This is a genomic window from Chryseobacterium sp. PvR013, assembly GCF_017833095.1.
Classification (GTDB): domain Bacteria; phylum Bacteroidota; class Bacteroidia; order Flavobacteriales; family Weeksellaceae; genus Chryseobacterium; species Chryseobacterium culicis_A.
The window spans coordinates 5,007,736-5,065,406 of sequence record NZ_JAFIBT010000001.1 but is presented as its reverse complement, the minus strand read 5'-3'; the positions used below and the strand labels follow the sequence as shown (position 1 = coordinate 5,065,406).

The window sequence follows — 57,671 nt, the reverse complement described above, 5'->3', positions numbered from 1 at the left end:
CTCTCCCATTATTCGGATGATATTGAGATTACAACTCCCATGATTGCAATGGCTGCCGATGGTAAGGAAAGTTCTTTAAAAGGAAAAGAAGCCGTCCGTGAATACTGGAAAAAGGCATTGGAAAAATTTCCTGATCTCCGTTTTGATCTGATACATTCCACTGCGGGAGTAGATTCAGTAGCATTATTTTATAAGTCGATTATGGATAAACATGCTGTTGAAGTCATGTTTTTTAATGAAGACGGAAAAATTAGTAAAATGTATGCTCATTATGATTAATGGTAGCATACGTAGAAATTGTCACTATTATTAACGATGAAAATTAATCTTAATCAAAATAAGAATTTAAAACTATTTAAAATCATTTCTGAAGCAGCAGAAAGGAATAACCAGTCCGTATACATTGTGGGCGGTTATGTGCGTGACCTTCTGATGAACAGAAAAGCTTCTACAGATATCGACTTTGTAACAGAGCAAAGTGGTATTGAGCTTGCCCAAAATGTAGCTCAGGATATAGATCCTAAATTAAAAGTTTCCGTATTCAAAACATATGGAACAGCGATGATCAAGTATAAAGAACTTGAGCTTGAATTCGTAGGAGCCAGAAAAGAAAGCTATACAGAAAACAGCCGTAAACCTGAGGTGGAAGGCGGAAGTCTGGAAGATGACCAGAAAAGAAGAGATTTTACCATCAATGCGATGGCTATTTCTTTAAATAAAGAGAACTTTGGAGAACTGATCGATCCGTTTAACGGGGTGGAAGATCTTGAAAAAGAAATCTTAAGAACTCCTTTAGAACCGGCTCAGACTTATTCTGATGATCCATTGAGAATGATGAGAGCAGTACGTTTTGCTTCAACTTTAAATTTTAAAATCGAGGAGAACTCTCTGCAAGCGATCCAACAGGAAGCGGAAAGAATCAAAATTGTTTCTATGGAAAGGATCATGGTAGAGTTCAACAAAATCATGCTTTCTGAAAAACCATCTATCGGACTGAGACTGATGGAACAAACAGGTCTTATGAAACTGATTATTCCTGAACTGATTGAACTAAAAGGCGTGGAAGAAGTGGAAGGACAAACCCACAAGGATAACTTTTATCACACGCTGGAAGTTGTGGATAATATTTCTGTGAATACGGACAATCTGTGGCTTCGTTGGTCTGCTCTGCTCCATGATATTGGAAAAGCTCCAACAAAAAAGTTTGTAGAAGGAACGGGATGGACCTTTCACGGACATGAATTTTTGGGCTCAAAAATGGTAAAAACACTTTTCCAGAGATTGAAATTACCATTGGGAAGCGATATGAAATATGTTCAGAAAATGGTAAAACTTTCATCAAGACCTATAGCACTGATTACTGATGACGCTTCAGATTCTGCATTGAGAAGACTTTTATTTGATGCAGGTGAAAATCTTGAAGATCTTTTTACCCTTTGTAAAGCAGATATTACCACGAAAAATTCTAAAAAACAGGAGAAATTCAAAAGAAACTTTGAATATGTAGCGGTAAAGATCAAAGAAGTGGAAGAAAAGGATCAGGTAAGAAATTTTCAGCCGCCTATTACCGGTGAAGAGATTATGGAAATGTTTAACCTTAAGCCAGGCCGTGAAATTGGTATCTTAAAAGAGAAAGTCAAAGAAGCTATCCTGGAGGGTGAAATTCCTAATGAAAAAGAAGAAGCCACAAAGTTTGTTATTGCTGAGGCTGGGAAACTGGGATTAACATTATAAAGTAAATTTATAAAAAGCATAAAAAATCCGGCGGAATGGAACATTCCGCCGGATTTTTTATGTGCACTGATGAAAACAAAGCCGGCCGGTTTCGAAGAAACCGGCCGGAAAAAAACACAAATGATGAAAAAATAAAAAATTATATTTTTATATACTGTAAGGTATTATGGATTCAGGTAAGTTCCGTTAGCACCCAGACCTCCTGTTTTAAGAGATCCCAGTTTGCTACCCGTAGTTGCTGAATACACTACCATTTCACTGTCCTGAGTAAACTGTTTAACATCTGATGCAAAAATTCTTCCATCTATTACATTAAATCCGTAAAGCGTAAAATAAGGACCTCCATCTGCAGCTGTTAACAATGGAGTTGTAGGAATTACAGGAGTCGCTAAACTTGTTGTATACACTTTATTCGAAGAGCTGAAGTATAATTTATCGTTATCAATCTGAAGGTTGGTTGCACTAGGAATTCCTGTTAGTGTAATTACTGGTGTAAGAGTTCCTGTACTTGAAATTTTATAGATGTAAGAATCTGTAGCTGTTGAAGAAATTGTGTAAACATTGGATTTATAAGACACTGTATTTCCAATCTGACCATTCGGAACGGTAATTTCAGTTTTATTGTCATTGGAAGTATTGATATAAGTAATCTTATTTCCAAATCCTGATGAAGCATTTTGTACAAAAACATTTCCTCCTGCTTCTACTGTTTTATCAGAAACGTCAGTCATACTGATTTTACTTACAAATGAATAGTCAGAAGCTTTATATTTCGTTACACTTTTCGTATTGGCTGTGAAATTGGTATTGGAAACGTAGATAAAGTCATTCGCAAAAGTAATTCCTCTTGGATTATCAAGCTGATCAGTAATTACTGCTAACTTCTTGAACGTATAACGGTCTACAACAACAATTTTGTTTGAGTTATTGATCACAAGATAAGCCTTATTTCCGTTAAGACCAATCGTTTGAAGAACATCACCAAGGATTTCTTTATTGTTATAACCGTACACATCATCCTGCTTCAGGCTTAAATCTCTTGTCAGGAATGTTACTTTAGCTCCCTGGCTGTTAAAATTCCCTTCATTAGAGATAAAATATCCGTTCTGATAAGTGATCGGAGAGATTTCAATTTCGTCAGAACCATTTGTACATGAAGAGATATTAAACAATAATACCACTGCAAAGAGTACAGTTAAAAGTTTAGTTATTTTCATAATTTATTCAATTTTATTTGTTAAAAATTTATTGCTGCATACACACTATAGTTTCTTTTCGGTAAAGGATAGAAAGCAACGGTTTTATAGTATGTATTGGTTAGATTATTCACTTTAAACCCTAAAGTATATTTTTTGGCTAAGGTTGCAGAAACACCCATATTTAAAAGAAAATAAGGATCTATGGCATCTGATCTTTTTTCATCACTTGTCGTGTAGGTAATACCATTCAGCAGTCCCTGTGCGAAAAATTTAAAGAAGCCATATTCATAATCTATATTCGCCGTCCCTCTGTGCATGGGAACGTAAGGTCTCTGCATCTTCGTTTCTTTATCAATAGATTTTGCATAATAGTATCCTGCATTTGCTCTGAATTTATGATTCCCAAACTGTTTACTGAAAGACAACTGGGATTCCAGCCCGTAAGATTCAAATTTATTGATATTGGATGCCTGCCAGTAGCCTAAAGCAGTGGGAAGCCATACAATAAGATCCGTCACATTCATATAATAAGGAGACAAAGTAAGTTTGAAATCTCCCATTTTGAACTCATTTGTCATATCAAACTGAGTAGAAGTTTCGGGTCTCAGATCTTTATTTCCTCCCGGTTCATAATAAATATCATTAAATGACGGATATCTGAAATTCTTTGATACGTTAAGACTCACATCATACCATTTCAAGGCACTCCATTTTCCGGAGAATGAATACATAAAAGGAGACTTCACATCTTCCACAAAATCTTTCTTAAATCCACCTTCAAAACGCAGGTCTTTCGTAGCAAAATACCTCAACAATCCTGAAATTGAGCCGATATTTCTGCTTACATCAGATATTCCACTCGCGTACCCTTCTCCTTTATTGATCTGAAATTCTCCGATAAGATTAAAATTCCATTTTGAATTCAGGAAATAATTGAAATCATTTTTGAAGATATAATTTTTCCCGGTTCCACCACTGGATTTAGGTTGATTTAGTGAACCGAAATACTGAAAGTTTTCTTCCGTATAGGCTGCTTTAAAGGAGTTGCTGAAATTTGTTTTGTTCCAGTCCCACGAAAGAAGACTTCTTACACTTTGAGTCTTATATTTTGTCTTTGTTCCTGTTTCTTCATACACAGGATAATGCTGTGAAGAATCAAAAAACTGGCTCTGCCATGAAATTTTATGATCATTCGTTATCTTGTAGGAAGCTCCTGCATTGAACGTAGTATTGTAATAATTTCCGTTTCTGTTAATATAGTTCAGATCGCTTACCTTATAATCATTTTCACTTACAGAATAATTTCCGGAAGCTTTAAAACTGAACCTTTCATTACTGTAAGAACCTTTTACAAAATTATTATAGGTATTAAAAGAAGCAACCTCTGAAAATAAAGAACCATGGAAACCTTTGTTAAAATCAAGGGTATTATTCAGGTGAATACTTCCTCCGATAGCACCACTTCCATACACCACACTTCCGCCACCGGCTTTTATACCGATCTGATCATAGCCGAACAAAGCAATATTATTGATATCTCCCTGTCCCAGAAAACTGGAATTGATATTAATCCCATTCCATACAAATGCTGTCTGCTGAGCGGTAGTTCCTCTGAATGAAGGTGAAGAAACAGCACCACGACCATTTTCTTTAATAAAAACCTGCGACTGAAATCTCAGAAGCTCCGAAAGATTACTGGAGTTTTTCTCGGCATCTTCCGCCGAAATTATTTTTACAGGATGAAAAAGTTTAACCCTGTTCATCTGGTTGTCGAAAACATAAATAGTATCGATGGTTTTCTCTTGTCCAAAAAGAAAGCAACCATACGATGAAAAAAGCAGTACTAAAGATCTTTTTATATCCATACTTTTTTACTTTTCCTCCGAAAGCAATATGTTTTTTTAATTATAATTCCGGCAGGTCTCCTGACTTTCGCATTCTGCTCCTTCCCGTTTTTATACAGTGGTTTTTTGCAGAAACTTTTGTTGCGATTTACAGTTGCGGGGACAGTCCGGGAGTTACACCCGATTCCCTTTTCATTCCAAAATACTGGAAACCAAAATTTTTGCAAAGATAGTTTTTTATATGTATCCGCCCAAAACCATACGTATGCTTAAAAAGCCGGTCTTCTTATGAGGTGAAACAAAAAAAGAACAGCTGCTTTCAATATTGAAAACAGCCATTCATCCCACTACTTTACTATTTATATATGTTACTTTTTAATCAGTTTATAAGTCTCTTTTTTACCTCTTTTCTCAGAGTATTGTAAAATATAATCTCCTTTTGACAAGGATGAAACATCAATCTGTCCTTCTACAGCATTGAATGATTTCACCCTTTGTCCAACCATATTATAAATTTCTGCGTTCTCTATTTTTCCTGTTCCTTTAAAATATAGAATATCAGCAACTGGATTAGGATAAATACCTATGCTGTTTTTTTCTTTTACAGCATCATTGATGGATAAAAATTCAGAAGTATCCAGATAAAAAGCGATCATCTGACCTGAAGCATTTGTTCCTGAACCGGCAATTTTCTTTCCGTCCTGTGAAATAGCCAGAGGAAGTCCCATTGTTACTCCATTCGTTGCAATTCCTAAAGATGCTGCATAATCATTCAGATTAATCCTTCCGGTAGCAGAAGTCCAGATAAAACCTTCTCCGGACATGGGAGGAGCACCAAATGCTCTGTAATATCCGATAACTTTTTTCCCATCAGCAGAAATTCCTGTTGCACCCCCTTTGAAACTGAAAGAAGCATTAGGATGGGTGATATACGTGAGCCCGCTTACAGTATTCCAAACATAGGGATTAGGATTTGCCGATCCTATGATGGTATTTCCGTCTGCAGAAATCCCTCCTGCTTCCCCTACATTATTCCCGTTATTATCAGTAATAAAACTTTCTACTCCATCCTGCCATTTTGCACCGCTTCTCGTACCGTTTGATTCATCCTGCCATCCTACAATCACTGTTCCTGCTGCATTAATTGCATTTGCTCTTGAACTGCGTCCGGAAACAATACTTCCAAGATCTACCATTCCGTTCACTTCATCCCATTTCACAGCGTGGGCATTCGCGGCAGTAAGAAACCCCAGCCCTACAATTGTATTTCCGTTGGTAGTCATTCCCCAGGTAGAGCTTACACTTCCGTCCCATCCGGTAGGAACAAGTCCGCCCCGGTTTACCCAAGTGGCAGCAGCAACATCATACGTTGATATTTCATTAAATCCTGTTGCAGTATTGGTAATGGAAGATGATATTTTAGTTCCGTCATTCGAAACAATAGTTCTTCCTGCAGCCGGATATCCGTTTGAAATAGAACCTATCTGTACAAGTCCTCCTGCTGCATTCCATTTATATATTCCTCCTGCGCTGGTATGCATACTTACCATTCCATTATCAGAAACTGCACCTACATTATAATTTCCTAAACCTATTACAGTAAGCTGCGCCTCTGCAAAACAAAATTTAAGGAAAATACAAGCCATCAATATTTTCATTGACATTCTGTAAAAATTTTTCATATTTTATTATATTTAGCGTTTCGAATTGGTGGAAACAATATTAATACAATATTTAGCCTATCCAAAGAAATAGGCTTTCATAATTCGTGAATTTCAAAAGAATTTAATTTTTAAAACACTCATAAACAAACAGATACAAAACAACATTTTGAATATGGATTTTACCAGAACTATTCAAAAAAACACAAAAAACAAATTACCAGAACAAAAATTATTTCAAAACAGCAGAAAAATATTCCTGTTTATTTTTATTTACAGCTCTTATTGTATCAATGGACAGTCCGGTCCGGACTTTACTATTTTAGCCGATAAGGCATTTCTCAAGCTCTATCAGAATTCTGACGAATGCATCAGTTATACCCAGGGAATTCTGGTTAGTGATCAGAATACGGAACACAAAATTGTGCTGCAAAATATTATTTCACAAGCTTTTGCCATGAAGGGCGATTATGTACAGTCTGTGAATATTTTTGCTCAAAAAGAAGATAATGGTCAGGCAAATGATCTTTCCTATGATAGGCAGGTCTTCAGTGATTATAATCTTGCGGATCAGTATCAGAATCTGGGGTTGTACAACCAGTCAAAAAGAATTATTTCTCATCTTTTATCTGATCAGAAGCTCCTTAAAAGTAATGATCCGACTTTAAAAGTCACTACCGCAAAACTGTATCAGCTTCAGGCTTTGAACTGCGGAATCAACAGGGATTATCCAACAGCATTGAAAAACCTTGATAAAAGCAATCAATACCTCAGTGGTCATAATGAAGAGAAGAAAATTTTAAAAATCGAAAACAGGATTTTCCAGTCTTCATACCTACTGAAGCAAAATAAACTCCCTGAATATAAATCCCTTATAGAAAGTGTCATTTCAGATCTTGAACATCAGAAAAACAAGCCTTTTCTGCTAGGGCTGGCTTATGAGAACTTATCCCAGTATTATTTCCTGAAACAGGATTATACAACAGCTATTGAAAAGCTGGAAACCGGGCTTGCATTGATTGAAAACCTTCCTTTCAACAATTTAAAAATTAAAATTTACGAATCACTAGCCCGTACTTACTACGCTATTCATAATGATGCAAAATACCATCAATACAATAAACTTTATACTGACTTAAAAACAAAAACAGATGTAAGTTCGAAAGAAGGAATACGGTATCTTGTGAAACTCGTTGAGACCAACCAGAATAAAAACATTGAATTTCAAAAACAGATATCACTCAGGTCTTCCCTGTTTTTGATTATCATTTTATCTTTGATTGTTATAGCCCTTTTTACCTATTTTTTACTCGTTACAAGCAAAAATAAAGATTTAAAAAAGCAATTTGATTTCTTTGAAAAACAGATCAGCCAGAAACCTCAACCTATTTTAATAAGCAAAACTCCTGCAGCAGCAAAAGATTCCGGATCTACCAAAATCTCCAGGAAAAAAGAAGATGAAATCCTCCAAAAGCTTGAAGAATTTGAAAAATCTGACCGCTATCTGAATAAAAATATGTCACTGTCTATGCTTTCTTCACAAATGGAAATCAATACAAAGTACTTATCCGAAGTTATCAATAATAAAGAAAAAAACTTCAACGGATACATTAACAAACTAAGGATCAATCACATTGTACAGTTATTAAGAAGTGATACAGCTTTTCTTAACTATAAAGTGAGCTACCTTGCAGAGTATTCAGGATTTTCATCCCACAGTGCCTTCACAACTGTTTTCAAATCCGTCACCGGAATGTCTCCCAATGCCTATATTCAGGAAATCAGTAAAACTAAAGCCGTATGAGACTATTTTTAAAAATACTATCACTGCTGCTGATAGCTTTTTATATTTTTACGAAAGCACAAAAGACACCAGACAGTGTCTTAATAAAAAAGGCTAAACTTGAAATTTATGACAACCCTGATAATACCATTAGAATTGGGGAACAATTATTAAAGAAATCTCATGATGTAAAGACCTCTATTAATCTTTATATGCTTCTTTCCACAGCCAATATTGCTAAAAGGAACTTTGAAGAATCGTTAAAATATATTTTAAAAGCAAAGGAACTTTCCCAGAAAACCAATGATCCCAAAAGCCAGTCAGGAGTACTGATCTCAGTGGCTATACAGTATCAGCAAATGGAACTTTTCAGCAAAAGTCTTGAAACATTGAATGAAGCCGATCAGTATATTGCAAAAATTCCGGCCAAAAATCCAGAAAGATATAGTGAGACGGCTGCAAGCTACGCCATAAGAGGAATGATTTATAAAAGCCAGTCCAATTCAGAAATTGCATTGGAAAAATTTCTGATTTCTATACAAAATTATGAAAAGGTTCCCGTGAAGAAAACTACTTATTCCAATATGAGTGTGGTGTATTACAATATTGGATATTGCTATCTTAATCTCAATCAAATTGACAAAGCACAGGAAGCTTTTTTACAATCTATCGCCTTCGCCCGAAAGAATTATGCTAAAAGTCTGGAAGCCTTTGCCCTGAAAGGAATTGCTGAAATCCATAAACAAAAGCATGAAAATCAATCTGCCATAAGCCTTTTACTAAAAGCTGAAAGCCTTTGTAAAAATACCGGAGATATTATTCTGAATGAAGGACTTTACAAAGAATTGGCTGATAATTATCTTGCTATGGGACAGCAAAATCTCTATCAGCAGTATAATAAAAAATATCTGGAAATGCGTTTCAAAAGAAAGCAGAATGAACTGAAGTCCATTAATCAGGTGATTGACAATCATAATAAGGAAACTGCATTGAAAAGTAAAGATCTGAAATCTTATTATCGCTACATTAAAATTATATCTGTTCTGCTGGGGTGCATTTTTATCGTTATCCTTTTATACTTTATTATAAAAATCAGAAAACAGAATAAAAAGTTTCAGAAAGAGATACAGCAAATGATAAGAACATCATAAGCTCTGAAAATAAAAAAACATTCCGGATAGGAATGTTTTTTTATGATCTGTAATTTTCAATTTATCTACCAATAACCTCAGTGATCGGGTTTCCTACATTTCCACTTGGGAACTGAATTTTCAATAGAGAAGATACAGTAGGAGCAATATCTGTCATGTGATATTCTTTATTGCTTTCTCCTTGTTTCACGCCCCATCCCATAAAGATCAATGGAATATGTGAGTCATAAGAATTCCATACACTGTGTGTAGTTCCTGTTTTAGAATATGGAGGAAGCATAGAATCGTGAGAAATTAACTGGATATCCCCGCTTCTCTGTCTGTTGATCCCATTGATAATTCTCTGTTTAATTGGCTCCGGAATACTCGCTTCCTGAACTCTATCTACAGAAACAGCATATAAAACAGTAGGATCTTTCTCAATTTCTTTTACAGCAAAGTTTCTAACGTCATCCAACTCAAGCTTGCTATCTGCCAATACTTTTCTGTTGAAATAAACCTGGTAGTTATCAATGGCATTGACCAATTTATCTGCTCCGAATTTATCTTTCAGTTTTTGGTTCAGATTCTTTTCAGCATCTTCCCCGAAGAAACCTGTAGTGATTTTATGTTCTTTAAGAAATCCTACAGAATGTGCTCCACCGTGGTCAGCAGATAGGAAAACCGTATATTCTCCTTTTCCTACTTTTGAATCCAGATATTTGAAGAATTCTGCTAAATCCTGATCTAATCTGATATACACATCTTCTACTTCAATAGAATTAGGTCCGAATTTATGTCCTGCATAATCTGTAGAGGCAAGGTTGATGGCTAAAAAGTCTGTAACAGCATCTCCACCCAGTTTTTCACCTTCAACAGAAGCTTCGGCTAACTTTAACGTCAACGTATTTCCGAAAGGTGTATAGCGGATATTATCTTTTTTAGTTTGATAGTCTTTTGCTAAATTACTGTAAGGGAAAGTAGGTGTTTTTGCACTTCCCAACAGGCCTTCCCAAGGCGAATTGTCCGGTGCACTTTCCGTATATTCATTGATTGGAAGTAAAGTATTCCAACCGTTGGCTACTAATTTTTCAGGAAGATTCTGAGAGTTGAATGATTTTACCCATTGAGGAAGGTCATTCATATACCAGGTACTGGTAATAAAGTTTCCTGTACTGTCATCAAACCAGAAAGCTCCGTTTGGCGTATGTCCGGCAGGAAGAATAGAAGCACGGTCTTTTAAAGAAACTCCTACTACTTTTCCCTGGAAGTTGGTGGCCAGCCTTAATTCGTCAGTCACCGTAGTAGACCAAAGATTTTTTGGAGAATGGCTTCCTGTTTTTACATTGGTGGTTCCCACGGGCTGAACGCTTTCATCCGCAGTACAGTACACTCCTTTTCCTGTTTCCTTATCCGTCCAGTCGTTTCCTGCAATTCCGTGGATAGCCGGTACAGATCCTGTATAGATACATGTATGTCCCAAAGCCGTAATGGTAGGAACATAAGGAATATGTACATTATTCAAAGAATATCCTGTATTCAAAAGTCTTTTGAAACCGTCATTACCATATTTACCATAAAAACGGTATAAATAGTCCCAACGCATCTGGTCTACTACCAGACCTACAACTAATTTGGGTCTTTCCAGTTGAGTATTTTTGTTCTTCTGTGCATTGATTGTAACTACGGACAATAAAGTAGCTGCCGCAATTGAAATGTTCCTAAGCATCCAAGTAAATTTTTATTGATGACAAATTTAAGGGTTTTGAAAGTTTTGGAGTATGAAATTTTATTTAAATTTGATTATTGTACAATTATCAATCAATCTTCTATGATTTTAGGCATATACTGGTATTTCAAATTTCCGGATCATTTATATGACTTTACGTTTTTCAAATTCTATCCGGGATATGGCGGCCATGCTGATAATCCGGCTGAACTGGCAGCAAGAGTTCAGGTTAAAAATACAGATGATTTTATAATGAAACTGGAAGAACTGAAATCAGGCTTTAACAAAACCTATCTACATGTCAATACCGATGGGAATCAGTTGATCCTCAATATCGGGGACCATATGCTTTTTGATTTTCACTTTCAGTTTGCCGTAGAGATTGAAGAGCTATTGATCCGTGAAAATGCAATACTATTAGATTCAAGCCCTCCTTTCACCCTTCAATCCAGTAAAAGCTATCCTCCTGAAAGAGAAGAATTCAAAAATATAGAACACCGGTTCATTCAGATGGTGGGTTCAGATTTAAAAAAAAGTAATGCTGAAAATTATACGGCCAGAATTGACTGTAATCTACCTTTAGAGCATAAACAAAATCTTATTAATGATTTAGTACAGATTTGCCGGGAGGAAAATCTCCATGTATTCTATTATCATGATTCTGATTTTAATGCTCATTGCAACCTGATGCTGTTTTTCAGCAATGGCAGGCAGAAAAAAGAGAATATCCAAAAGGTTGATATGAATTCTTTTGGAAGTAAAGTTCGTCAAATTACCCGGAAATTCCCTCTTCATTTCGGTCATTTCGGAAGCTTTAAAGAATATCCTTTACAAGGGCCTCATGTAGTGTTGATAGCAGATGAGGAATATATTTTAAACAAAAAATAAAACTATTTAAATTCAATCCTATGATCAAATTCAAATATGTCATTCTCTATGTGGAAGATGTAGAGCAGTCTATGAATTTTTATAAAAACACCTTTGGTTCTGAAATAAAGTTCATTACCCCTGAAAAAGATTATGGTGAGCTATTGACGGGAGAAACAACGCTGTCATTTGCTTCTCTCAGTCTTGCGAATTCCAATATTAGAAAAGGATTTTTAAGCTCAAAAACTCAGGATAAGCCTTTCGGAATAGAACTGGGATTTACCACAGACCATGTTGAAGCCCTGGTGGAAAAGGCCATAAAAAACGGAGCTGTTCTTTATGAAGATATCACGGTAAAACCATGGGGACAAAAAACAGCCTATATCCAAGATCCTGATCATTATCTGGTAGAAATCTGTACTGAAATTCAATAAGTATAAAAAAATTTGATGTGGAAATAAAGAAATTACAAAAATTATCCTCTAATCCAAGTTTAGAATGGGGACATAACGGCTATACAACAGAAATAAGATACATCGTTTCATCTATAGAATCCGGAGGCTCTTTTGAGTTTATTTTAAAAGAAAAGTCTTTGCCTTATACCAAAACCTGGGAAACAACTTCTGAAGAACTGGAAGAACTCAATACAATTATTGAAAAGGAAAATTCTTTCGGTGCTTTTGTTGATGAAAAACTTGCAGGCTGGATTATTGGTGAACACAGGACATGGAACAACAGCTTTTATATTGAAAATATTCTGATTGACGAAAAGCACAGACGACAGGGAATCGGAGTCAACCTTATTAAAAGTGCGATCAAAGAAGCCAGAAGATTAAACTGCAGAGTTATTGAACTTGAAACACAAAATACCAACTATCCCGCTATACAGTTTTACAGAAGAATGGGATTCACTATTACCGGACTGAATACAAGGCTCTATGAAAATGCAGAGGAAATCGCACTTTTCATGACTTTAGATGTAGAATAAATCTCAAAATCTTACCCTCTTTTAATTCTAATACGTTAAAACACTTGTTAGTGTGTTAAAAATTTTATACATTAGTAATCAACAAATTAAAATCTGATTACTATGAAAAACCTTAAAAAACTTAAAAGGAATCAGCTTGTACTGATCAGTGGAGGTGACACTCCCTATGCATTATGTGATATGGATGGAAATTGTCCGCCTACTATAGGCTCTTACTATTGTAGTGACGGTACCTGTTACAGGGTTTCCGGTGGTGGCGGTAGCAATCCCGGATGTAACGAACCTATGCGCCTGTGCCAGGAATGGGAAACAGGATGCGGATGTGTTTATATGTAAAATATTTTTGTTAGATAAAATTTTGTTGAGGGCGGTTTTTACCGCTCTTTTTTATGACCTTTTCAAAGGCAAGACATGCTTACATTCTCCGGCAATTTCATTAATTTCGCAAAAACAGAAACTCCAATATCATGGAAAATCTTCTGAAATATATCAGATCTCTCACCCTATTTTCTGACGAAAGCTGGAAAATACTTCAGCCTGCTCTTTCGGAAAGGAATTACAGGAAAAATGAACTGATGTTACAGGAAGGTGAAATCTGCAACGCCTTATTTTATATTGATAAAGGATTTTGTAAGAGCTATTATGAAATAGAAGGAATCATAAAAAACACCGGATTTTTCTTTGAAAATGAAGTAGCAACCAATATCAGCAGTTTTGGAAGTGGTCAAAAGTCTGAATTTAATATCATCGCTTGTGAAGATCTGCATGTTATTATTTTTGATAAAACAAAATTATTTGAAGCAGCTAAAAATACACCTGAAATTGAAACACTAGGCCGCCATTGTATCCGGGAATTTGCTTCCAGACAAGAAGAATTTTCGAATCTGTTCAAACTTTATACAGCAAAACAGAGACTGGAATATCTAGAAACCCAACATCCCGAAATGCTGCAACGTGTCTCGCTCACTCAGCTGGCTTCATTTCTTGGAGTAGCAAGAGAAACATTAAGCAGAATCCGGAAACGAAGAATTACCCGTTAACGAATTACATCCAAAATAATATATGAAAACACTGATCTGGCAAGGAATTCTTTTCAAGTCTCTTGAATATTTTAATTTACAATCTGATGATAAAAGTCATAGCGTAACATCAAAAATCATCGGATCTTATGAAGATAAAATCTACGCTGTAAACTATAGCATTGTCATTGATAAAAACTGGATTGTTCAGAGTTTTTTAATCGAATCTGAAATCAATAACAGTAAAAGAACACTTACAGGAAAAAGAATCCGGGATCAATGGGAAATCAATAATGCTGTACATCATGAATTCAATAATTTTCCATTCATAGATATCTCACTTACGCCATTCACCAATACTTTACCAATCAACAACTTAAAACTTTCAGAAAACAGTTCTAAGAAAATTGATGTTATTTATATTGATGTTTTAAACCATCATATCAGACCTGTTCAGCAACAATACACCCGAACAGCAGCTAATAAATACCTGTATGAAAATATTGAAACCGATTTTAAAGCAGAAATCTCAGTGGATGAAAAAGGATTAGTTACCAATTATCCAAGACTGTTTGAAAAGATTGCAGAACTTTGAGACATAAAACAATATCACAAATGATGAGATAAAGCTGCGGTCCTTTTTTTCACAGCACACATATGATCCCTTATGCCCCAAGATAACAAAGCATAAAAATAAATATGGATGTCAATTTTTTAGGATTAATTGGTAATGTAATAAGGTTAATTTTTATTTTCAAACTCAACTATAAACAGCAACAGGAAGCATCTCAAAAAGATTTTGAAAAAGAAGGTGGCTATAGTATTCATTATAATTACAGGGGTATTGCTATTTCAGTAATTAAATAATATTCAGCGTAATAAACAGTCCTTTATAATTGTTATAAGGATATGAAAACAATTGCTCTCCTATTCTTTTTTTTCGTTTCCCTGACTGTCATTTCAGCTCAGAATCATCACTCCGAAGGTTTTTATGAAACTTCAGATCACGTAAAGATCAAGTACAAAGTCTCCGGAAAAGGAGAAGCCTGCATTTATATTCCCGGCGGTCCCGGACAGGGCTATCCATCGTTTGAACTGATGGGTGGAAACCATCTGGAAAAAAACATGCAGATGATTTATATGGATCAACGAGGTTCCGGGGCATCCGGTACTTCGGAAAACTATCATCTCGATAAAATGATTCAGGATATAGAAGAACTGAGACAGCATCTCCAATTGAAAAAAATCTTTCTCCTTGCTCATTCCTTTGGGGGAATCATTGCGGTCAGTTATGCAAAAAAATATCCCCAGCATACCAAAGGGCTTATCCTTGCCAATGTCACGCTCCACTTCCTGAATGATGAATCGGTTAAGGAACAGATTCAATACGGAAACAGTCTTCTACAGGCAAAAAACAAATCCGTTCCTAAAGACAGTCTGACCTTAGAACTTTCAAAAATAAGCAGTGCATTAAGGAAAAAAAGAATCGGATATAAATTTCTGACTGAAGATATTGAAACCATAAAAGAATCCGATAAGATTGATTCTCTCCATCCCCGAATCATCGACTTCGGAATGGCCGTTATCTCAAAACCTAAAGACTTCCCGGAATATTATGCAGATTACGCTCCCATTACAAAAGATATCTCTGTTCCTGTATTGATCATTACCGGAAAAAAAGATAAAGCTGTCGGTACTCAGCATTATAAAACCTTCCGTTTTCCCAATCAGAAAGTAGTATCCATTGATGGGGGACATCTTTTATACTATGAAAAAAATAAAGAGTTTGTGAACGCTGTCAGTCAGTTTGTGAATACTACAAAGTAATATTGTATTGACTATTTTACAAATATTAAGTTTTTGGCGCGGCCGGAGGCCGCGCTGAAACCATTCCTACATTATAAAAGTTCCCGTAAACCCTTCATCAACTGCCTCTACCCACTTCCGAACTCCCTTTAGACAGTTGTATAAGTATCTTTAGCCACTTCATGAACTGGCTATAACCAGTTAAGAACGGCCTCCAGCCCCTTCATCAACGGTCTCTACCCACTTATGTAACGGTCTGTATACCCTTCATTAACCCCCTGGAGGCACTTATCCAGGAGGTCTACCCCCTTACAGAACTATCTCTATCCCCATAAACAACCAGGTCTACCCCCTTGGGTAAGGGGGTAGAGGGACTTATAGAAGGGGGTATTGGAAGTTCAAAAAGTAGCTGTAGATACCGTTTTCAATGATTAGACTTGATTATGGTTTTCCGTAATGATTCAGATAAAAGAATCTTTAGTTTTGAAATACTATGATTTAATAAAAAATATTTATGAAAAAAGTCTCTATTATCTTTCTTTTATCATTCTGCCTATTTTCTAACGCACAAGAAAAAGAAAGTTTAAATTCAGCGACACGGAAATTTATTAGTGGTGCTGATTTTACTCAAATCAATAAAGATTGGAATGTCACTGCTGATTTCAGATCGGGGATTGGTGAACAAGTTTCCTTCTTTCCTGTGGAAGCTATCAATCTTAAAACAAATCAAAAAATGAAATCTATTCAGGTTAATATGAATATAAAATCAGATTTCATGGGAAAGTCAAAAGAATATTTCAAAACATCCTGGTTAGATTTAGATGAGGTAGAAGAATTTGTTCTGTTTATAGAACAATATGTAATCCCCAATTTAAAAGATAAAACAGAAAATAAACAGTCTACAAATTATATCTTTAACTCTAAAGAAATATCTTTCAATTTCTATATTGAAAAAAATACTCGTCGAATATCTATTTATCTAAAAGATTATGGTATAACTGATAATGAACATTATTTCTGGACAGAATCTCAGGTAAATAAAATACCTGAATTGTTGGAAATCTTAAAAAAAATAAATGGAAAATAATACAGCATTCTCCGCTGGCGCGAGCGTCCTCGCTCGTGTCCCTCATAATAATTTAATTCAAAATTCACTTAACATCCTCCCTCGTGAGCCCCTTAGATCTCTAAAAAATATATAACACAATAATGACAATGAGTTTTTAGTATTTTTATAATATGAGCAGAAAACACAAATTTCATGAAAAAGAAGGAGCTTATTTTATAAGCTTTGCCTCAGTATTCTGGATAGATATTTTTACACGAATGGAATATTTTGATATTCTTATTGAAGCATTAAGATATTGTAGAAAAAACAAAGGAATGATTATTTTCGGATATTGTATCGTGCCTAGTCATGTACATCTGTTATTCCGGTCAGAGAAATGCCAACCTTCAGAATTAATAAGAGATTTTAAAGGTTTTACAGCTAAAAAACTACTACAAGCTATTGAAGACAATACTCAGGAAAGCAGAAAAGAGTGGTTATTGTGGATGTTTAAAAAAGCAGGAAGCCAAAATTCTAATATAAAAAAGTATCAGTTTTGGCAACAAAATAATATGCCCATAGAGATATGGTCATTAAAAGTATTTGAACAAAAACTAAATTATGTTCATCAGAATCCTGTAGAATCTGGATTCGTTATGGAACCTTGGGAATGGAAATACAGCAGTGCCAGAAATTATTGTGACGATTATGAGAGGATTCTTGAAATAGATGTTAATTTATAATGTGGACACGAGCGAGACGCTCGCGCCAGCGAATCCTCAAACGAAAGACCTAAATGAAGTCGTAATGCATAAAAAAAACCGCACCAAAAGGTGCGGTTTTTTTTATATAAAATCCAGTAAATTAAAATTTAAGATCTCCATTCACTTCTCTTACCGCGTTAGCAGCTTCAGCGAATTTCAATTGCTCTTCAGCAGTCAAAGTTACGTTTACAATTGATTCTACTCCGTTTGCTCCGATAATTGCTGGAACACCAAGGCAGATATCATTTTGTCCGTATTCTCCTTCAAGCATTAAAGAACAAGGGATCATTTTCTTCTGGTCACATGCAATAGCCTGAACCATTACAGAAACTGCTGCACCTGGAGCATACCAAGCTGAAGTTCCTAATAATTTAGTAAGAGTAGCTCCTCCTACTTTAGTTTCTTCGATTACATATTTTTGTTGCTCATCACTCAAGAATTCAGTTACAGGAACCCCATTTCTTGTCGCTTTGCTCAATAATGGAAGCATACCTGTATCACTGTGAGCAGCGATTACCATACCGTCAACATCAGAAATTGGAGCTTCCAATGCTTCAGCCAATCTGTATTTGAATCTTGCAGAGTCTAATGCACCACCCATTCCGATGATTTTGTGCTTAGGAAGACCTGAAGTTTTGTGAACAAGGTAAGCCATAGTATCCATTGGGTTAGAAACCACGATGATGATTACTTCCGGAGAATGTTTTACTAAGTTTTCAGTAACTTCTTTCACGATACCAGCGTTGATACCGATCAATTCTTCTCTTGTCATTCCAGGTTTTCTTGGAATCCCTGAAGTGATTACTGCTACATGAGAACCTGCAGTTTTGCTGTAATCTCCTGTTGTACCCGTAATTTTTGTATCAAATCCGTTAAGAGATGCTGTCTGCATCAAGTCCATTGCTTTTCCTTCAGCAAACCCTTCTTTAATGTCTACCAAAACTACTTCTGAACAGAAGTTCTTCATTGCGATGTATTCTGCACAGCTTGCTCCTACAGCGCCTGCACCTACTACAGTTACTTTCATATTGTTACTTTTTAAAAATTATTTTTTGTTAGTTAAGTTTAAATTTGAAACTCCCCAAATTTAACAATTCCTGAAAAATTGAGCAATTTTTCAGGAATTTAATTAGATTTAAAATAAATTAGTTGACGTTCAGTAAAAACGTATATAATTTTTTCGCGCCGGAAAGCACTTCATTGTAGTTTTCTTCAGTTACCTCTGTATCCAGAACTTCTTTAAAATTCTTCCACATAGGCCATGTATTTTCCTGATAACATCCGAAAAAGTTGAAGGTAACCTCATCAAATCCTTCCGTTTTAGAAAGCTGTTTTGCAATTACATTTCCACCAAGGGTAGAACCTTCAATCACATACATGGCTCCAAGTGCTTCATGCTCGTTATTGAAATCCAGAGGATGAGATACTTCCTGATTTTCCAGAGAAAGGCTTTTCAGGTCTTTTTCAATAAGGGAGAGTTTTTTTCTTGCATCCAGCTGAAGTTTCTCTGCATACTTACCGGAAAGGCTGTTGAATATTTTATCTTCACTGTGAAGAAGCATCAGGTAATTGGTGTGGATAATCTTTTTATAATCCTCTAAAGTGAAAGTTTTGTTAAAGATCTTTTCAGAATTAAAAAGTTTTTCTGCTGCATCGTGATAATCTGCTGTATTCTGTTTAAGATATTCTGATACCATACATAACGTTTTAAAAGTTTCTCAAATATAAGGCTTTTTGAACGTTAAAATAAAGGAAGTACCCTCACTGTTGCTTTCAAAATCCACATTTCCTCCCAATCTTTTCATAATGCGGTGTACAATAGACAGCCCTACTCCGTTTCCTTTAAACTTCTTGGCATTATCCATTCTGTTGAAGATTTTAAACATCTTATGTTTCTCCTCTTCAGGAATACCAATACCATTATCAGAAATCCTGTAAATAATAGTCTGGCCGTCTTCAATTCCTTCAATTTCCACTTGCGGAAGATCTTTATGGGACGAATACTTAACCGCATTATTGATGATATTCAAAAATACCTGATGAAGCATGGTTTTATCAGCCATGACATCCGGGCATTCCTTAATGATAATTTCACTGTTCGGACTGCCGTAGGTCATCTTGGCGTTTTCGGAAATTTTCTCAATTGTATGAGCCGTTTTAAGACTTTCAAGCTGAATTTCGCTATGTTTCGCACGACTGAGCTGCAGTACATCATGCATCATTTCTGCCATATTGTCGATTTCCTCGATAATCGAATTAATCTTGGTCTTGTTTTTTCCAGAATCATCTCTAAGATTTCCCAAAAGCATTTGAGCATTCAGCTTCATTACAGTCAAAGGAGTTCCCAGATCATGGGAGATGGTATAAGAAAAACTGTCAAGCTCTTCATTTACTTTTTTAAGCTCATCATTAAGCCTTTTGATTGCATTATAATTTTTATGAGAAGTTTCTAAAATGAGGTCCCTTACAGCCTGTACAGCACTCACATTTCTGGAATTCCATCTTTTAGAATAGCCTTTGATATTTTCAGTAAAAATACGGAAGGAAGTTCTGGGTGATATCATCTGTCTTTCTTCGCCGTTCTGAGAAAACACACTTATTCTTTTCTCCGGATTTCCAGCCCAGTTGATGTGTTCATCAAACTCTTTCCGAAACCAGATCAGCATTTCATTTTTATCTCTTTCAATAAAGTAAATAACAATTCCTGCTGCATTTTCAGACAGATCCAGCTCTTTACCATGGTCTTTAAGGAAGTTTCGGCTCACATAAATCAGATCACTGGTATTTTCAAGTGCCCATTTTGCAATGGTACTGATACTTTCCAACCCTGGAGTATTTCCGTCTGTCACAATATTCTCATCGGAAACAATGGCAAGCCCGTCTGCTTCAGGTAAGTTTCGGATCTCTTTTTTGCATTCGATAAGAGAATCAAACAGGTTATGGTGCTTTAGAAATTCCGTTTTCATCTGAGACATTTTCTCATTCAGTTCCAAACGGTAGTTCAGCTCACTTTTAGATTTAAAAGATGAATAGGCATTCGCAGCCAGCGTGGTAAAAATTCCGGCCTGTACTCTATCCTCAAGGTCAATATGCTTGGGTTCTACATTCTGGCAGGTAACCAGCCCCCAAAGATGATCATCAATAATAATAGAAACACTGAAGCTTGAAGCCGCTCCCGAATTTTTAAGATACTGCCCATGAACAGGCGACATCCCTCTGGAAGCTGAAAAAGTAAGATCAATACTTTCCGCACTTTTGCTTAAAATAGGAACAGTATCAGCATATACATTACTGAAAATTCTTTTTCTTTTTTTCAGATAAAGATCCCGTGCCTGTTTCGGAATGTCAGACTCCGGATAATGAAGCCCCAGAAAACTTTCCATATTTTCATTTTTCCTTTCGGCAATTACCTTTCCGGAACCGTCCATCATGAATTTATAGACCATCATCCGGTCATAGTTTACCACCTTTGACAGCGTTTCCAGAAGATGATTCCAGAGTTCTTTTTCGTTATCAATGATGTAAAAATTGTCATACTTATTGGAAATCCTCTTGTCAGGATTGAGCAGGACTTCTTCGAATTCAAGAAAAATGGAAGATTCACTCCTGAAAACAGAAAAGTGATACTCTTTTTCGTTGATAAAAATTTTATCGAAATAGGTTTCGTTTTTACGTCTGGTAAACCTTTCCAGAGAAGTATATATTTCTGAATTGATAATACTCTGAAAGCTTTCGGGAAAGTCTGTAATCTTCTTTTCGAAAAGCTTTTCCGGGTTTTCGATGGTAAATATATCCGAGATATTCCTGCTAAAAAAAGTGATGGTGTGGGATTCCGCATCAATGCCAATCAAATAGCCAAAACTTTGTATAGAACCCGGAATATGGATAGGTTCTTCATGACATTCTACAAAATTCATATATCTCTTCAGTCTATTAATCAAATATAGCGTTTTTTTGAACAGTGTTTACTTTTGTGGTATATAATTTCAAAGTACACTCTACGACGCATTCATGGGAGATAACAGATAAAAAATGTAGTAAAAATGCATTTAAATATTCTTCATTTTCACCCCTTTTTTATGCCATATCATTAAAATATACGAAAAAAAATCCAATAATAAGGTTATGCACTCTTTAATCATGATTCATAACATGGATTACAGATTATTAACTTTAATAATTGTTTTATTTAAACAATTTTCGCTAAATTTATATCACCAAATAATGAATATGATCAAAATTAATTGAATTATTCACAATAAATTCAATATAAAATTTAAATTCAAATAATACTATTATGAAAAAGTTCCCATTAATTTTATTTTCTCTGATCCTCTCTGTAGGATTGTGGAATCCATCAGAAGCATGTACAAGGGTAGTTTACAAAGGACCGCAGAACACCGTTATTACAGCCCGTTCTATGGACTGGCGTGATGAAATCCCGGCCAATTTATGGGTTTTGCCAAAAGGTATAGACCGTAACGGGCAGGTAGGTTCTAAATCAGTAAAATGGACTGCCAAATACGGAAGCCTCGTCAGTACGTCATGGGATATTGCATCATCAGACGGAATGAACGAAAAAGGATTGGTTGCTAATCTGCTTTGGCTGGGAGAATCCCAATACCCAAAATTCGATGGAAAAGGAAGTAAAAAGGGAATTGCCATCTCATTATGGGCACAATATTATCTTGATAATTTCGCTACTGTAAAAGAAGCTGTAGAGCATTCACAAAAAGAACCGTTCGTGATTGTAAGTGATTATATTCCGGGAACAGAGAGATTTACAACCGTTCACCTTTCCATTTCCGATGCTTCAGGAGACAGTGCCGTATTCGAATATATTAACGGAAAACAGGTGATCCACCATGATCCTTCTTACACTGTTATGACCAACTCTCCTATTTTTGAGGAACAGCTCGCTCTTAACAATTACTGGAAAGGGATTCCCGGAACAGTTATGCTTCCCGGAACCAACCGTGCTGCAGACCGCTTTGTGAGAGCTTCATACTACATCAATGCAATTCCGCAGACTTCCGATACCCGCACAGCAGTAGCCAGTGTTTTCAGTGTCATCAGAAACTGTTCTGTACCTTATGGAATCTCTTCCGCTACCGAACCCAATATTTCATCCACAAGATGGCGTTCTGTTTCGGATCAGAAAAACCTGGTATATTATTTTGAAACCGTTTTCACTCCCAACACATTCTGGGTAGATCTTAAAGATTTTGACTTAAGCTCTAAAGGAAAAGTGATGAAACTGGATCTCAGTAATAATAACACCTACAACGGTAAATCCAATGCAAGTTTTAAAGAATCTGCACCCTTCACATTCTTGGGATTAAAATAGATATTTCGCCACAAAAAATGCTTGCGCTTAGTAAACAATGCCCTAAGTATGCCCCATTATGATTTTATGAGATACTAAAACGGGCTGAATAAGCAGTTGTGGTAAAATAGAGTTCACAATAAAAAAACAAAAAATAGATATGGCCTTTTTTTCGATTAAAAAGAAAAGCCTGATCCTGTGCATGCTGGCTTGTGCGTTATCAGCCCATGCACAAAATCAGGATTCTCTGAAGACCACACCTCCTCCACAGGAAGAAGACAATGTAAAATATCCACAGCTGCAGATCAAAGGCCTTTTTCAGGCACGTTATCTGGTAGGAATGTCTAAAGATGTTGATGTAAACGGGCTTCATCATACCGATGGCTCCGGAACCGATAATAATTTCATGCTCAAATACATGAGGGTTCAGGTTCGGGCACAGATCAGTAAACGAACGGAAGTTGTTGTTTTGGCCAACCTTGCCGATTTTAAAAATGACCCCAAAAGCAGAGTTCTTGAAAATGCTTATCTGAAGTATACTTTCAATCCTAAATTAGCCATTACTGTAGGACAGTTCAGACCTTGGTTTGGTATTGAAGAGACTTACCCTATTGATATTATTAAATCTTTAGACTGGTCCAATCAATATACGGAATTTGGAAAACTGGGCTGGACAAGCTTCCAGATCGGGATGTCTGCTACTGGACAACTTCAACTGGGAGAAATACCCTTCCAATATGCAGTTTCCGTGGTGAACGGAAATGGAAAAAATCAGATCAACGATAATGACAACGGAAAGCAGTACTCTACCCGTCTTGTTTTCGGATTATCAAAAAAATATCATTTCAATGTAGGTCTGAATGGAGGTACCGGAGAAGTTTTCAGCAAAAAAGTGTATGCCTTAGGTATAGATCTAAGCTCACTGATCCAATTTGATCCAAAATGGAGCCTTGATATGCAGCTGGAAGCCAAACAGGCAACCAACCACGTTCTGTATAACTCCATTGCCCCGGAATTACGTCCTGACAATCCTGATCAGTATCTTATCCGTGGAGCCTACTTCCTGCCGAACCTGAGATATGAGATCAACCACAAAAATCTCAGTGCTTTCGAATTATCCTGCCGCTACGAATATCTTGACACCAATTTCAGAATGGCTTCTAACCCAAGACAAACCATTACCCCAATGTTCGGATTGGAATTCCTGAAAAATTACGGAGCAAGAATTCAGCTGGGAGTACAGTTTGACCGCTACAAATATCAGGTGGAAAACACCTCACAATACAACAACAATCTATTTATAGTGCAAGTACAAAGTAGGTTTTAAACGATTAAATAGTTAGTATCATGAAAGAAATTAATATCAAAAACGTAGCGATCACATTTGTTGTTGCGTTAATCATATGGTTCATCCCTGCTCCGGAGGGTGTTGCCGAGAATGCCTGGCATCTTTTTGCCATCTTTGCGGCAACTATTTTAGGGATCATTCTTAAAGCTGCTCCAATGGGTACAATGTGTATGATGGCCATTGGTTTTACAGCCCTTACGCAGGTAGTTGCTCCGGGAGATGCCGGAAAATCCATTACCAAAGCGCTTTCCGGTTTTGGAGACAAAGTAATCTGGCTGATCGGGATTTCATTCTTTATTGCCAGAGGATTTATCAAAACAGGATTGGGAAACCGTATCGCCTTTTTATTCATCAGGGTCTTTGGTAAAAGTTCACTGGGACTTGCGTACGGATTAGGGCTTGCTGATGTTTGTCTGGCTCCTGCTATTCCGAGTAATACAGCAAGAGGTGGTGGGATTATCTACCCTATTATGAAATCTATGGCAATAAGCTTCGATTCCGTTCCTGAAAAACCGGAAACCCATAGAAAACTGGGATCATTCCTGACTTTGAACAGCTACTATATGAACCTCATCGCTTCTTCCATGTTCCTTACCGGAACAGCAAGTAATCCGATGTGTCAGAAATTTGCAGCCAATCTTGGGATTGATATTACCTGGATGTCATGGGCTGCAGCAGGTTTCATTCCGGGTGCGGTAGCATTCTTTGTCGTTCCTTTGGTATTGTACAAATTATATCCGCCTGAACTGAAAAAAACGGGTGATGCTCCGAAAATGGCCGCTCAGAAATTAAAAGAAATGGGTCCTATTTCCAGAAACGAATGGCTAATGCTGCTGGCATTTTTTATTCTGCTGGCCCTTTGGATATTTGGGGGAGCACTTTCTATTGATGCTACCACTACAGCATTCATCGGATTAACATTATTGCTGTTAACTTCAGTATTAACCTGGGAAGATGTAAAAGGAGAGAAAGGAGCATGGGATACTATCGTTTGGTTCGCCGTACTGGTGATGATGGCAAGCTCTTTAAATGAATTAGGTTTCATTGGATGGTTCAGTAACCTTATCAAAGTACAAATTGGAGGTTTGAGCTGGCAGGTAGCTTTCCCGGTTATTATTATAGTCTATTTCTTCAGTCACTATATTTTTGCCAGTGCCACCGCTCACGTAGCAGCTATGTATGCAGCATTGCTGGGTGTTGGGGTTTCTTTAGGAATTCCTCCTATGCTGTTGGCAATGATGCTTGGTTTCATGGGTTCTATTTATGGAGTACTTACCCATTATGGCCACGGTCCGGCTCCGGTATTCTTCGGAAGTGGATATGTAGATCTCAAAGCCTGGTGGGTAAGAGGTCTTGAAATAGGAATCGTACTATTGATCATTTATATGGTTGTAGGAGGATTGTGGATGAAAGTCTTAGGATATTATTAATCAATAAATCAAAAATATGTTATCAACACTGTCAAGAAAAATGCTGATGTGCCTTACAGGACTCTTTTTGGGATTCTTCCTGTTGATTCATTTCCTTGGAAATCTTCAGCTTTTTCTTCCACAAGAACAGGCACACCTGCAATTTAATGCCTATTCGCATTTTTTATCAGGAAATATTATCATCAAAATAGTTTCTTACGTTTTGTATGCCAGTATTATTCTGCATGCTGTAGACGGACTGATCATTACGCTAAAAAATAAAAAGTCTGGTGGCGGTTATCAGACAGACAGACGTGGAAGAGCCAGTAAATGGGCTTCCAGAAATATGGGAATCCTCGGGACATTAATTCTGATTTTCCTGGTGATCCATTTCCAGAACTTCTGGTATATCTACAAATTCGGAAATCCGCCTTTGGATGAGAATGGAAATAAAGATCTCTACATTCTGGTAGTGAATGTCTTTAAAGAATGGTGGTATGTTATCATTTATGTTTTATCAATGATTGCTTTATGCTATCACCTGATTCATGGGATACACAGTGCAGTAAGAACGCTGGGACTGTATCATCCTAAGTTTGTACGATGGTTCAAAACGATTGGGATTGCCTATTCAATCATTATCTGTGTAGGTTTTGCATTGATGCCGGTGTATGTATTCTTTACTTATCATTAAACAGAACGGTCATGATTTTAGATTCAAAAATACCACAAGGCCCATTGGAACATAAATGGGAAAATTATAAAAAGAAAGCAAGACTCGTTAATCCTGCCAACCGTAAAAAACTGGATGTTATTGTTGTAGGAACAGGGCTGGCGGGAAGTTCTATTGCAGCTTCTTTGGGAGAGATGGGCTATAATGTCAAATCATTCTGTTTTCAGGACAGCCCGAGAAGAGCACACTCTGTGGCAGCGCAGGGAGGTGTAAATGCAGCAAAAAACTATAAAAACGATGGTGACAGCGTATACAGAATGTTTGTAGACACGCTAAAAGGCGGAGATTTCAGAGCCCGTGAAGCCAATGTATACCGTATGGCAGAATGTTCTCTGAACCTTATTGACCACGCTGTAGCTCAAGGCGTACCTTTCGGTCGTGAATACGGAGGCTATCTGAATAACCGTTCTTTCGGTGGAGTTCAGGTAAGCCGTACTTTTTATGCCAGAGGACAAACCGGACAACAGCTGCTTCTGGGAGCTTATCAGGCTTTAATGCGACAGGTTGGAAAAGGCTCCGTACAATTATTTTCAAGACATGAAATGCTTGATCTGGTTACCGTTGATGGGAAAGCCAGAGGAATTATCGTTAGGAATTTAGACACCGGAGAAATTGAAAGACATGCAGCACATGCTGTAATATTGGCAACAGGTGGCTACGGAAAAATCTATTACCTGTCTACCCTTGCCATGGGATGTAATGGCTCTGCCATATGGAGAGCTCATAAAAAAGGAGCTTTAATGGCTTCTCCAAGCTGGATTCAGGTACACCCTACTTCTCTTCCGCAATCCGGAGATTATCAGTCTAAACTGACCTTAATGTCTGAATCATTGCGTAATGACGGACGAATCTGGGTTCCGTTGAAAGAAGGTGAAAACAGACCACCCAATGATATTCCGGAAAATGAAAGGGATTATTATCTGGAAAGAAGATATCCGGCTTTCGGAAATCTTGCGCCAAGGGATATTTCTTCCCGTGCGGCAAAGGAAAGAATTGATGCCGGTTTCGGAATCGGACCTTTGAAAAATGCAGTATATCTTGATTTTTCAAAAGCAATACAGGAACAGGGAAAAGATAAGATCAGCGAAAAATATGGAAACTTATTTGATATGTATCTTAAAATAACAGGATATGATGCCTATAAGGAACCTATGATGATCTCTCCTTCTGCACACTTTTCAATGGGCGGGCTTTGGGTAGATTATGAACTGATGACCACTGTGCCGGGACTTTTTGCTTTAGGTGAAGCTAATTTTGCAGATCATGGTGCCAACAGATTAGGCGCAAACTCTCTTTTACAGGCTTCAGTAGACGGATATTTCATTGCTCCCTATACGATTGCCAATTATCTGGCCGATGAAATTCATACCGGAAAAATTTCAACGGATACTCCGGAATTTGAACAGGCTGAACAAGCAGTGAAAGAACAGATCCAGGACTTTATGAACATCAAAGGAACCAAAACTGTTGATTATTTCCACAAAACATTGGGAAAACTCCTGTACGATTATTGCGGTCTGGCCAGAAACGAAGAAGGATTGAAATATGCCATTCAGGAGATCAGAAAACTGAAACAGGAATTCTACAAAGATGTAAGAGTTTCCGGACAGGGAGATAAAATGAATACCGAACTGGAAAAAGCAGGCCGTGTTGCCGATTATTTCGAAATCGGAGAACTGATGTGCTATGATGCATTAACCCGTAACGAATCCTGTGGAGCTCATTTCCGGGAAGAGTTCCAGACAACGGATGGAGAAGCGATGAGAAATGATACCGAATATCAGTTTATCTCTGCCTGGGCATGGACGGGTGAAAATGGCGAACCAGCATTGATTAAAGAGCCTTTAATCTTTGAAGAGATTCAGCCAACGGTAAGAAGTTACAAATAAAAAACAGAAAATTATGGATTTACATCTTAAGATATGGAGACAGAAAGACAGAAAAAGTGAAGGAAAACTCGTTGGTTATGACCTGAAAGGATTGAATTCCCATATGTCTTTCTTAGAAATGCTGGATACCCTGAATGAAAAACTGATCACTGAGGGAGATGAACCTGTAGAGTTTGATCACGACTGCCGTGAAGGAATCTGCGGACAATGTGGGATGATGATTAACGGTATTGCCCATGGTCCCCTGAAAAATACAACAACCTGCCAGCTTCATTTAAGGTCTTTTAAAGATGGGGAAACGATTCTGATAGAACCATTCCGGGCTGAAGCATTTCCTGTAAAGAAAGATTTAAAAGTAGACCGTTCTGCTTTTGACAGAATTATATCTTCAGGAGGTTTTGTATCTGTAAATACCGGCCAGGCTCCTGATGCAACGGCCATTCCGGTGACTCACCAAACGGCTGAAGAAGCTTTTGATTCTGCTGCATGTATCGGATGTGGAGCTTGTGTGGCTACCTGTAAAAATGGAAGTGCCGCCTTATTTACCTCTGCAAAGATTACCCACATGGCACTTCTTCCTCAGGGGAAAGAGGAACGAAGTAAAAGAGTGTTGGATATGATTGCACAAATGGATACGGAATTATTCGGGCACTGCTCCAATACGGAAGCCTGTGAAGTAGAATGCCCTCAGGGAATTTCCGTACTCAATATCGCCAGAATGAATTTTGAGTATAACAGAGCTTTGTTTTTCAGAAAGAAGAATTAAATGAGACCAAAGTCGAAATGATACTATTTAAAAGGACGAATTTGCTTATTGACAAATTCGTCCTTTTTGTTTTTCTATAAAATTCACATTCCTATGCTTCTATCATCGCTACTACTCTCGCCGGAGCTGCAGATCCTCCGACAATTTTAAGAGGAAATACACAGATCTTAAATCCGGACGGAGGCAATGCTCCAAGATTGGTAAGCTGCTCGATATGTAAATATTCTTTCTCAATTCCTACGCGGTGGCCTTCCCAGAAGAATTCGGGATCATTCAGTTCTTTGGCTTTTTGAGCCATATATTTTAGAGGAAGATCCCAGCCCCACTGATCAATTCCCATTACTTTCACGCCCTGGTCAATCAGCCACTCTGTAGCTTCTTTGCTCATTCCTGTTCCTTTTTCTACAAAATCAGGAGTTCCCATCATCTTATCACGATCCGTTCTGATCAGTACAATATTTCCTTCCTGGATAGTGATTCCGTTTTTATTCAGATCATTTTTCAGATCATCTACCGTGATGGCTACAAAATCTTCTTTATGAGTACAGTCGATCACAATTCCTTCTCCATAACACCACTCCAATGGAATCTGGTCTATTGTTTTAGCAGGTTTCCCTTCTACTACAGGGCCGTAATGCCATGGAGCATCAATATGGGTCGTAGCATGAAGTCCCATATTTTTGATGGTATCATCTGCCCAACCCGTCCAGTTTTTAGGAAAAAGTCTTGAAGGAAGTCTCAGTGCCAGACGAATCAGCCAATGTGATTTTCTGTGTGCTTTATGTTTGATTTTCACCCGCATGAACCATGGGTCGCCTGCATTATACTGAATAGGCTTTGTTAAATCGACAAGTGTTGTTTTCATATGATTTAGCTAAGGAAGCAAAGATAATGAATAAGGTAAAAAGTACGAATAGATATTAGCAAACGAAAAAAGATTAGCCTTTACTAATCTTTTTCCAATTCTATCGGGTTTTCATATTTTTTATTTTCTTCTCTTTCTTTTTGTCTCTGCCTTATCATTTCTTGGCCTTGTATAATAGTGGTTTCAGAACTTTGAAGTACACCCATTAAATTGGCATTAGCATCTTTTACCGCTTTTTCAAATTTCGGTCGAGTTGTTTCAAAAGCTTCATTATATCGATTTTCGTTCATCTTAATTAATTTACCTTTTAACTTAAATGCAGGTGTAGATTTTACAAGCTCAAAATCATACTCTTCTTTGTCATCTGTTATTTTAACAATCAATCCAGGCAATCCGCTAAATTTATATGGCCCACAGGGTAAAGGAATTTCGGGAGAATACCAGGCGGTCCAATTTCGCCCCTTAAAGGTAACTTCTGCTTTTTTACAATTTATTGTGTTTATTATTTTTGTATCATTACTTAATTTCCAATTCTTAATGACCGGTTCTTTATAGGTGAGTATTGACATTCCAACTAAGTTAAAATACTGTATATTTTCATTTGATTGTATTATGGTAAAGGCAAATTTTGTTTTTGGAACGGATACTCCCTTCGAACTTAACAGTTTTGCTCCATTTTCCAACGTTTTTATCGGAAGTGCTTGAAATACTGAATCTCTTTTCAGTGATTGAATACTTGCAAAAAAAGAACGTTTATCACCTACCTGTAATGAAAAAAGTTCTTCATGTCTATAATCAGGAGTTAATGTATTCAATTTGGCTTTTAATAAATAGGTAAACTCACCACGCAGAGTATCTTTTTTATGTAATTGAGAAAAAAATAAGACGCTAAAACATAAGCTTAATAATTGAAATATTTTTTTATAGTAATACATAGAATTATTTTGGATTACAAAAAAATTTGCACTTATAACTTTATTTTGCACTTATAACTTTATAAGGTCATAAGTGCAAATAATTAAATATGAAACATTATTTACAGTAATTTGCTTCGAGATTAGCAAGCCACTGATTTGCTTGTTCAGCAGTCCAATCTTGAGTTGTAGTAGCAGTCTGACCACAAAATTCTGCAATCCACACCTGTTTAATACCTCCTTTTACAGTTTTAAGGTCTTCACGAGTCAATTTTTTTAATTTTTTCATAAAATATGTTTTTTGGTTAGATCATAAATATATATAACTAACTCTTATCCATAGCATGTCTTTTATTATGTTAAGTAGCTATTTATCTGAGTAAAACATATTTTTCACTTAAAGATTTTCCGTATAAAACTGAATGGGTTTTATCATATTAGTTAAACAAAAAAGCATTTATTAAAAAATACTTTTGGGTATTTTTTAATATGTTAAATAATTAATTTCAAACAGAGATTTTTAGAGGTAAAGTGTAAAGGTTCTTTAATTATTTTGATGCATCATTATCCTTTTGCTTTGTTCCTTTGTTCTTAAATTCCTTTAGGAATCATAATCTTCTTCGGATCGTTCTCATCATACATGATCTCAATGTTTCCATATTTAGGGACAGAAGAAAGATTTAAAAGGCTAACAACTTTCTTAAAGACTGCAATATGTTCAGTTCCTCTGAAATCTTTAAAACTCACCTGAAACATAATCTGCGGCTGATCATTTACCATAAGACCAGTCTGGCTTACACTAATGATATGGGCTTCCGCATTTCTTCCTGAGAAGAGGATCCGTTCTTCTTTTTTATTTTTAAAAAGCTTACTGATCAACAATTGGAAAACCAATATATAAATCAGAGTCATCACTCCACTGAAAATAATCGGGTGCATGAAGGTCAGAAACCTCCAGCCAAAATCGAAGGATTCCCGCATGTAGAAATAATAATATAATCCAGTCACATAAGCAAGTAAGAATACAATGAATGCAACTCTTAAAATGATTCCAAAGGAATTAAAACCAACTTTCTGATCGCTTAAAATAAAGTAAGGTTCCTGTGACACTTTGGGATTCAGCAATACTTTCACCTTATTTCCGACAGCAAATCTTTTTTCCTGTGGTTTGGAATCGTGAAACATCATTTGATGTTCAATTAATGTATTTCTAAGATTAGGAAATGAAAGAACGATCTGAATGACATTCATATTGGTTTTCGGAATGTATTTCAGAAGTTTATAATCAATGATTTTTCCTTCTCTCGGAATTCCATTCCTTAGTATAGACTGGATGGTACTTTTCTCCTTAAAGGTTTTGATGAAAAGAATATTAATAAAGAAGGCAATCACATACATCCATATGAGCAAAGAAAAACCGAGATACCCATAGCTCACGGCTAATGAATTTCTCGGTTCTGTTGCGAGTTCCTCCCCCATCATATAAATGAAAATCGGAAAAGGAGCGCAGAAAAAAAAGAAAAAAGCTCCCCAGAAAATGATCATGAATTTCATAACTGTTATTTTGTGTGGTCTGATAAAGTTATGATATTATTATGAAATGACTTCTTTTTATACCTCTTTTTCGAAATAAAGTCTGTAATATTTTCCTTTATCATCTTCACCCATTTCAATTTTTTGTCTGTCTCCGTGGATGTATATGTGGAAGTTCTTATCTAATTTAATGATACTCTTAAAGTGTCTCTGTGTCTTTTTTACCGCTGCTTCACTGATCGGGAATTCTTCAGCGATATTCACCTGCATATCCTGTTCGTAATCTGTTTTAAAGTTCACGAAACTTTCAATTACATGTTCGTCACCCAATACTTCACTGGCAAATTCATCCAGTTTAAACTCTTCTTTTTCTTTGAAGAAATTGATAGATTTATTAAGGAAATCTGCCTGATCCGCTTTGGAAACTTCAAATTCCTGAGGAAGCTGTTTTGTGATATAATCTTTATAAACCATCAAAGCTTCCTGCGTGTGGAAATATTCGTCATCACGCTGTTTTACTTTCAGGAAATCTTCGAACCAGTAGTACATATCTCCGTTTTTGTTGTTGTCAACTACAGAAAGTATGTATCCGGTTTCTTTATTATTGTTATAAATCAAAGCGGCTTTATCAATTTTGGATAAACCAATTCCCTGATCTTTTTCAATGTCAAATGTTTCTTCTGCAGGATTTATTTTCAGGAAAGATTCTCTCTTCTCTGTTTTAAAGATCCCGATTTTATCTACCTTGTCCGGACGGTCACTTTCATCTTCAAAAAGAACGATAAAAAGCTCTCCACTCTGAACTCTTGGGTTTTCTGCGGCTTCAAAAAGATGCTTTGCAATATTCTCAGATTCCCAGATGAACTTGGACTTGTCATCAAAAATCTCAGATACAGCACTGTACACCGGATTATTGACCAGGTAAGTATCACTATAAAAATGGAAGGTTTCTTCCGATTTAAAAGAACCTAAAAAGTAGTCTTCAAGCATTTCTGCCATTCCTTCTTCCAGTTTCAATTCCTCCTGGGAAATCGTCAGGGAATCCCCATTGATCTTATTTCCTACTCTGTGTACTATTATTTTTGAAAACATTTTTCTGAATATTTGGACTGCAAAGATATTCATTCTTATCCTTATTGCGAAACTTAAAAAATGTCATTTTAGAGAGAGCTGAGTTTTTAACCACCCCGTCAAATCTTCAATTTGCCACCCCTCCAAGGGAGGGGAATTATCAGTCAGTCATTTGTAATAGGTTTGTGGAAGAAGTTTTGGTGACTTTTATTTTCCAAATTGATAAAAACCTTATCATTTTGACATACTTTTTTGTTTAAAAAATTCAACAATAAAGACACAACGCACTTAATATCAACACATTAATTCTATTTCTTTTCTAACGGAATATCATTGGTATCATCATTTGAAAACATAGAAAAATGGACTTAAAAACTTTAAACAGAATAGACAAGCTCAGAAGATTAAAAAGCAAAGGACCTGAAACTCCAAAATGGCTGAAACCTTATCATATGCTCTTTTTTGCTTTTTTAACCATTTTCATCTTTGGTGCGATCATTAAACTATTAGAACACAATCCAAATTAAAATATAATATTATGAATTATCTGCAAGCCGTAAAGGAAATCACAGACGTGGTTCCCGACTTTGAAAAAGAAGTAAAAGAAATTAAAATTCAAAATTCATACAGCATCATCAGAACTTTTACGGAACGTATTAAAAATATGATCCGCCAGAATGACAGAAATCTGCTGTTCAGAAGTTTACAGAAAATGGACAAAATATACACTGACGGAGATACGGTATTAAAGAACGCTATTGAAACTACTTTTATCTATTCTCTGGACAATTGTACTGCTTTCTGCAGTGAGGAATACAAAAAAGTGATTTTTAGTCACATTTCTGCCAACCTTCAGAAGGTGTATTCAAGACAAATTTACAGTCATGGCATATAACGGGTTTGTTACATTTTTCATCCGTTTCATTACAAAGTGTTTAAATTAAACAAAAATTAAAATAACTCACAATCAATAGATTATGAAAAATAAAATAAGAAGAATTTCAGACTGGAAAACCTGGAAAACTACGTCAAACAGACACAATACAGAGATATTACTCACTCACATAGCAGTGATCCTAGGAGTTTTTATTTTTGCAGCCTGTCTTTAGATTTTGGTATACATTTCGCTGCACTAAAAAGTGTTTGAAAAATTCTTAATTATGATGAAAGTAAAAATGCAAACTATTAATAAAAAAATAGCTGTTGAATACTTAAAATTTTTCTATCCGCCACTTCGCAATGAAATCACCCAGTTGTCTGTTCAGGACAATTTCGCTGGAATCATGCAGGCTACCGTGAATTATCTGAAGAATCTTTTACAGGAATCTAAAATCAGCATTATTGCCCATCACCTTAAACTGATGGACTCAATCTATAAAAACGGTGATTCTTATGTAAGAACCATGATTGAAAATCTGTTTGTAAGATCTTTTGAAAGTTTCAAAAAACACGCAAAGATTCAACATTGGAAACTCCTTTATCAATATATGCCTGTAAGCTTCCAGATCATTTATAATGAGCAACAGAAGCAGGATATGATATATTTTGGAAAATAAATTAAAGCAAAAGGCGAAAGGGTAAATCGAATATTTACCTTTTCACCTTTTTATTTTTTCCCTATTAAATATAGCTTCCATTTTATTTTGTTTCACTGTTACGTGTGAAACCTCTATATTTTTGTAACAATATACCCATGAAATACTCTTTTTATGCCCTGATGATGGCACTCTCATTGATCTCTTGTGAAAATAATGACACTACGATTGATGATCCAAGACCTGTTGATAAAAGTCTTTACCAGTTTCAATTTAAAAGCTATGCTGTAAAAAATACAGTTTTGTACAAAGGATCAAATGGAGAAAAATCTACACCGGATGAATCTTACCTCAACAATTATTGGAGCTTATATCAGGAACCTGCCTGGAAAAAAATAAGCCTTGATCTTAAAAACAAAACCATTAAATTGTTTTCCGAAACCTCATCTACGGATTTCACTTATAGTTTTACGATCGTCAATGACTCTGTACTGATCAAAGAGAATAACAATAATAAGCCAAGTTACATTGGCGATTTCAATAAAAACACCTCTTCATTCACGTTAAAAAGAACGTACAGATACGTTAAAAAAGTACCCCGAAACGACCAGGACGCACTATTAATTACTAAAAGTGCCCATTTTGGGACCACCCAATTCGAAAATATTTTTGGAAATATATTTACGACTCCCTCCGAAATGATAAAAGCAGGAGATCAGGTTTTGTGGACTAATATTGAATATTCTTATAAAGAATTGTAGTTATATCCTCATTTCTTAATTATTAAACTCTAAAAAACTTCCCATCTTATTAAGATCCGGGAAGTTTTAATTGATGAACTTCCTATAATAATATATTTCAAAGATCGTTTATTGGTAAACCATACCATGAAAATAAGATTTTCACTATTCCTTCTGTTACAAATATACTTACTCAATGCCCAGACTTCTGACCAGCTAAAACAACTTATTGACCCTATTGATAAAGGATATTTCGACTTAACACTTAAAGAGGATTATAATACAGAAGAGTATTCCAAATTATCCGAAATGTATAATGAGATTGATAAAACAGCAACCAATGATGAACTATTTTATTTGGCATTTAACGGAAGTACTTTTATAAGAATCAATGCAATATCTTCTCTTATAGATAGAAATGACAAAAGGATTGTTGATTTATATCGTTATTATTCCAAGTTTACATTAATCTATTATCAAAAAATGGGATGTATTATTATGCCTCAGGATATGGCATTAAGCAACATACGGGGAAATGTTATGTCTAAAATCAAATATTATGAAGACTATGAGTATATGAAGGAACAAAAAGATTTGGAACTGTTTTTTTCCAATGAAGACATTGAATACTATAAAAAATTCAAGGTGAATGATTTTAAATCGTACTTGAAAATATTTGATGAAATTGACAAAAAATTTATTCCGTTAAGAATAGAAAATAATGATTCTATTAAAGAAATATGGAAAGATAATAAACTTCAGATGACCTCATTCTAAAAAGTAAATCCCGGGTAATATTCCCGGGATTTTATTTCTTATTTCTTCACAAATACTTTCTCTATGGTCTGTGATTCTTCATTAGTAAGTTTTGAGGTTTTTCCCAACTTGGCAATGAAAGACTTTACTTCTTCAGGGGTTGCCGGCGATCCCAGATTTTCTCCTTTGTCATCAAAAGAATCTGCCAGTACTTCTCCTTTTGGACTGAGAACCAGCCAGAAAGGAAGTCCTGCATTTCCGCCTTTATATTTATTCATAAGTTCCTGTCCGCCTGGATTTTCAAGGTTCTTCTTATCTCCCCTTTCCTGAACGTCTACATACGCTGTGACAAATCTTTTATCAAAAATAGGTTTGGTTTCAGGAAGATCCATATTTTTTTCCATCATTTTACACCATTTGCACCATGAAGCATGGAACACCAATAAAACATTCTTCTTTCCTGCTTTAGCTTCCGTGAAAGCCTTATTTAATACAACATCTGCTTTTTCCTGTGCTGCTCCCAACTGAAACAGTAAAAGGCTGACAACGATAATAATTTTAGAGTATTTCATTCTGAATTTTCATTTAAAATCAACACGAATTTAGGTATTTAATCCTTCATTTATTTTATTTAACTTTAAATATTTATAAAATGATTGAAATAAGAAAATATTCTAATCAGGCAGGACATGCTGAACCTAGACGGGTCATTAAATATACCTTGTTCTGGTGCCATCATGGAACCGCTGAAATTTTGATTGATGAAAATATCTTCACCTTGAAAACAGGTCAGACTGTAACCATTACTTCGGGACAGTTTCATCAGTTAAAATCTGTGGAAGGAGAACTTACTGCATTAGAATTTACCCTGGACTTTTTCTGTAAAAGCGATAGTGATATAGAACTTATTTTTCACAACGGGCTCTTTTGTCATTTCGGGATGAATGAAATCATTACCATACAGCATCCTGCATTTTTCTCTGAAATGCTGAATACTATTGAAAAAGAAATTCAGGAGCAGCCTTATCAGTATCTGATCTCGACCCATTCTCTGGTGGAACTGCTATTGGTAGAAATTAACCGCAGTAAGATTGCCAATGGTGATGAAATTTGGAAACCGGATGCTTTATTTTTAAAGTTCCTGGAAAGTGTGAGGGATAACTTTAAAAACAATTATCAGGTCTTTCATTTTGCAGATTTTCTTGGAACCACTGAAGCCAAACTGAATGAGGTTTCAAAACTTCACACCAACAAAACCGCTCAGAATGTGATCTACAGTCTTATTATTTCTGAAGCGAAGAGACTTTTACTTTATGAAAAACTTACCGTAAAAGAAATTGCTTACCTTCTTGGTTTCAATGATCCTTTCTACTTTTCCAATTTCTTTAAAAAACATACTTCCCGTTCTCCAAAAGATTATCAGAAGATCGTAAAGGAAATTTAAAAGAAGCCAGATAGAAATCAGGTGCAAAGTTGGGGCTAGGCAAAAAAATGTAGTAATCACCTTATGAAGCAATATAAATATCCTGTTGCTTAGAAAGAATCAATGAAATTGATTCCGCCTTTGCCTCCATAAAAATATAATATCAACTTCTTAAAACTTTGAATCAGTCTTAAAAGTTGGAGAGGTCTGTAATTCTGGATTTTTATAACACTCAAAGATTTATTTTCAATTCCGTTTTATCTTAAGTGAGCAAAGAAATGAATCGATATTCAATCGATTCTGATGAAGCATGTGTTTAAAGCTATACTATAATTTATAACTAAATGTCAATATACTGAATTCTCCACAGCATTTGAGACTAGTCCAGAATTTTTATACATCATCACTTCCAGCTTCCAGCCTCCAACTTCCATCCTTCTGCTTCCCTCTTCCATAAAAATATTCTATGCTTTTCCCGGAATTGTCTATTCTTTAGATGACGGCTTTCACTGAACTTTGTACTGTAATTAAGACCTAAAAATTATACGTATGAAAACTCAACAGGATGCCGCTATTTTTTTATTAAGAATTACCTTGGCTTTCGGATTTTTATCTGCTGTGGCAAGCAGGCTGAATCTTTGGGGAAATCAGTCTTCCGGCTGGAACAATTTTGTTAAATATACTGCTGAAATAAATTCATTTTTACCACAGTCGTGGGCAGCTGGTATTGCCGTATTATCTACCACCGCTGAATTGTCAATTGGAGTGCTGCTTCTTTTGGGATTTCAAATAAAAAAGACAGCATGGTCTGCCTCTATTCTCACCCTATTTTTTGCGGTTGCGATGAGCATTTCTTCGGGTATTAAAGAGCCTTTGGATTATTCTGTCTTTGTTTTCAGTGCCGCAGCATTTCTCCTGAGTACTTTTTCCCGTTACGCCTGGAGTTTAGACCATTTTTATAACAATAACAATTAAAATTTACATAGTATGAACACCAACATCCACGATTACATCGTAAAAACAGAACAGAAAGAATGGCAGCCTTTAATTGAAAAAGGGATTCATTATGAAGGTATTTTTGTAAAATCTTTAAAATTTGATCCTGAAAACAATCGCTCAACCAGTATTCTTTTAAAATTTGAACCGGGAGCCAGCTACCCTTATCACAACCATCCTGCAGGTGAGGAACTGTTTATCATGGAAGGCGATGCCACTATTGCAGGAGCCACACTTGAAAAAGGAGATTATTTATACACTCCACCTAGCTTTAAACATTCCGTGAAATCGGAACATGGATGCACCATTCTTTTTGTGATCCCTGAAGAAGTGGAAATTCTTTAACCCGTTATTAAAAACAAAACCACCGTAAAAGATTTACGGTGGTTTTGCTATAAAATATTTTTGGTCTTGAGCTGAAATATTTATTTCAACACTGTTTTGTTTGATGATATGGGTGTAAAATCAAATAAAGTTTTTTTCTTTCTTATGATATCCAACAAAGTCTGCACTGAAAAGGTGAGAATAATATACAGTACGATGAGCACCGAAACATAACCAATTTCATGCTGTCTATACCCAAAAATTCCTTTTCCCCAAGAGATCAGTATCCATTGAATCATATACATTGAGGTTAAATTTTTGCTGCAGTATTTTAGAACACGCATGAAGCCATTTTCTTTACTATTTGTCGTTATTCTATTGATCAGCCATAAAAACAGTAATGTCCAGCCTGCAAAATAAATTACTCCTCCAGGTCCCATATGATAAAAACCGTTGTAATTATAATCACCATAAAGAAAAACCAGCGGTGCTCCTATGGCAATGAACAACAGCCCCACATACAGCATATTTTTAAATATCTGTTGGATATTGTAGTTTAATTCCTGAAACCACTTACCGAAAAACATTCCGATGATAATAAAAGCCATCCATGGGAAAACAGGAAAATAGACATATGCCGGATAATCCGTATTGAAAAGAAGATCCAGAACATAATTGATCACGGGATAGTCCAGATTAATTCCGCTCACTTCTCTGGATATCAGGGCTACAAATAAGCCTATAGCCAGCATAATATATTTATTTTTCACATATTCTCTGATAAACCCAACGAATAATAAAGACATCCCTGCAAGCTGTAAAATATCACCCAGCTGTACCAAATATACATACTGCTGTTCTATAGGAGCATGCCATCCGTATTTTTGGATAAAATTATCGGGAGCAAAATTAAAAATAACAGGGACCATAAACTTCATAAAATTCATGAACAGACCTGCAAACACTAATAAGACACCTCTTTTTAATGCACTCTTAAGGCTTTGATGGCTGGAAGTCATGAAGGTGATTCCCATACAGATCAGGAAGATGGAAGTTCCTCTTCCGAGAAAAACAATAAAACTGCCAATGGCTGTTTCATATTGTGATTTGACATTGGCATACACCAATAAGGTATGTATAATGATCATTCCGAGAACACTTATACCTTTTATTAAATCCAGAGTCAGGATTCTTTTGTTTTGTTGTTCCATAGTTTTTAGTGGAAATTGTGGATTAGATGGATAAAATTGTAGTCATTATTATTTCTTTACACTATATTTTTATTTATTCTAAATAAAAATCAAATATACAAATTAAAATCACTTTTTATAATCCATTATGTAATTTTCATAAACAATTAATAATTAAACATTTAATCCAACAGTAAAGAACAATAATGATCTAATATTCATCCCTATTCTATCTTATAATTATCCATTAAATCTGTACAAAAATGAAATGATTAAAGCACTTTAAATAAAAAAACTCTTCCGCTTGGAAGAGTTTTTTATTACAGTTATGATTTAGATAATTCTGGTGGACGCATTTTGTATTTGTAACTATTCAGTGTTTCAAAAATGCTACGATATCAAAAACTTCGTCATCTGTCAGATTCAGTGTTTGCTTTAATCGTTACAAAATCATTGGCAGAAAACATTTATTTCAGAGTATAAAGCATAGGATGTAAATAACATGTCATTTACTAAAGTGTCAATAAAAAAGATAAACCACACAATAGAGTAATTACTCCACACAAAAATGATAAAAACACAGAAACCGTAATCAAATAACATATGATGTATATGTGATGTATGTATGATGTATATCAAAACACGCAACAACCTGGAGTATATCCTTACTTTTATTTGAAGAAATATGATTCAATAAAACGCAAGGATACACTGTTCTTTTTATGAAATACTCACAGAAAAAGAGATATTAATTTATTTTAATTCTAAATTCTTATATATTATGAAAAAAAAATTATTACTAGCAGGCTTGCTTACCACCTTTTCCCTGGTGGTAAAATCACAAGTGGGGATCAATACAACTAATCCTCAGGGAGTATTTAACATTGATGGAGTAAAAAATAATCCAACAACAGGAATCCCGACAGCAGCTCAGGCTACAGATGATCTGGTAATGACTTCTAATGGTAATCTGGGACTGGGCCTTACCGCTCCCGGCACCACCCTGGATGTGAACGGAGCCATTACCAACCGTGAAACAACACTGGTTGTTACTGGTAACGCAGCTACTATTCCAGCTAATATAAGCCAGGTACAGCTTACCGGTGCTGCTACTGCAACAATTGCTATTACGGCGCCTGCTGCCCCCAATGCAGGTCAGCGAATCGTTGTTTTTAATAATACAACGGGAGGCTTTGGTGCTACATTAGGTGGTGTTACCATTCCCAATGGTAAGGCTTTGGAATATGTATACAGTAACTCTGGCTGGAGATCTACGGATGGTGGTGCTGTAGGAGCTACTTCCATTAATATTTATAATACAGATGGTACACTTACCAGTAACAGAACGGTAACACAGGGTGCCAATACTCTGGCATTTACCGGAACCCAGACCAATGCATTTTCCGTGGATGGAAATACCTTATCAGTAGATGCTGCCAATGACCGCGTAGGGCTTGGTACCGCTACACCTGATACTAAACTTACCATCAGTACACCCGATAATAGTTTCGGTTTGAATCATACCAATGGTACAATCAATCTGAAAACGTATATTGGGGGAGGATCCGCCTACTTTGGAACTACCACACCCAACAACCTGCATCTGGTAACTAGTAATAGTATAAAGATGACAATTACTCCTTCTGGCAATGTGGGGGTAGGAACAAGCATTCCGGATAATTCAGCTTTGCTGGATCTTAATTCAGCTACCAAAGGATTTTTACTTCCAAGAGTATCATTAACATCAATGACAGATGGAGCAACAGTTCCGTCACCTGCAAAAGGATTGATGGTTTACAATTCCAACACGGCATTAACTCCTTATGGAGAGGGAATTTATTATAATTCAGGAACTTCCGGAGCACCCAGCTGGAATAAGCTGGCCCCTCAGAAAAGTGATTTTGTCTTATCACAGGTAGTGGCCCTTGCAGCAACAGCACCGGTAGATCAGGCTGCTGTGGGAGCAGGCAACATTATAGATAATATAGATCTTGGCTTAAGCGCTACGGTAGTGGTTCCTGCTAATTCTACTGCCAAAATATTAATGACCTACACTGTTCCTATGGGCACTTTTCCTATAAATAACAGTAATACAGTTGTTAATGGATATTTTGGGATTCGTTTTGTTAAAGACGGAGCGGAAGCATCGGAGGGTTCCCGAAAATATTCTGTCCCTTATTCTTCTTCTGGTTCGCATATGCTGAGTGTATCAGGGAGCTTTTCAGAAACTGTTGTTAACAGCGGATCATCACCTCTGAATATAGTATATACACTGAATGGCTATGTGGAAGGAACTGCAACTGGTACCAGGTTTAATATGTTCGCTTCATCCGGATCAAACTTCAACTGGGGTAAGGGATCCTTAAGCGGAACTATATTTGTTAAAGCAAACTAGCACAAAAAGAGTACATATAATCATAGAAAGGTCTCTTGAGGTAGCTCAGAGATCTTTTGTTTTTATGAATTTAATTTTTACAAGATCATAACATCCAAAATCAGTCATCCTAATTGAAATATAATGTTTTCTTAATCTTTGCTACAGATTATTAGTAAAGATTAAGGCTTACTATCATAAGTATCTTTCCTGATTTTATAAAAGAATTCTGCCTAAAAAGGTTTGTCAGTTTTCGTATTTGAATTCCACAAAAATAAAAACTCTTCCGCTTGGAAGAGTTTTTTATTACAGTTATGATTTAGGCAATTCCGGCGGGCGCATTTTGTACTTGTAACTGTTCAGTGTTTTCAAAAATGTTACAATATCAAAAACTTCGTCATCTGTCAGATTCAGTTTTTCTACCATTCCTGATTTGTGAGGAAATTTCGGATCATTGAGCTGATCTGCTTTGGGTATTTCTCTGCCCATTCCGGCGTTATACATCATGACGATATTGGCCAGTTCAGGGAAAAGTCCGTTATGCATATATGGTTTATTTTCAGAAACCTCTCTCAGTGTAGGGGTTTTGAATTTTCCTACGTCTTCATTTTTTTTAGTAACGATATATCTTCCCAGATCTTCATATTTCCTTCCGTAGTAGGTGAGTCCAAGATTATGGAACTTCTGGTCAGAAAAATAAGGGGTGTTATGACAGTTGATACAATTTGCTTTTGTTCGGAATAAATGAAGCCCGTTAATTTCAGAATCCGTTAAAGCATCTTTTTTTCCGGAAACGAATTTATCAAACTTTGATGGCGGACTGATGAGCGAACGTTCAAAAGTAGCAACAGCCTTTGCAATTTTCTCTTCAGTCACTTCCCCATTTCCAAAAGCTTTGACAAAGAAAGGTTTATAATCTTTAATTTTTCGGATATTTTTTGTTGCCATTGACATATGAAGATTCATTTCTACAGGATTTTCAATGGGAGCTTTTACTTGCTCTTCCAAAGTTGATGAACGACCGTCCCAGAAGAATGTTTTGGCATATCCTATATTCACCAGAGTAGGTGCATTTCTGGTTCCAGTCTGCCTGTCATGACCAAAAGAAACTCTGCTTCCGTCTGACCAGCCTATTTCGGGATTGTGGCAGTTGGCACAGGAAATCTGTCCGCTTTTAGAAAGTCTCGGATCAAAGAACAACATTTTCCCTAGTTCCATTTTATCTTCGGAATAGGGATTATCTTCAGGAAAATTCATTTTAGACAAAGGTCCGATATCCTGAAAACCTTCTTTAGCTTCATCAAATAAGTGAGCAGCCGGCCATTTGCTCTGGTCTCCACTGCTGTATAGCGTACGAAGTTCTTCCACGGTATATCCCGTAGGGTCATTAGAAGTATAACTTAGTAAACATATTATCCCGGCAATTGCCAGAAAAGCAATATATCTGTCTTTCATTATTTTTTAATAATAAACATTCAATCCTACTAGGGCAACATGATTAGCTCTGCCATTGTAGTCAACTTGATTTTTATAAGTACTGTTCATCAGCCAGATCTGGGAAAAACTTGCAAACAATTCATACCTTATTTTGTTCTGATCAAAAATATAATTTGCATTAAAATTAAGACCAATTTTAGGTGTTGCATCATACGCAAAGTCCGGCTGTGCTATTTTAGTTGCAAAGATATTCTCTTTTGTGCTTTGATAAGGCTGATAATTGAATTCTTTTTCCAAAGGAACATAAAGATTTTGAGAAAGACCAATAGCCAATTTATGAGAAGATTTTAAAGCAAATTCTTTTTCAGCTCCGAGTCTGTAATTGAAAAAAGACAATTTTCGATCCATTACTACAGACAGATCTTTTACACGATTTTTCCCATAGGCTGCATCGAAAAGAACCTTGAACGCCTCATTTTTATGATTAAACCAGATCAGGCTATTCTGCCAGGAAAGATTCTTCTGCTCCAGACGGTATGATGTGTAATCCAAAGGATAATTGTAATTGGTATCCAGCTGATCCTGATACGTCATCATAGAAGCCCATTTTTTCCCATTATAATTTTCTAAAAAGTTAAGGTAGAAGCTATGCAGCTTTGTTTTCAGCCCGGAATATTTTGTATAGTCTTTCTGCCAGTTATAGTTTGCATCCTGATATTCAAAAACTCTGTAGAAGCGTTCAATAAGGTTTTTGTAATCATATCCGGCAGAAAAATGAGTATTATTACTATTAAAGGCATATTCTCCGCCCGAGATATAGCCTCCCATTTTATATTCAGAAGTTTTATATTGGGTAATTCCGATATACTGATTACCGTAGCCTTCGTTATAACGGATATAAATACTATCATTCGCAGGTACATTTCCTTTCATATTCACAAACATGATATCATTTCCTTTGTAATGATGCACATAGCTCAGTTTTCCAAATAGAGCGTGCTGCTTCCAGTTCAACCCTAATTTTGCAAAAGCTTTGTATTTATAATCATCTACTTTGGGTCTCGGATCTGCATTCTGACGATAAGATTTAGCATACATTCCTTCTCCTCCCAGCTGAAGAATGACTGGTTTTACCGGATTATAGGCAAACTGTCCGTTGATAAGATAACTCTGTTTCTGCCATTTTGCCGAACGGGAAACCCAATAATAAGAGGGATTGTAAATAAAGGAAGAATTGTTCGTTCTTTCATCGCTGAGGATATAAGGAACATTATCTTCGGTTGTTTTGTCTGCTTTAAGTCTTCCTGATAAAGCGATCTTATTATTAAGCTTATATACTCCTTCAGACAGAAAAGTAAAACTTCCGGTCTCTTCAGGAGTCTGAACTCTTTTAAAATTTTGCTTTGTTGAAGAATATTGAAAAGTTGTCCTGGAAAAATCCAAGGGCTGAAAAAATGAAATATAGGGATCATTGATTCTAATATTCTTTTCTACAGCACTTATATTAATACTGTCTAACTGAGTTGCCTGAGCATGAAAGAACTGAGTGCCTGCTACAACCAATCCCAATATACTGTATTGAAAAACTTTAATTGTCTTATTTTTATTATTGTGCATATCCTCTAGGGTTTGCTTTAATCGTTACAAAATCATTGGCAGAATTATTCGTATCCTGCAATACTATACGTCCATTGGTAATTTCCTTCGTTTTTCGGATTACAGAAAATCCGGTAAAAGTAGCTTCAGCCTGTCCCGCAGCATTAACAATAAATGTTCTTGAGGCATCTATATCTGCCGGAAAGTCTTTTGGTGCTTTTTGTTCTTTGTCTGTAATATCAATTCCGTCTATGATATAGTTCTTAGGAATTTGCAGAAATAAAGTTCCGGTTGGAGCTTTAGGTGACGCCACTTTTTTCCAGCTTGCCACTTCTGCATCGGTTGCTCTCAGAATTCCCAGCCCCAGCATTGAAGTTACATTAAGGATTAAATCATTGGATGCAATACTCCAGTATGATACCAGCATATCCGGCACCAAAATATTCTGGATATCCCATGCAAAAGGTTTCTTACCAATACTTGTATTATAATCACCCATATAGGTTTCAAAATCTGCATGGCTCAGGTCTACTGTTCTGTCAGGTTCCTGTATCGCTACACCAGTACCGTTGATATCATCAAAAGGCATTTTATGGTTGATAGCGGTTTGAGCAACCACAATACTTTTCCCAGGCAAAATAGGATACTGATTTCCGTTTCCTGGTATTTTAATGAATATATTGGAATATACATATGCTGTGTTTGCCTCAGATCCGCCGCCGGCAGTTTTGCTCCAGTCGTACTGGCCATTCGATAAAGTATAAGTAGTTGGATTATTATTCGTATTCCCCTCCAGAAATACCAGATATAAACCGTCAGCATAAATAGTCTGATCAGAATTGTTGTGAATTTCAATAAACTGATCTCTGAAATTGGCTCCTAATTTCGTATCCGAGCCTGCATAATAGTACTGTTTGATTACAAGATCTCCTAAGTTTCCACTGGTGATTCGGACCAATTTTGAAGAAGTATTGGCATTAATGGTTACTTTTTCATCAAACCCTCCGAAGTGTACAATTTCATAGCTGGTTTCTTCTCCAATCTGTTGTTCATATTCATTCTGCTTCAGTTGCAGTTCAGCCTGAACACTATAAGTTCCCGGCAGAACAGCATCCAAAATCAGTTCACCATCTGCATTTGTCTTTCCTATAATCTGATCTTCTGTTGCAGAGTTTTTCAGAATCACGGTTACATTGGCAACTCCTTTATCGGAAACGGAAGGATATTTTGAAGCATCATATTTTATATTTATGGTAAACGGAACAGGTTTAATCTCATTATTACCAAAGTCATCATCTCTGTTGCATCCTGTCAGAACAAGGACAGGAAATAGGAGTAATAGTATGAATTGTTTCATTATGTTCAAGTTTATTTTTAGTAGTATTAAAATCGGTATGAAATATTTCCTCCAAACGAGGTAGATGTAAAGTTGCCGTATACAGCTCCTCTTTCGTCGTATGCTTTTAAGTTGAAAACATTACTCACATAAATTGAAAGTCTGAAGCCGCTCAGGAAATCCTTGGTAACTCTTAAATGAATATTATGCAGGGTTTTGTTATATAAACCTGAAAGTTTTTCATCGGAAGGTTTCAGGAAGAGTCCCTGATATTTTGGATTAGTACGGTCATTTTCCGGAATCATCTGTGCCTCTCCGTCATGTTTGATATACCCTATCGGATAAATATCATTCATACCATTCAGGGTTCTGTCTGAAAGGAAATGATCTGTTCTCAAACCGATAATCAATCCTGATGAGGCCAGGTGATAGTCAAAACTGAAACTTGCTCTGGCCATAGAACTTTTGTTTCGGGAATCGTTATAAATTCCATATTCATAGTCTTTATCTGCAATCTTAGGAGCAGTGATCTTGTAAAGACCTTCATCTTTATGGCCGGAAGTTTCTACATAACTGGCATTGAAACCTATAACAAGATTTAAAGCTTCGATCTTTTTGAAACTTGCCATCAGCTCCAGTCCTTTATCTACGGACTGATATCCGTTAACGATTCTGTTTTGGAGATAATTAAATTTTTCTGTTCCTATCACTTCAAAAGTAGGTACTTCTGTTCCTGAGACATTGACATTTACTTTCGCTTTATCCATAATTTTATGAACACTTGCTGTGGTAAATCCATCAAATAATCGGTTGTAATAAGCTGTAAGGTTAACTGTTGCAAAAGGAAATCTGTAATCCATTCCTACTTCAGTTTTCCAGCTTCGTGACGGTTTCAGATTGGCATTATCTCCCGGCGTAACAACAGTTTGCATGATAGCAGCTGAATAATATCCCGGCAGACGATAATCACCAAGAAGGAAGTCAAAATATCTTGGTGCTGTGTAAATCTGATTCAAAGAAGGAGCTTTGGAAGTGAGCCCAAAACCTCCTCTTACAGAAAATTTTCCCATTTGATACGAAGTGTTTACCCTTGGGGAATAGGTAGAATATGAATTCTGCAGATCGTAACGAAGTCCCAGATTGGTTCTTAAGATATGTTTATTCGCAAAAGCTTTCGTAATATTATCCTGGATATAGAATGCATATTGTTTGGATGCAAAAACATGATCACGATAATTAAAGTCTCTCATTCCGTTTGATCCCTGACCTGCAGCATTAAATGTTGTAAACTGTCCTGCAGTTCCGTAACGGCCTTTTCCGAAGTTGTTTCCATATCTGAAGTTTGCTCCGATGCTGTACATATGAACCCATTTGGAAGCTGTCACTTTACTTCCGTTCACACTTAAATCAGTGAAAATAGTAAGTGGTTTACCGTCTGAGAAGGCTTGATTTTCATAACTTGGGGGTGTATAAGGAGCGTAATAAACACCATCAGTGGTTGAATTTCCATAAGGACGGGCTCCCTGGTTAAGCCAGAATCTTCTCTCCGTAAGCTGCGTTGAATAGCTGACCCCTACATCTGCACTGACCGTTCTGAAAAATGGTTTGCTTCCGTTTCGATTAAAGTTATAACTTATATTATTTCCTAATGAAAAACTCTTGTTATCTACATTGATAATCATTCCGTCCAGATCATCAGGATCTCTTTTCCCTTTGCTGGTATTGGTAGAAAACGAAGCTGAGAATTTATTACTGAAACCGTTTTTATTTTTTGATGACCAAAGGAAATTGACATTTGTTCTGTCATATCCTACCAGACTGGTTCTTGGATCAGAAAGTGAATTCATATAGCCCACAGATACATTCAGGGCATTGTTGTTTTTAAGCTTAAATCCTTTTGTAACCCCTACCTGGTAAGTTCCATCTCTGAGCGATGCATCCAAGCGGAGTGGTGATGCTTTGGCAATGGTTGTAACCTTGATAAGTCCTGAAGTTAAATCTCCATATTTAGCATCCGGAACCCCTTGTATTACTTCAATACTTTCAATATTTTCAGTCGAAATTTCTCTTAAATCGACCCCGTAATTCGGTTGGCCTGGTGTTAAATTTCCTCCATTGGTAGAAGTACTAAAACTTATCCCGAAGGGGCCGCTGTTTGCAGAATCATAGCTCTGCATATTTTCATTATTGGATAAGGCAATATCGTTGACCATCAACTGTACACCAAATGCTCTGTTTCCAAAATCATCTCCACCGGGAATATTACCGGATCCTGTTACAGATGATCCGCTTGCTGTTCTGAAAACGATATTTTTAAACTGGGTATTGTCAAATTGTTGTACATATTGACCTGGTAACTGTTGTAAAACATCTCCGATAGAAAATGATTGTAAATTTTGAAGGGCTTCCTGCTGGATAGCAATTTCAGAAAACTGTTTTTTTCTGGCGGTAAGCTGTACGCCTTCAATTCTAATCGCTGGTTTTTCTAAAAAATTTTCTTTGGATGAAATGAATTGTATTTTAAGCTCTTCTCCTTCTTTTAGAGTGATTTTTTCTTTTTTATTGTCGGCATTCAGAAGGGTTATCTGACAACTTCCTTTAAAAGTCAGAGTCTGATCTTTGTAGACCAAGTCTTTACATTTTTCCATTTCTCTGGTCAGAAGTTCTCCCTTTTTAAGTTGTCCATCATGATAGAACTCTACATTCTGTGCAGACAAGAAACCTCCTGCTGTTAAAAAAACAGCACCTGCTAATAACGATACTTTCACCCTTAAAATATTTAGGCCGCAAAATTAATTATAATTATTCTAAATAAAAAGTAGGTTATTGAAATTATTAAAGATATTTTAATGTAAAATAAAATAATATTCATCCGATCTATTTTTATGAGTATTTATATACGAAAAACCCCGCGGTAAACTTTGTTTACCGCGGGGTTGATTTATAATTAAATGTTAGTGTTTACATCTATTATTTTACTTCTTCAAAAATAACTACACATGAAAATCAACAAGTTAAAATTTAAAGATACAAATAAGATACAAAAAATAGCAATATTTATAATTAATTATTCAAAAATTAATCATCTAAAGTAATCCAATTTCAAATTGTTAATTTCAGATTTTAGCTTTTTGAATCCATAATTATTTCTGAAAAATTTCGCTTATGCTTATTTCCAGTTGGCGACTGATGCCTTCGAGGAGGTGAAGCAGTGCGTGTGGGATGTTTATTTAGTAATTTTATAGAGGTAATTCGTTTAGTATTTTCTTTTGCATTCTCCAATTCGGCAGAAACCTATCCATCAAGATAATAAAGTTCTTGTTATGATTTCTTTCTAATAAATGAACAAGTTCGTGCACAACAATATATTCTATGCAGTCGATTGGTTTTTTCACCAATTCAATATTAAACCAAAGCATCCGTTTTTCAATACTACAACTTCCCCATTTGGTTTTCATTTTTCTGATACCAAAATTGACATCTGTAATATTCATTACTTTAGCGTAATCGGTAATTGAGTTTCCAATTTTTGCTTCTAATTCTCTTTTGTACCAATTATAAAGGGTATTGTGTTTTTGCTCCAAAGTAGCATTTGGTATTGCATAGAGTTCAATTGTATTATGTTTTAGAATTAATTTTGGGCGATTAGCTTCAATAACTTTTAGTAAATAACGCTTCCCTAAAAACTGATGACTTTCTTGAGTAATCATTGATTTAGGCTCTTCACGCTCTTGGCTCCGGATTTTATCCTGCTCTCTTTTAATCCAGCCTAACTTTGTAGCTGCATAAATCTTGATTTTTTCCAAATCATAAAAATCAGGAGAAGCAATTGTGACCTTTCCGTAAGGTGGGTGTACACTTAAATGCAGGTTTTTTATTGCTTTAAAAGTGACTTCTATATCTACCGAACCGATGTGTAAAATTTCAGTGTTCATTAATATTCGTCTTTATGAGCTTCAATGATTTTATAAATTTCTTCAACCTTACTTACGTCATCTAGCACATCAAAAATAGCCTTCTTTACCAACTTTTGCTTTGCCAAATTTTCTCTGAAACCTTCTTGCTTTGCATATTGAACTTTTTCTTCAAGTACCAGTGCCAATTTCTCGTCTCCATCTAAAGTATGGTACAACGCTACCTTACCCTTTGTATTTAGTGATTTTGGAATATCATCTTTCTTGCCCTTATTAACTCGACGGATGACCTCCGCCATCTCTTTCAAATAATCTCGGTAATTGATAGTCTCTTGTTTTCTGCGTTCAATCAATTCTTGCAATAAAACTGACATATGATCGAAATATTTAGGATCAAATAAATGATCTTCGACAATTTTACTTCGGACATTATTTTCGATCACCTCAGCAACCGCTTCCTGATTACCTTGGATCTCTTTTGGCAAGCTGTCAATAGCTTTTTCCATATCCGTTTCAAACAAATCTAATAAGGAAATATTCTCAAAAGAAGAAATCACTTCAGATTCTTCAGCTTTAATATATGTATCTATCAGGAAACGCATATCCGCTTCGTAAGCTTTTAAATCAATCGTCTCACCGGATGCAATGCGAATGATTTCACGAAGGTTTAAATATTCATCCAACTTATCATTAAAACGTTTTATTTCTGCATCCGTAAATTCTGCTTCAATAAAATCTGCTTTTACATTTGAATAAGCTCTGATGTATTCTACAATAGCTTTGTACAAAGCCATACGTTTATATTCTGTAACTTTTAAATCTTCCGAATTTTCTGTATTGCCGCAGAAGTAATGAATGTAGGCTAAATCATTTTTTGGAGAATCAACATTTTCACAAATGCTTTCTACTGTTTCCAATGCTGTGAGCAAACGGTCTTTAGCTATTTTCAGACGGTCTTTCAATTGTACGCTTACCTGCTCTTCCGTAAATCCTTCGCTGTCCAATTCAGAAGTATAAACATTGATTGCATCGGTTACATTGCCAAACAGCTCCATATAATCAATGATGTATCCGTAATCTTTATCATCAGTATCTAGACGGTTGACTCTGCAGATTGCCTGAAACAAAGTATGATCCTGCATTCGCTTGTCAATATAAATGTAGGTACAAGGTGGCGCATCAAAGCCTGTCAATAGCTTAGAAACTACAATCAGCAGCTTCATTCTTGCTGGTTCTTTACGGAAACTATTTTTGGAATCCGTTTCGTAAGTTTCTGTTTTAGATTTATTTCCTTTTGCGCTTACATTCTGTAAAAGATCTGTGTACGTTTTATAAATAAACTGCTTATCTGTTTCGCTATCTGTTCCTGTATCTTCCAATGTAACATCCCCAGCATTTGGATTGTAAGAGGTGATGATAGCACATCTATTTTTAAGTTCAGTATTTAAAAATAAATTATAGTATTTACAAGCCTCATAAATACTGGATGCTACAAGAATAGCGTTGCCATTTTGGGACCTCAATCGTGGTTTGACAGAAAAATCAACAACAATATCAGCAACAATTTTTTCCATTCTGCTTTTAGAGCTCAATACATTTTGCATTGTACCCCACTTCTTTTTAAGCTCATTCTTCTGGAAATCATTTAAGCCAGCGGTCTTTGCTTCAAACCATTGGTCTACTTTGGTTTGAGACGTAAGATTTTGTTCAATAGAACGACCTTCATACATCAGATCTTTCACAACTCCATCTTCTACTGCTTCATTAAATTTATAGGTATGAATGTATCTTCCAAACACATCCATCGTTGTTTTCTTATCCTCTTTTAATAATGGTGTTCCTGTGAAACCAATAAATACAGCGTTATGCAAAACTGCTTTCATTACCTGGTTCAGTTTACCACTTTGCGTACGGTGGCACTCATCAATAAAAACAAAAATCTCTCCCTGTGTTTTTACAGGATTGTCTTGTAAATCTTTGATGAAAGCATTAAAATCAGTTTCTGTTTTATTACCAAACTTATGAATAAGCGAACAAACCAACCTAGGTCTTGAAGAAGTTAAAAATTGCATCAATTCTTTTCCTGACCTTGTTTTAGCCACATCGGTTTCGCCCACGTCTTTAAATACCCTTTCTATCTGGTCATCTAATTCTGTTCTGTCAGTTAAGATGACAATTCTTGAATTGGCAACATTTTCCAAAATCCACTTACCCAGCATTACCATCATCAATGATTTGCCCGAGCCTTGGGTATGCCAAATAATACCACCTTCTTTTTTACGCACAAATTCCTGTGCTTCTTTCAAAGCAAAATACTGATGTGGACGAGGCAGTTTTTTAACACCTGCATCGAACACTACACCGTTGTACATGATATCAAGAAGTCGCTCTTTAGTACATAATTTTTTAAGATACTTATCTAATTTATAACCTTCATTATCTGTTTCATCTTCTTTCCACGACAAGTAATATTTTGATTGGGTCTCTATTGTTCCATATTTCAGTCCCTGCGTATTGTTTCCCGCCATCAATAATTGTACAGTCGTATAAAACCATTCGTTGAACAGTACTTTTTGATTGGAAATAGATTGGTTGATGCTCTCCGAAATATCAGTCGTTCCTCTTTTTAACTCCAGAATTCCAATTGCAATCCCATTGATATATAAAACGACATCCGGACGGCGGTTGTTTTTACCTTTCTTGAGCGTCACTTCTTCTGCAAAGCCAAATTCATTTTTATCAAAATCATTCCAGTCAATCGGAAAAATGGTATCAAATTGCTCACCCAAATCCGGTCTGGCTTTCACCCCATACCGCAACAGCGAGTACATCAATTTATTGCGATGATACAAATTACCCGAATTGGTAGTTGCCAAATCATAAACTTCTTTTACGGCTTTATCTGCCAAAGTTTCTGAATAGCCACGCTTCATCAGATTCTTTTTCAAAATATCAACTTCTACGTTGCTGTTGTGCTCTCTTTTTTCCCAGTTACCATAATACGTGTAACTTAATTCTTTTTGGAAAAGTTGGATGATGCGATTTTGGGTGATGCGTTCTATGGGGTTGATCATAGTGATTGTGTTTTGTCAATTACGAACCTAATTTCTTTTTATCTCGTCAATTATTCTCTGGGCTTCTATCGTAAGATTTTCACTTTCGTAGGTAACCAACAATTGATTTGGAAAATACTTATCATACCATTTCTGCTTCTCTTCCCATCGCTGTTTGTATTTTGGTAAATGCAACATTCCTACGTGTTCCCAATAGTATGTTTTCCCATTAACATTGATTGTAAAATCTGGGAGATAAAATGTTTTATCAGGAGCATACAATAGCGTTTCATATTTAAAACTGGTCATTTCGTTAGTAACCAAGAGGTTGGTAATAATCACTTCAGATTTGCTTCTTACCAAATATTCACTTAGGGTTGCTTGAACTTTTCCTTCCTCGTACCAAGCTCCCATACTTGAAAATTCCATCGGCAATGGTCTAAACGCAAATAAGGAAGAATTTATAAATTTTAGCTTTGAGCGTTCTGGCCTCCTTAACGACTGAAGAATACTCAAGTCTTTCTCAATAAAAATTCTAAGTTTTGTTTTTGCTCGTGTAATTCCTGTATAGATTAATTCTGTGGAAAGCAAAGTTTGCTTAGATTGTGGTATAATTAAATATAGATAAATGAACTCGCTTCCCTGAGATTTATGAACTGATATCGCATAGCCTAATTCTATATTTTCAACTACTTGATTTTCGTTATTAAACTCAATATAATATTGGGGCTGCCTATTGAATTTTACATTAAATCTCTTGATGTTTGTAGAATAATGATAGGATTTTTTATCAAACGGATGCATCCAAACCTGGCCAATTTCTCCATTATAAACAGCGACACGTTCCCATTTATCGATTTTATAGTTATTATACCAGTAAGAGTTTAAACCAGCTCGATTAGCAAATTGAATAATTTTATCAAAATAGGTTATTCCGCCGAGCAATCCTTTTTGAGCATTTTTACTATTAAGATTTGTTTGAAGTACTTTATTTAAGTGCTCCGTTCCAAATAATTCTCCTCTATAGGGCGAAACCACTTGATAATTCATAATATTATCGTTTCCGCTCTGTTCCATATCACTTTTTATAGAGGAGATTAGTTTTTCTTCCAGAGAAACATCATCTTCCCAAATAAGAACTTTTACATCTTGATCTAATTCACCATTTTCATTTATTTTTTTCAGTATATCTTCGGTGTCAGATTTGCTTTCAAAAGAATGTCCATCTTCTAGCACATAAATAGAGGCCAAATCAATAATGCCTGTGCCCTTGCCGTCAATCCTATTTTCCATTTGGCGCATATTATCACGCAAATGACCATACGCTTCCTCATCAATCTCTTTGATAAATTCAATAGTTTCTGCAAAAACTTTTCCCTTCCCAATTGGTGGTAACTGATTTGGATCTCCCACAAATATGATGCGCTTGGCATAATCCCAATTAATGGCTTTGAATAAGGTTGCCATTAGGGTCAAGTCAATCATTGAAGTTTCATCAACAATGTAGGTTGTGATATCACTCTCTTTTTTGCCTCCTTCTTTTTTGAAAGTAAAATTAGGATTGAGCCAACCTTTACTTGCTAAAAATTGATGAATGGTCTTCGCCTCTTCACCAGTTGCTTCCTTCATTCTGTCTGAAGCTTTACCAGTAGGCGCTAGAAGCAAACACTTTTCAGTATTATTTGAACTGAATTTTATCGCTTTTATAATCGCATTGATGACCGTTGTTTTACCGGTACCTGCTGCACCTGATAAGATACTGATAGGCTTTCTGAAAATTTGCTGGCACACCAAAACCTGACTTTCGACGGCAGTTCTATATTCTTCTGGAGCTTTTCTATCCAAATCACAATCCGCTTTGAAGATTTCGTTTTGCCATTTCGCTCCGGTAAAAGGTCTTTGCACATCTATTGCCAACCGTCCAACCAAATTTCGAATTTGTTTTTCAATTACCCGCTCTTGCTCGTAGATGTCTTTCAGATAGACATAAGTAATATTCTCTGCTGTTCTAAAAAAAAGCTTCTCTTCAAAAAATTCCTTTTCAAAATCAATGTATCCTTTATTAAATTGAATGTTTTTCCATTCAGGATAAACACCCATTTTTTGGTTTACCTTTTCTAGAATAGTGTCTTGATCTAAAAAAGAATGAACATCCTCTTTTTTGAGACAATCAATAATCAAAGCACGAAGTCTTCTGTTATCATCTTTGGGAACTAAAATATCCAAACTCAATTCCTGAGACGGTAACACTGCGTGGTCAATCTTTTCAAAGTTGATGATATCGCTTGCATCAGTACCAATGTATTCCTCCTGAATGATAAAAGGGTTTTCAAGGATTGCGTCGATGGAGGAATAAATATTATTCTGCTCTCTTTTATCATCCAATATCAGCTTGATCTGACTGGTTTTTAAATCAATTCTTGACAGTATATTTTCAATTAAATCTCGCTTGTTTTGATTCTCCAACTTGATACACCAGTTTTTCTGATAAGCTTTTAGTGTGGATGGATTAATTAAATTATCTACAAAATCTATAAGTTTTTTATCATTCAGATATCTAAAAATAGTTTCTTTTGCTTCAATTCCTTCGTTTATGGCTACCGCTTTTTTGTAGAAATCCATAAATTCCGGCATTTCCAAAGCTTCCAAAGCAGAATTTAGCCCAGGATAAGGCCCTCTTTTTTTCCAAAGTTCATTTTGCAATGATACTAACCAGGTCTTTCTTTCTGCCCAATTTTCTGTATCGTCTATGTCGATCAAAAAATCTACAATTTCTGTCAAACGTTCTACATAGATCAATGCGTCATCATCAGATATATGTTTGGTACCGTATTTAAAATTATCTGAAATTTCTGGTATATAGGTTATCCTTTCTAATATTTCTGGTTGGTCTCTGTACTTATGGTAAGGAATTGCAAATCCTTCGTCGGGAAATTTAGATGTGATAGGCAATTGCCATACAAATCCATCTGCATATTTTTTTTTATTTTCTTCAGATACATTTTCGTAATACATCACCTCTCCAATTCGCTTAATTCTGGAGATTCCTACCAGCACAAAATTTCTATCGTCCTCTTCGCTGAAGGGATTACTTTTGTTGGCATAATAAAATACAAGACTTTCGTTAGGTATTACTTCCTTAAAGAAATTTTTAGCTGCAGCTAACCTTTTCGTATAATTATAGGTCTGCGATGAATCTTTATCAGCCTTAATATCGTCAGAATACATCTGTTCATAGGGCCAAATACAGGCTGTAGAAGCCATAATTTCAAACTGTATGCCTTTGGAATTATCCTTAAAGAAATCAGGCGGATTACTTTCTCCCTTGATTGCAGCATTTCCAAAAGCATTGATGCTGTAAGAACAAGGTGGTATGCCGTCAATTGCTGAACAATGACATCCTGCTACATTTTCTTGCTCTTCCCAATCCAAGTCTCTGTCTTGCGAAATTAAATCACCTGGATAGGAATGCTGACCCACACAATGGGTATTGGCTCTTGGATTTTTGCAGATATGCCCGTTCCAGCCTTCATCGTGCCAAGCTAATCGTAAGGAGATATGTTTCATTTGC

The 57,671-nt window shown here is 35.9% G+C and carries 52 protein-coding genes and 1 riboswitch (2 of these 53 only partly in view); of the genes, 30 read left to right on the top strand and 22 right to left on the bottom strand.

What is annotated here, in order from left to right; all coding sequences use genetic code 11:
• On the top strand, positions 1 to 279 hold the 3' portion of the coding sequence (locus JOE44_RS23045) for a nuclear transport factor 2 family protein (protein ID WP_209788042.1). 66 nt of this gene lie to the left of the window's left edge; the window shows 279 of its 345 coding nt (coding positions 67-345); its start codon lies off the left edge, out of view; its stop codon occupies positions 277 to 279.
• 36 nt (positions 280 to 315) lie between these two features.
• The gene (locus JOE44_RS23040) at positions 316 to 1,734 is read left to right on the top strand and encodes an HD domain-containing protein (RefSeq protein WP_209788039.1); all 1,419 of its coding nucleotides are present in this window, start codon (positions 316 to 318) and stop codon (positions 1,732 to 1,734) included.
• A gap of 164 nt (positions 1,735 to 1,898) precedes the next feature.
• Here JOE44_RS23040 and JOE44_RS23035 read toward each other — a convergent pair whose 3' ends face one another.
• The 3 genes from JOE44_RS23035 to JOE44_RS23025 all read right to left on the bottom strand — a co-directional run bounded on the left by JOE44_RS23035 (position 1,899) and on the right by JOE44_RS23025 (position 6,459).
• A complete protein-coding gene (locus tag JOE44_RS23035) occupies positions 1,899 to 2,951 on the bottom strand; it encodes a DUF5074 domain-containing protein (RefSeq protein WP_209788036.1) in 1,053 nt (350 codons plus the stop codon).
• 20 nt (positions 2,952 to 2,971) lie between these two features.
• Entirely contained in the window at positions 2,972 to 4,798 is a 1,827-nt protein-coding gene (locus JOE44_RS23030) for a TonB-dependent receptor (RefSeq protein WP_209788033.1), read from the bottom strand.
• Positions 4,799 to 4,830: 32 nt separating this feature from the next.
• Positions 4,831 to 5,009, bottom strand: a riboswitch (cobalamin riboswitch).
• 136 nt (positions 5,010 to 5,145) lie between these two features.
• Positions 5,146 to 6,459, bottom strand: a complete 1,314-nt coding sequence (locus JOE44_RS23025) for a T9SS type A sorting domain-containing protein (RefSeq protein ID WP_209788031.1) — start codon at positions 6,457 to 6,459, stop codon at positions 5,146 to 5,148.
• A 154-nt stretch (positions 6,460 to 6,613) separates the two neighbouring features.
• Here JOE44_RS23025 and JOE44_RS23020 point away from each other — a divergent pair, with 154 nt between their 5' ends.
• The gene (locus JOE44_RS23020; protein ID WP_209788028.1) at positions 6,614 to 8,242 is read left to right on the top strand and encodes an AraC family transcriptional regulator; all 1,629 of its coding nucleotides are present in this window, start codon (positions 6,614 to 6,616) and stop codon (positions 8,240 to 8,242) included.
• Complete coding sequence (locus JOE44_RS23015; RefSeq protein ID WP_209788025.1) at positions 8,239 to 9,372, top strand: tetratricopeptide repeat protein; 1,134 nt, start codon at positions 8,239 to 8,241, stop codon at positions 9,370 to 9,372. The genes JOE44_RS23020 and JOE44_RS23015 overlap by 4 nt, the downstream gene beginning before the upstream one ends.
• A 61-nt stretch (positions 9,373 to 9,433) precedes the next feature.
• Here JOE44_RS23015 and pafA read toward each other — a convergent pair whose 3' ends face one another.
• The gene (gene pafA / locus JOE44_RS23010) at positions 9,434 to 11,080 is read right to left on the bottom strand and encodes an alkaline phosphatase PafA (RefSeq protein WP_209788022.1); all 1,647 of its coding nucleotides are present in this window, start codon (positions 11,078 to 11,080) and stop codon (positions 9,434 to 9,436) included.
• A 102-nt stretch (positions 11,081 to 11,182) separates the two neighbouring features.
• On the opposite strand from pafA, the gene JOE44_RS23005 reads away from it, so the two are divergent.
• The 10 genes from JOE44_RS23005 (at position 11,183) to JOE44_RS22960 (ending at position 17,551) form a co-directional block, all read left to right on the top strand.
• The gene (locus JOE44_RS23005; protein WP_209788020.1) at positions 11,183 to 11,968 is read left to right on the top strand and encodes a hypothetical protein; all 786 of its coding nucleotides are present in this window, start codon (positions 11,183 to 11,185) and stop codon (positions 11,966 to 11,968) included.
• 20 nt (positions 11,969 to 11,988) lie between these two features.
• Positions 11,989 to 12,381 (top strand): VOC family protein, encoded by a 393-nt coding sequence (locus JOE44_RS23000; RefSeq protein WP_209788017.1) that lies wholly within the window; start codon positions 11,989 to 11,991, stop codon positions 12,379 to 12,381.
• A gap of 17 nt (positions 12,382 to 12,398) precedes the next feature.
• Positions 12,399 to 12,935, top strand: a complete 537-nt coding sequence (locus JOE44_RS22995) for a GNAT family N-acetyltransferase (RefSeq protein WP_209788014.1) — start codon at positions 12,399 to 12,401, stop codon at positions 12,933 to 12,935.
• 102 nt (positions 12,936 to 13,037) lie between these two features.
• Positions 13,038 to 13,271, top strand: coding sequence for a hypothetical protein (locus JOE44_RS22990; protein WP_149386744.1), 234 nt, complete (start codon positions 13,038 to 13,040; stop codon positions 13,269 to 13,271).
• 131 nt (positions 13,272 to 13,402) lie between these two features.
• Positions 13,403 to 13,975, top strand: coding sequence for a Crp/Fnr family transcriptional regulator (locus JOE44_RS22985; protein ID WP_209788011.1), 573 nt, complete (start codon positions 13,403 to 13,405; stop codon positions 13,973 to 13,975).
• Positions 13,976 to 13,997: 22 nt separating this feature from the next.
• Positions 13,998 to 14,549, top strand: a complete 552-nt coding sequence (locus JOE44_RS22980; protein WP_209788008.1) for a putative glycolipid-binding domain-containing protein — start codon at positions 13,998 to 14,000, stop codon at positions 14,547 to 14,549.
• Between the two features lie 104 nt (positions 14,550 to 14,653).
• Positions 14,654 to 14,821, top strand: coding sequence for a hypothetical protein (locus tag JOE44_RS22975; protein WP_209788005.1), 168 nt, complete (start codon positions 14,654 to 14,656; stop codon positions 14,819 to 14,821).
• A 42-nt stretch (positions 14,822 to 14,863) separates the two neighbouring features.
• On the top strand, positions 14,864 to 15,781 hold the full coding sequence (locus JOE44_RS22970; RefSeq protein WP_209788002.1) for an alpha/beta hydrolase: 918 nt from the start codon (positions 14,864 to 14,866) through the stop codon (positions 15,779 to 15,781).
• Between the two features lie 493 nt (positions 15,782 to 16,274).
• Entirely contained in the window at positions 16,275 to 16,847 is a 573-nt protein-coding gene (locus tag JOE44_RS22965) for a hypothetical protein (RefSeq protein WP_209787999.1), read from the top strand.
• A 152-nt stretch (positions 16,848 to 16,999) separates the two neighbouring features.
• Complete coding sequence (locus tag JOE44_RS22960; protein ID WP_209787997.1) at positions 17,000 to 17,551, top strand: transposase; 552 nt, start codon at positions 17,000 to 17,002, stop codon at positions 17,549 to 17,551.
• A 121-nt stretch (positions 17,552 to 17,672) separates the two neighbouring features.
• On the opposite strand, the gene JOE44_RS22955 is transcribed toward JOE44_RS22960, so the two are convergent.
• From JOE44_RS22955 to JOE44_RS22945, 3 genes are all read right to left on the bottom strand, one after another.
• Positions 17,673 to 18,599, bottom strand: a complete 927-nt coding sequence (locus tag JOE44_RS22955; protein WP_034699354.1) for a malate dehydrogenase — start codon at positions 18,597 to 18,599, stop codon at positions 17,673 to 17,675.
• Positions 18,600 to 18,717: 118 nt separating this feature from the next.
• Positions 18,718 to 19,269, bottom strand: a complete 552-nt coding sequence (locus JOE44_RS22950) for a biliverdin-producing heme oxygenase (protein WP_209787994.1) — start codon at positions 19,267 to 19,269, stop codon at positions 18,718 to 18,720.
• Between the two features lie 21 nt (positions 19,270 to 19,290).
• Positions 19,291 to 21,489: an ATP-binding protein gene (locus JOE44_RS22945; RefSeq protein ID WP_209787983.1), complete on the bottom strand. Its 2,199-nt coding sequence runs from the start codon at positions 21,487 to 21,489 to the stop codon at positions 19,291 to 19,293.
• 380 nt (positions 21,490 to 21,869) lie between these two features.
• Here JOE44_RS22945 and JOE44_RS22940 point away from each other — a divergent pair, with 380 nt between their 5' ends.
• From JOE44_RS22940 to JOE44_RS22915, 6 genes are all read left to right on the top strand, one after another.
• Positions 21,870 to 22,919, top strand: coding sequence for a linear amide C-N hydrolase (locus JOE44_RS22940; protein ID WP_209787980.1), 1,050 nt, complete (start codon positions 21,870 to 21,872; stop codon positions 22,917 to 22,919).
• A 139-nt stretch (positions 22,920 to 23,058) separates the two neighbouring features.
• Entirely contained in the window at positions 23,059 to 24,225 is a 1,167-nt protein-coding gene (locus JOE44_RS22935) for a porin (protein WP_209787977.1), read from the top strand.
• Between the two features lie 20 nt (positions 24,226 to 24,245).
• Complete coding sequence (locus JOE44_RS22930) at positions 24,246 to 25,676, top strand: anion permease (protein WP_079242846.1); 1,431 nt, start codon at positions 24,246 to 24,248, stop codon at positions 25,674 to 25,676.
• 16 nt (positions 25,677 to 25,692) lie between these two features.
• Complete coding sequence (locus JOE44_RS22925; RefSeq protein WP_209787974.1) at positions 25,693 to 26,349, top strand: succinate dehydrogenase cytochrome b subunit; 657 nt, start codon at positions 25,693 to 25,695, stop codon at positions 26,347 to 26,349.
• 11 nt (positions 26,350 to 26,360) lie between these two features.
• On the top strand, positions 26,361 to 28,277 hold the full coding sequence (locus tag JOE44_RS22920; protein ID WP_209787972.1) for a fumarate reductase/succinate dehydrogenase flavoprotein subunit: 1,917 nt from the start codon (positions 26,361 to 26,363) through the stop codon (positions 28,275 to 28,277).
• Between the two features lie 13 nt (positions 28,278 to 28,290).
• Complete coding sequence (locus tag JOE44_RS22915) at positions 28,291 to 29,043, top strand: succinate dehydrogenase/fumarate reductase iron-sulfur subunit (RefSeq protein ID WP_079242849.1); 753 nt, start codon at positions 28,291 to 28,293, stop codon at positions 29,041 to 29,043.
• A 91-nt stretch (positions 29,044 to 29,134) separates the two neighbouring features.
• Here the strand turns inward: JOE44_RS22915 and JOE44_RS22910 are convergent, their stop codons facing one another.
• The 5 genes from JOE44_RS22910 to JOE44_RS22890 form a co-directional block, all read right to left on the bottom strand.
• Positions 29,135 to 29,908: a cyclase family protein gene (locus JOE44_RS22910; protein ID WP_209787969.1), complete on the bottom strand. Its 774-nt coding sequence runs from the start codon at positions 29,906 to 29,908 to the stop codon at positions 29,135 to 29,137.
• An 83-nt stretch (positions 29,909 to 29,991) separates the two neighbouring features.
• Positions 29,992 to 30,843, bottom strand: a complete 852-nt coding sequence (locus JOE44_RS22905; protein ID WP_209787966.1) for a GLPGLI family protein — start codon at positions 30,841 to 30,843, stop codon at positions 29,992 to 29,994.
• Positions 30,844 to 30,940: 97 nt separating this feature from the next.
• Positions 30,941 to 31,111: a hypothetical protein gene (locus JOE44_RS22900; RefSeq protein WP_209787962.1), complete on the bottom strand. Its 171-nt coding sequence runs from the start codon at positions 31,109 to 31,111 to the stop codon at positions 30,941 to 30,943.
• 302 nt (positions 31,112 to 31,413) lie between these two features.
• On the bottom strand, positions 31,414 to 32,376 hold the full coding sequence (locus JOE44_RS22895) for a hypothetical protein (RefSeq protein ID WP_209787959.1): 963 nt from the start codon (positions 32,374 to 32,376) through the stop codon (positions 31,414 to 31,416).
• A 57-nt stretch (positions 32,377 to 32,433) separates the two neighbouring features.
• Positions 32,434 to 33,447: a nucleoid-associated protein gene (locus JOE44_RS22890; protein WP_105681800.1), complete on the bottom strand. Its 1,014-nt coding sequence runs from the start codon at positions 33,445 to 33,447 to the stop codon at positions 32,434 to 32,436.
• A 341-nt stretch (positions 33,448 to 33,788) separates the two neighbouring features.
• Here JOE44_RS22890 and JOE44_RS22885 point away from each other — a divergent pair, with 341 nt between their 5' ends.
• From JOE44_RS22885 to JOE44_RS22865, 6 genes are all read left to right on the top strand, one after another.
• Entirely contained in the window at positions 33,789 to 33,953 is a 165-nt protein-coding gene (locus JOE44_RS22885; protein ID WP_245169846.1) for a hypothetical protein, read from the top strand.
• 11 nt (positions 33,954 to 33,964) lie between these two features.
• A complete protein-coding gene (locus tag JOE44_RS22880) occupies positions 33,965 to 34,321 on the top strand; it encodes a hypothetical protein (protein ID WP_209787956.1) in 357 nt (118 codons plus the stop codon).
• Positions 34,322 to 34,403: 82 nt separating this feature from the next.
• The gene (locus JOE44_RS25315; RefSeq protein WP_262497573.1) at positions 34,404 to 34,535 is read left to right on the top strand and encodes a hypothetical protein; all 132 of its coding nucleotides are present in this window, start codon (positions 34,404 to 34,406) and stop codon (positions 34,533 to 34,535) included.
• 51 nt (positions 34,536 to 34,586) lie between these two features.
• On the top strand, positions 34,587 to 34,982 hold the full coding sequence (locus tag JOE44_RS22875; protein WP_209787953.1) for a hypothetical protein: 396 nt from the start codon (positions 34,587 to 34,589) through the stop codon (positions 34,980 to 34,982).
• A 137-nt stretch (positions 34,983 to 35,119) separates the two neighbouring features.
• Positions 35,120 to 35,722 carry a hypothetical protein gene (locus JOE44_RS22870; RefSeq protein ID WP_209787951.1) on the top strand — a complete coding sequence of 201 codons (603 nt, stop codon included), beginning with the start codon at positions 35,120 to 35,122 and terminating at the stop codon, positions 35,720 to 35,722.
• 126 nt (positions 35,723 to 35,848) lie between these two features.
• Positions 35,849 to 36,478, top strand: a complete 630-nt coding sequence (locus JOE44_RS22865; RefSeq protein ID WP_209787947.1) for a hypothetical protein — start codon at positions 35,849 to 35,851, stop codon at positions 36,476 to 36,478.
• A gap of 38 nt (positions 36,479 to 36,516) precedes the next feature.
• Here JOE44_RS22865 and JOE44_RS22860 read toward each other — a convergent pair whose 3' ends face one another.
• The gene (locus tag JOE44_RS22860; protein WP_209787944.1) at positions 36,517 to 37,029 is read right to left on the bottom strand and encodes a thioredoxin family protein; all 513 of its coding nucleotides are present in this window, start codon (positions 37,027 to 37,029) and stop codon (positions 36,517 to 36,519) included.
• An 80-nt stretch (positions 37,030 to 37,109) separates the two neighbouring features.
• Here JOE44_RS22860 and JOE44_RS22855 point away from each other — a divergent pair, with 80 nt between their 5' ends.
• The 3 genes from JOE44_RS22855 to JOE44_RS22845 all read left to right on the top strand — a co-directional run bounded on the left by JOE44_RS22855 (position 37,110) and on the right by JOE44_RS22845 (position 39,221).
• A complete protein-coding gene (locus JOE44_RS22855) occupies positions 37,110 to 37,901 on the top strand; it encodes a helix-turn-helix domain-containing protein (RefSeq protein ID WP_209787941.1) in 792 nt (263 codons plus the stop codon).
• A gap of 528 nt (positions 37,902 to 38,429) precedes the next feature.
• The gene (locus tag JOE44_RS22850) at positions 38,430 to 38,855 is read left to right on the top strand and encodes a DoxX family membrane protein (RefSeq protein WP_209787939.1); all 426 of its coding nucleotides are present in this window, start codon (positions 38,430 to 38,432) and stop codon (positions 38,853 to 38,855) included.
• A 12-nt stretch (positions 38,856 to 38,867) separates the two neighbouring features.
• Positions 38,868 to 39,221, top strand: coding sequence for a cupin domain-containing protein (locus JOE44_RS22845; RefSeq protein ID WP_209787936.1), 354 nt, complete (start codon positions 38,868 to 38,870; stop codon positions 39,219 to 39,221).
• Positions 39,222 to 39,301: 80 nt separating this feature from the next.
• On the opposite strand, the gene JOE44_RS22840 is transcribed toward JOE44_RS22845, so the two are convergent.
• A complete protein-coding gene (locus JOE44_RS22840; protein WP_209787932.1) occupies positions 39,302 to 40,411 on the bottom strand; it encodes a heparan-alpha-glucosaminide N-acetyltransferase domain-containing protein in 1,110 nt (369 codons plus the stop codon).
• Positions 40,412 to 41,171: 760 nt separating this feature from the next.
• On the opposite strand from JOE44_RS22840, the gene JOE44_RS22835 reads away from it, so the two are divergent.
• Positions 41,172 to 42,785: a hypothetical protein gene (locus tag JOE44_RS22835; protein WP_209787928.1), complete on the top strand. Its 1,614-nt coding sequence runs from the start codon at positions 41,172 to 41,174 to the stop codon at positions 42,783 to 42,785.
• A gap of 291 nt (positions 42,786 to 43,076) precedes the next feature.
• Here the strand turns inward: JOE44_RS22835 and JOE44_RS22830 are convergent, their stop codons facing one another.
• The 8 genes from JOE44_RS22830 to JOE44_RS22795 all read right to left on the bottom strand — a co-directional run.
• Positions 43,077 to 44,219 (bottom strand): cytochrome c peroxidase, encoded by a 1,143-nt coding sequence (locus tag JOE44_RS22830; RefSeq protein ID WP_209787926.1) that lies wholly within the window; start codon positions 44,217 to 44,219, stop codon positions 43,077 to 43,079.
• 6 nt (positions 44,220 to 44,225) lie between these two features.
• The gene (locus tag JOE44_RS22825) at positions 44,226 to 45,818 is read right to left on the bottom strand and encodes a DUF6850 family outer membrane beta-barrel protein (RefSeq protein ID WP_209787924.1); all 1,593 of its coding nucleotides are present in this window, start codon (positions 45,816 to 45,818) and stop codon (positions 44,226 to 44,228) included.
• Entirely contained in the window at positions 45,808 to 47,154 is a 1,347-nt protein-coding gene (locus JOE44_RS22820; RefSeq protein WP_209787922.1) for a DUF4876 domain-containing protein, read from the bottom strand. Before JOE44_RS22820 ends, JOE44_RS22825 begins: the two co-directional genes overlap by 11 nt.
• Before the next feature lie 26 nt (positions 47,155 to 47,180).
• Entirely contained in the window at positions 47,181 to 49,901 is a 2,721-nt protein-coding gene (locus tag JOE44_RS22815; RefSeq protein ID WP_348635062.1) for a TonB-dependent receptor, read from the bottom strand.
• A gap of 471 nt (positions 49,902 to 50,372) precedes the next feature.
• On the bottom strand, positions 50,373 to 51,068 hold the full coding sequence (locus tag JOE44_RS22810; RefSeq protein WP_209787920.1) for a SprT family zinc-dependent metalloprotease: 696 nt from the start codon (positions 51,066 to 51,068) through the stop codon (positions 50,373 to 50,375).
• The gene (locus tag JOE44_RS22805; protein ID WP_209787918.1) at positions 51,068 to 54,121 is read right to left on the bottom strand and encodes an HsdR family type I site-specific deoxyribonuclease; all 3,054 of its coding nucleotides are present in this window, start codon (positions 54,119 to 54,121) and stop codon (positions 51,068 to 51,070) included. Before JOE44_RS22805 ends, JOE44_RS22810 begins: the two co-directional genes overlap by 1 nt.
• Before the next feature lie 27 nt (positions 54,122 to 54,148).
• Complete coding sequence (locus JOE44_RS22800) at positions 54,149 to 57,667, bottom strand: AAA family ATPase (protein WP_209787916.1); 3,519 nt, start codon at positions 57,665 to 57,667, stop codon at positions 54,149 to 54,151.
• Positions 57,664 to 57,671 carry the 3' portion of a hypothetical protein gene (locus JOE44_RS22795; RefSeq protein ID WP_209787913.1) on the bottom strand. Its footprint extends 280 nt past the window's final position, so only the last 8 of its 288 coding nucleotides appear in the window; its start codon lies beyond the right edge, outside the window; it ends in the stop codon at positions 57,664 to 57,666. Before JOE44_RS22795 ends, JOE44_RS22800 begins: the two co-directional genes overlap by 4 nt.

Bases quoted from the DNA above. Each gene is read 5' to 3' on its own strand.
- JOE44_RS22830 (WP_209787926.1), bottom strand. From the start codon at position 44,219: ATGAAAGACAGATATATTGCTTTTCTGGCAATTGCCGGGATAATATGT.
- JOE44_RS22970 (WP_209788002.1), top strand. From the start codon at position 14,864: ATGAAAACAATTGCTCTCCTATTCTTTTTTTTCGTTTCCCTGACTGTC.
- JOE44_RS23015 (WP_209788025.1), top strand. From the start codon at position 8,239: ATGAGACTATTTTTAAAAATACTATCACTGCTGCTGATAGCTTTTTAT.
- JOE44_RS22990 (WP_149386744.1), top strand. From the start codon at position 13,038: ATGAAAAACCTTAAAAAACTTAAAAGGAATCAGCTTGTACTGATCAGT.
- JOE44_RS23020 (WP_209788028.1), top strand. From the start codon at position 6,614: ATGGATTTTACCAGAACTATTCAAAAAAACACAAAAAACAAATTACCA.
- JOE44_RS22855 (WP_209787941.1), top strand. From the start codon at position 37,110: ATGATTGAAATAAGAAAATATTCTAATCAGGCAGGACATGCTGAACCT.
- JOE44_RS22925 (WP_209787974.1), top strand. From the start codon at position 25,693: ATGTTATCAACACTGTCAAGAAAAATGCTGATGTGCCTTACAGGACTC.
- JOE44_RS22985 (WP_209788011.1), top strand. From the start codon at position 13,403: ATGGAAAATCTTCTGAAATATATCAGATCTCTCACCCTATTTTCTGAC.
- JOE44_RS22865 (WP_209787947.1), top strand. From the start codon at position 35,849: ATGAAAATAAGATTTTCACTATTCCTTCTGTTACAAATATACTTACTC.
- JOE44_RS22810 (WP_209787920.1), bottom strand. From the start codon at position 51,068: ATGAACACTGAAATTTTACACATCGGTTCGGTAGATATAGAAGTCACT.
- JOE44_RS25315 (WP_262497573.1), top strand. From the start codon at position 34,404: ATGAAAAATAAAATAAGAAGAATTTCAGACTGGAAAACCTGGAAAACT.
- JOE44_RS22940 (WP_209787980.1), top strand. From the start codon at position 21,870: ATGAAAAAGTTCCCATTAATTTTATTTTCTCTGATCCTCTCTGTAGGA.
- JOE44_RS22960 (WP_209787997.1), top strand. From the start codon at position 17,000: ATGAGCAGAAAACACAAATTTCATGAAAAAGAAGGAGCTTATTTTATA.
- JOE44_RS22915 (WP_079242849.1), top strand. From the start codon at position 28,291: ATGGATTTACATCTTAAGATATGGAGACAGAAAGACAGAAAAAGTGAA.
- JOE44_RS22905 (WP_209787966.1), bottom strand. From the start codon at position 30,843: ATGTATTACTATAAAAAAATATTTCAATTATTAAGCTTATGTTTTAGC.
- JOE44_RS23005 (WP_209788020.1), top strand. From the start codon at position 11,183: ATGATTTTAGGCATATACTGGTATTTCAAATTTCCGGATCATTTATAT.
- JOE44_RS22800 (WP_209787916.1), bottom strand. From the start codon at position 57,667: ATGAAACATATCTCCTTACGATTAGCTTGGCACGATGAAGGCTGGAAC.
- JOE44_RS22850 (WP_209787939.1), top strand. From the start codon at position 38,430: ATGAAAACTCAACAGGATGCCGCTATTTTTTTATTAAGAATTACCTTG.
- JOE44_RS22870 (WP_209787951.1), top strand. From the start codon at position 35,120: ATGAAATACTCTTTTTATGCCCTGATGATGGCACTCTCATTGATCTCT.
- JOE44_RS22890 (WP_105681800.1), bottom strand. From the start codon at position 33,447: ATGTTTTCAAAAATAATAGTACACAGAGTAGGAAATAAGATCAATGGG.
- pafA (WP_209788022.1), bottom strand. From the start codon at position 11,080: ATGCTTAGGAACATTTCAATTGCGGCAGCTACTTTATTGTCCGTAGTT.
- JOE44_RS22895 (WP_209787959.1), bottom strand. From the start codon at position 32,376: ATGAAATTCATGATCATTTTCTGGGGAGCTTTTTTCTTTTTTTTCTGC.
- JOE44_RS23000 (WP_209788017.1), top strand. From the start codon at position 11,989: ATGATCAAATTCAAATATGTCATTCTCTATGTGGAAGATGTAGAGCAG.
- JOE44_RS22880 (WP_209787956.1), top strand. From the start codon at position 33,965: ATGAATTATCTGCAAGCCGTAAAGGAAATCACAGACGTGGTTCCCGAC.
- JOE44_RS22885 (WP_245169846.1), top strand. From the start codon at position 33,789: ATGGACTTAAAAACTTTAAACAGAATAGACAAGCTCAGAAGATTAAAA.
- JOE44_RS22825 (WP_209787924.1), bottom strand. From the start codon at position 45,818: ATGCACAATAATAAAAATAAGACAATTAAAGTTTTTCAATACAGTATA.
- JOE44_RS22945 (WP_209787983.1), bottom strand. From the start codon at position 21,489: ATGAATTTTGTAGAATGTCATGAAGAACCTATCCATATTCCGGGTTCT.
- JOE44_RS23025 (WP_209788031.1), bottom strand. From the start codon at position 6,459: ATGAAAAATTTTTACAGAATGTCAATGAAAATATTGATGGCTTGTATT.
- JOE44_RS22875 (WP_209787953.1), top strand. From the start codon at position 34,587: ATGATGAAAGTAAAAATGCAAACTATTAATAAAAAAATAGCTGTTGAA.
- JOE44_RS22980 (WP_209788008.1), top strand. From the start codon at position 13,998: ATGAAAACACTGATCTGGCAAGGAATTCTTTTCAAGTCTCTTGAATAT.
- JOE44_RS22955 (WP_034699354.1), bottom strand. From the start codon at position 18,599: ATGAAAGTAACTGTAGTAGGTGCAGGCGCTGTAGGAGCAAGCTGTGCA.
- JOE44_RS22845 (WP_209787936.1), top strand. From the start codon at position 38,868: ATGAACACCAACATCCACGATTACATCGTAAAAACAGAACAGAAAGAA.
- JOE44_RS22820 (WP_209787922.1), bottom strand. From the start codon at position 47,154: ATGAAACAATTCATACTATTACTCCTATTTCCTGTCCTTGTTCTGACA.
- JOE44_RS22965 (WP_209787999.1), top strand. From the start codon at position 16,275: ATGAAAAAAGTCTCTATTATCTTTCTTTTATCATTCTGCCTATTTTCT.
- JOE44_RS22975 (WP_209788005.1), top strand. From the start codon at position 14,654: ATGGATGTCAATTTTTTAGGATTAATTGGTAATGTAATAAGGTTAATT.
- JOE44_RS22910 (WP_209787969.1), bottom strand. From the start codon at position 29,908: ATGAAAACAACACTTGTCGATTTAACAAAGCCTATTCAGTATAATGCA.
- JOE44_RS23035 (WP_209788036.1), bottom strand. From the start codon at position 2,951: ATGAAAATAACTAAACTTTTAACTGTACTCTTTGCAGTGGTATTATTG.
- JOE44_RS22930 (WP_079242846.1), top strand. From the start codon at position 24,246: ATGAAAGAAATTAATATCAAAAACGTAGCGATCACATTTGTTGTTGCG.
- JOE44_RS22920 (WP_209787972.1), top strand. From the start codon at position 26,361: ATGATTTTAGATTCAAAAATACCACAAGGCCCATTGGAACATAAATGG.
- JOE44_RS22805 (WP_209787918.1), bottom strand. From the start codon at position 54,121: ATGATCAACCCCATAGAACGCATCACCCAAAATCGCATCATCCAACTT.
- JOE44_RS22840 (WP_209787932.1), bottom strand. From the start codon at position 40,411: ATGGAACAACAAAACAAAAGAATCCTGACTCTGGATTTAATAAAAGGT.
- JOE44_RS22950 (WP_209787994.1), bottom strand. From the start codon at position 19,269: ATGGTATCAGAATATCTTAAACAGAATACAGCAGATTATCACGATGCA.
- JOE44_RS22900 (WP_209787962.1), bottom strand. From the start codon at position 31,111: ATGAAAAAATTAAAAAAATTGACTCGTGAAGACCTTAAAACTGTAAAA.
- JOE44_RS22835 (WP_209787928.1), top strand. From the start codon at position 41,172: ATGAAAAAAAAATTATTACTAGCAGGCTTGCTTACCACCTTTTCCCTG.
- JOE44_RS22860 (WP_209787944.1), bottom strand. From the start codon at position 37,029: ATGAAATACTCTAAAATTATTATCGTTGTCAGCCTTTTACTGTTTCAG.
- JOE44_RS23040 (WP_209788039.1), top strand. From the start codon at position 316: ATGAAAATTAATCTTAATCAAAATAAGAATTTAAAACTATTTAAAATC.
- JOE44_RS22935 (WP_209787977.1), top strand. From the start codon at position 23,059: ATGGCCTTTTTTTCGATTAAAAAGAAAAGCCTGATCCTGTGCATGCTG.
- JOE44_RS23030 (WP_209788033.1), bottom strand. From the start codon at position 4,798: ATGGATATAAAAAGATCTTTAGTACTGCTTTTTTCATCGTATGGTTGC.